Source organism: Mangrovimonas sp. ST2L15, from assembly GCF_001280515.1.
GTDB classification, from domain to species: Bacteria; Bacteroidota; Bacteroidia; order Flavobacteriales; family Flavobacteriaceae; genus Mangrovimonas; species Mangrovimonas futianensis.
The window spans coordinates 57672-115342 of sequence record NZ_LBIQ01000015.1 but is presented as its reverse complement, the minus strand read 5'-3'; the positions used below and the strand labels follow the sequence as shown (position 1 = coordinate 115342).

The 57671-nt window shown below is 35.5% G+C and carries 45 protein-coding genes, 2 tRNA genes and 1 pseudogene (2 of these 48 cut by a window edge); 26 read left to right on the top strand and 22 right to left on the bottom strand.

All coding sequences use genetic code 11. From position 1 onward, the window contains the following. On the top strand, positions 1-1033 hold the 3' portion of the coding sequence (gene clpX / locus ZA07_RS00885; RefSeq protein WP_053969849.1) for an ATP-dependent Clp protease ATP-binding subunit ClpX. 200 nt of this gene lie to the left of the window's left edge; only the last 1033 of its 1233 coding nucleotides appear in the window; its start codon lies off the left edge, out of view; the stop codon is at positions 1031-1033. A 222-nt stretch (positions 1034-1255) separates the two neighbouring features. Here clpX and ZA07_RS00880 read toward each other — a convergent pair whose 3' ends face one another. Further along, positions 1256-2770, bottom strand: coding sequence for a GH3 auxin-responsive promoter family protein (locus ZA07_RS00880; protein ID WP_053969848.1), 1515 nt, complete (start codon positions 2768-2770; stop codon positions 1256-1258). Between the two features lie 42 nt (positions 2771-2812). Here ZA07_RS00880 and ZA07_RS00875 point away from each other — a divergent pair, with 42 nt between their 5' ends. Continuing rightward, positions 2813-3610, top strand: a complete 798-nt coding sequence (locus tag ZA07_RS00875; RefSeq protein WP_053969847.1) for a DUF2797 domain-containing protein — start codon at positions 2813-2815, stop codon at positions 3608-3610. 51 nt (positions 3611-3661) lie between these two features. Further along, positions 3662-3883, top strand: a complete 222-nt coding sequence (locus ZA07_RS00870; protein WP_053969846.1) for a hypothetical protein — start codon at positions 3662-3664, stop codon at positions 3881-3883. Here ZA07_RS00870 and ZA07_RS00865 read toward each other — a convergent pair. The 8 genes from ZA07_RS00865 to ZA07_RS00830 all read right to left on the bottom strand — a co-directional run bounded on the left by ZA07_RS00865 (position 3880) and on the right by ZA07_RS00830 (position 12593). Next, entirely contained in the window at positions 3880-4953 is a 1074-nt protein-coding gene (locus tag ZA07_RS00865; RefSeq protein ID WP_053969845.1) for an alanine racemase, read from the bottom strand. The two genes, ZA07_RS00870 and ZA07_RS00865, sit on opposite strands and share 4 nt — an antisense overlap. Before the next feature lie 3 nt (positions 4954-4956). Next, entirely contained in the window at positions 4957-6102 is a 1146-nt protein-coding gene (gene alr, locus ZA07_RS00860) for an alanine racemase (protein WP_053969844.1), read from the bottom strand. Beyond that, complete coding sequence (locus tag ZA07_RS00855; protein ID WP_053969843.1) at positions 6095-7237, bottom strand: amidohydrolase; 1143 nt, start codon at positions 7235-7237, stop codon at positions 6095-6097. The genes alr and ZA07_RS00855 overlap by 8 nt, the downstream gene beginning before the upstream one ends. Positions 7238-7479: 242 nt before the next feature. Next, positions 7480-7923, bottom strand: coding sequence for a GNAT family N-acetyltransferase (locus ZA07_RS00850; RefSeq protein ID WP_053969842.1), 444 nt, complete (start codon positions 7921-7923; stop codon positions 7480-7482). Positions 7924-7925: 2 nt separating this feature from the next. Next, complete coding sequence (rpsU, locus tag ZA07_RS00845) at positions 7926-8120, bottom strand: 30S ribosomal protein S21 (RefSeq protein ID WP_053969841.1); 195 nt, start codon at positions 8118-8120, stop codon at positions 7926-7928. A gap of 32 nt (positions 8121-8152) precedes the next feature. Next, the gene (locus tag ZA07_RS00840; protein ID WP_053969840.1) at positions 8153-9016 is read right to left on the bottom strand and encodes an RNA polymerase sigma factor RpoD/SigA; all 864 of its coding nucleotides are present in this window, start codon (positions 9014-9016) and stop codon (positions 8153-8155) included. A 148-nt stretch (positions 9017-9164) separates the two neighbouring features. Further along, complete coding sequence (locus ZA07_RS00835; RefSeq protein ID WP_053969839.1) at positions 9165-11801, bottom strand: AsmA-like C-terminal region-containing protein; 2637 nt, start codon at positions 11799-11801, stop codon at positions 9165-9167. Positions 11802-11888: 87 nt separating this feature from the next. Then, on the bottom strand, positions 11889-12593 hold the full coding sequence (locus ZA07_RS00830) for a queuosine precursor transporter (RefSeq protein ID WP_053969838.1): 705 nt from the start codon (positions 12591-12593) through the stop codon (positions 11889-11891). A gap of 69 nt (positions 12594-12662) precedes the next feature. On the opposite strand from ZA07_RS00830, the gene folK reads away from it, so the two are divergent. Both folK and ZA07_RS00820 read left to right on the top strand, forming a co-directional pair. After that, positions 12663-13796: a 2-amino-4-hydroxy-6-hydroxymethyldihydropteridine diphosphokinase gene (folK, locus tag ZA07_RS00825; RefSeq protein WP_053969837.1), complete on the top strand. Its 1134-nt coding sequence runs from the start codon at positions 12663-12665 to the stop codon at positions 13794-13796. Continuing rightward, positions 13786-14274, top strand: a complete 489-nt coding sequence (locus ZA07_RS00820) for a GyrI-like domain-containing protein (RefSeq protein ID WP_053969836.1) — start codon at positions 13786-13788, stop codon at positions 14272-14274. Before folK ends, ZA07_RS00820 begins: the two co-directional genes overlap by 11 nt. A 58-nt stretch (positions 14275-14332) precedes the next feature. Here ZA07_RS00820 and ZA07_RS00815 read toward each other — a convergent pair whose 3' ends face one another. Both ZA07_RS00815 and ZA07_RS00810 read right to left on the bottom strand, forming a co-directional pair. After that, positions 14333-14989, bottom strand: coding sequence for a class I SAM-dependent methyltransferase (locus ZA07_RS00815; RefSeq protein ID WP_231628606.1), 657 nt, complete (start codon positions 14987-14989; stop codon positions 14333-14335). Then, entirely contained in the window at positions 14989-15519 is a 531-nt protein-coding gene (locus ZA07_RS00810; RefSeq protein ID WP_053969834.1) for an RNA methyltransferase, read from the bottom strand. The genes ZA07_RS00815 and ZA07_RS00810 overlap by 1 nt, the downstream gene beginning before the upstream one ends. A gap of 120 nt (positions 15520-15639) precedes the next feature. Between ZA07_RS00810 and mutS the strand changes: the two genes are divergently transcribed. The 3 genes from mutS to ZA07_RS00795 all read left to right on the top strand — a co-directional run bounded on the left by mutS (position 15640) and on the right by ZA07_RS00795 (position 18523). Then, positions 15640-18249, top strand: coding sequence for a DNA mismatch repair protein MutS (mutS, locus tag ZA07_RS00805; RefSeq protein WP_053969833.1), 2610 nt, complete (start codon positions 15640-15642; stop codon positions 18247-18249). A 95-nt stretch (positions 18250-18344) separates the two neighbouring features. Next, a tRNA-Gly gene (locus ZA07_RS00800) sits at positions 18345-18416 on the top strand. 23 nt (positions 18417-18439) lie between these two features. Beyond that, positions 18440-18523, top strand: a tRNA-Leu gene (locus ZA07_RS00795). A gap of 523 nt (positions 18524-19046) precedes the next feature. Here ZA07_RS00795 and ZA07_RS00790 read toward each other — a convergent pair. The 10 genes from ZA07_RS00790 to ZA07_RS00735 all read right to left on the bottom strand — a co-directional run bounded on the left by ZA07_RS00790 (position 19047) and on the right by ZA07_RS00735 (position 32078). Further along, positions 19047-21290 carry a T9SS type A sorting domain-containing protein gene (locus tag ZA07_RS00790; RefSeq protein WP_157492007.1) on the bottom strand — a complete coding sequence of 748 codons (2244 nt, stop codon included), beginning with the start codon at positions 21288-21290 and terminating at the stop codon, positions 19047-19049. 264 nt (positions 21291-21554) lie between these two features. Further along, a complete protein-coding gene (locus tag ZA07_RS00785; protein WP_053969831.1) occupies positions 21555-22082 on the bottom strand; it encodes a DUF6252 family protein in 528 nt (175 codons plus the stop codon). 18 nt (positions 22083-22100) lie between these two features. Beyond that, positions 22101-22910: a hypothetical protein gene (locus tag ZA07_RS00780; protein WP_053969830.1), complete on the bottom strand. Its 810-nt coding sequence runs from the start codon at positions 22908-22910 to the stop codon at positions 22101-22103. A 940-nt stretch (positions 22911-23850) separates the two neighbouring features. Further along, complete coding sequence (locus tag ZA07_RS00770; protein ID WP_157492006.1) at positions 23851-25830, bottom strand: T9SS type A sorting domain-containing protein; 1980 nt, start codon at positions 25828-25830, stop codon at positions 23851-23853. Positions 25831-25920: 90 nt separating this feature from the next. Beyond that, positions 25921-27030, bottom strand: a complete 1110-nt coding sequence (locus ZA07_RS00765) for a hypothetical protein (protein ID WP_053969827.1) — start codon at positions 27028-27030, stop codon at positions 25921-25923. A gap of 75 nt (positions 27031-27105) precedes the next feature. Beyond that, positions 27106-27642 (bottom strand): hypothetical protein, encoded by a 537-nt coding sequence (locus ZA07_RS00760; protein WP_053969826.1) that lies wholly within the window; start codon positions 27640-27642, stop codon positions 27106-27108. 1812 nt (positions 27643-29454) lie between these two features. Continuing rightward, on the bottom strand, positions 29455-30648 hold the full coding sequence (locus ZA07_RS00750; RefSeq protein WP_053969824.1) for a primase-helicase family protein: 1194 nt from the start codon (positions 30646-30648) through the stop codon (positions 29455-29457). Further along, positions 30638-30982, bottom strand: a complete 345-nt coding sequence (locus ZA07_RS00745; protein WP_053969823.1) for a hypothetical protein — start codon at positions 30980-30982, stop codon at positions 30638-30640. Before ZA07_RS00745 ends, ZA07_RS00750 begins: the two co-directional genes overlap by 11 nt. After that, entirely contained in the window at positions 30972-31271 is a 300-nt protein-coding gene (locus ZA07_RS00740) for a helix-turn-helix domain-containing protein (RefSeq protein WP_053969822.1), read from the bottom strand. The genes ZA07_RS00745 and ZA07_RS00740 overlap by 11 nt, the downstream gene beginning before the upstream one ends. A gap of 129 nt (positions 31272-31400) precedes the next feature. Continuing rightward, a complete protein-coding gene (locus ZA07_RS00735) occupies positions 31401-32078 on the bottom strand; it encodes a hypothetical protein (RefSeq protein ID WP_053969821.1) in 678 nt (225 codons plus the stop codon). A gap of 162 nt (positions 32079-32240) precedes the next feature. On the opposite strand from ZA07_RS00735, the gene ZA07_RS00730 reads away from it, so the two are divergent. Both ZA07_RS00730 and ZA07_RS00725 read left to right on the top strand, forming a co-directional pair. Continuing rightward, positions 32241-34328, top strand: a complete 2088-nt coding sequence (locus ZA07_RS00730) for a hypothetical protein (RefSeq protein ID WP_157492005.1) — start codon at positions 32241-32243, stop codon at positions 34326-34328. Continuing rightward, entirely contained in the window at positions 34325-35107 is a 783-nt protein-coding gene (locus ZA07_RS00725; protein WP_053969819.1) for a PoNe immunity protein domain-containing protein, read from the top strand. Before ZA07_RS00730 ends, ZA07_RS00725 begins: the two co-directional genes overlap by 4 nt. A gap of 74 nt (positions 35108-35181) precedes the next feature. Here the strand turns inward: ZA07_RS00725 and ZA07_RS00720 are convergent, their stop codons facing one another. Beyond that, positions 35182-36435 carry a phage integrase SAM-like domain-containing protein gene (locus ZA07_RS00720; protein WP_053969818.1) on the bottom strand — a complete coding sequence of 418 codons (1254 nt, stop codon included), beginning with the start codon at positions 36433-36435 and terminating at the stop codon, positions 35182-35184. A 394-nt stretch (positions 36436-36829) separates the two neighbouring features. Between ZA07_RS00720 and ZA07_RS00715 the strand changes: the two genes are divergently transcribed. The 16 genes and pseudogenes from ZA07_RS00715 to bglX all read left to right on the top strand — a co-directional run. Beyond that, complete coding sequence (locus ZA07_RS00715) at positions 36830-37885, top strand: sensor histidine kinase (RefSeq protein WP_053969817.1); 1056 nt, start codon at positions 36830-36832, stop codon at positions 37883-37885. Beyond that, positions 37882-38568: a LytTR family DNA-binding domain-containing protein gene (locus ZA07_RS00710; RefSeq protein WP_053969816.1), complete on the top strand. Its 687-nt coding sequence runs from the start codon at positions 37882-37884 to the stop codon at positions 38566-38568. The genes ZA07_RS00715 and ZA07_RS00710 overlap by 4 nt, the downstream gene beginning before the upstream one ends. Before the next feature lie 128 nt (positions 38569-38696). Next, positions 38697-39398 (top strand): intradiol ring-cleavage dioxygenase, encoded by a 702-nt coding sequence (locus tag ZA07_RS00705; protein ID WP_231628605.1) that lies wholly within the window; start codon positions 38697-38699, stop codon positions 39396-39398. Positions 39399-39836: 438 nt separating this feature from the next. Continuing rightward, positions 39837-40514 carry an NUDIX domain-containing protein gene (locus tag ZA07_RS00700; RefSeq protein ID WP_053969814.1) on the top strand — a complete coding sequence of 226 codons (678 nt, stop codon included), beginning with the start codon at positions 39837-39839 and terminating at the stop codon, positions 40512-40514. A 157-nt stretch (positions 40515-40671) separates the two neighbouring features. Next, entirely contained in the window at positions 40672-41649 is a 978-nt protein-coding gene (locus tag ZA07_RS00695) for an SPFH domain-containing protein (RefSeq protein WP_231628604.1), read from the top strand. Between the two features lie 6 nt (positions 41650-41655). Continuing rightward, positions 41656-42579, top strand: coding sequence for an NAD(+)/NADH kinase (locus ZA07_RS00690; protein WP_053969812.1), 924 nt, complete (start codon positions 41656-41658; stop codon positions 42577-42579). Positions 42580-42599: 20 nt separating this feature from the next. After that, positions 42600-43142, top strand: coding sequence for an RNA 2'-phosphotransferase (locus ZA07_RS00685; protein WP_053969811.1), 543 nt, complete (start codon positions 42600-42602; stop codon positions 43140-43142). 4 nt (positions 43143-43146) lie between these two features. Further along, a pseudogene (locus ZA07_RS00680) lies at positions 43147-43875 on the top strand (metallophosphoesterase). A gap of 131 nt (positions 43876-44006) precedes the next feature. Beyond that, on the top strand, positions 44007-45005 hold the full coding sequence (gene mgrA, locus ZA07_RS00675) for an L-glyceraldehyde 3-phosphate reductase (RefSeq protein ID WP_053969810.1): 999 nt from the start codon (positions 44007-44009) through the stop codon (positions 45003-45005). Positions 45006-45062: 57 nt separating this feature from the next. Next, positions 45063-47876: a LuxR C-terminal-related transcriptional regulator gene (locus tag ZA07_RS00670; RefSeq protein ID WP_231628603.1), complete on the top strand. Its 2814-nt coding sequence runs from the start codon at positions 45063-45065 to the stop codon at positions 47874-47876. 243 nt (positions 47877-48119) lie between these two features. Then, complete coding sequence (locus ZA07_RS00665; protein WP_082316477.1) at positions 48120-51197, top strand: TonB-dependent receptor; 3078 nt, start codon at positions 48120-48122, stop codon at positions 51195-51197. A 13-nt stretch (positions 51198-51210) separates the two neighbouring features. After that, positions 51211-52671: a RagB/SusD family nutrient uptake outer membrane protein gene (locus tag ZA07_RS00660; protein ID WP_053969868.1), complete on the top strand. Its 1461-nt coding sequence runs from the start codon at positions 51211-51213 to the stop codon at positions 52669-52671. Between the two features lie 11 nt (positions 52672-52682). Continuing rightward, positions 52683-54758, top strand: a complete 2076-nt coding sequence (locus ZA07_RS00655) for a PKD domain-containing protein (RefSeq protein ID WP_053969807.1) — start codon at positions 52683-52685, stop codon at positions 54756-54758. Between the two features lie 11 nt (positions 54759-54769). Further along, a complete protein-coding gene (locus ZA07_RS00650) occupies positions 54770-55654 on the top strand; it encodes a hypothetical protein (protein ID WP_082316476.1) in 885 nt (294 codons plus the stop codon). A gap of 56 nt (positions 55655-55710) precedes the next feature. Further along, complete coding sequence (locus tag ZA07_RS00645) at positions 55711-56829, top strand: family 16 glycosylhydrolase (protein WP_053969805.1); 1119 nt, start codon at positions 55711-55713, stop codon at positions 56827-56829. 6 nt (positions 56830-56835) lie between these two features. Next, a protein-coding gene (bglX, locus tag ZA07_RS00640; protein ID WP_053969804.1) for a beta-glucosidase BglX crosses the window boundary here: on the top strand, positions 56836-57671 show its start. The gene runs 1486 nt beyond the window's last position; only the first 836 of its 2322 coding nucleotides appear in the window; the start codon lies at positions 56836-56838; its stop codon lies off the right edge, out of view.

Below are 57671 nucleotides of genomic sequence, written 5' to 3'. Positions count from 1 at the left end.
ATTTCTTGATGAATATATTATTGGTCAAGAAGCTACTAAAAAAGTGATGTCTGTGGCTGTATATAACCACTACAAAAGGTTATTGCAATCACCTACAGATGATGATATTGAAATTCAAAAAAGTAATATCGTTATGGTGGGACAGACTGGTACTGGTAAAACCTTAATGGCGAAAACCATTGCCCGTATGCTTAATGTGCCGTTAGCTATTGTTGACGCCACTGTTTTAACAGAGGCAGGCTATGTGGGTGAAGATGTGGAAAGTATTTTGACCCGATTGCTGCAAGCGGCTGATTACAATTTGGAAAAGGCAGAAAAAGGCATCGTTTTTATCGATGAGATAGATAAGATTGCGCGTAAAAGTGATAATCCATCCATTACAAGAGACGTATCTGGAGAGGGAGTACAGCAGGCCTTGTTGAAATTATTGGAAGGTACAGTAGTTAATGTACCGCCCAAAGGAGGTAGAAAGCACCCCGATCAAAAATTCATAGAAGTCAATACCGAAAACATTTTGTTCATTGCAGGAGGAGCTTTTGATGGTATCGAAAAAATCATCTCCAAGCGTTTAAATATGAAAGCGGTTGGGTATAGTGCTTCCATGTCTGATGACCAAATTGACAATGACAATTTATTGCAATATATCATTCCGAAAGATTTAAAGGACTTTGGATTGATTCCTGAAATAATTGGGCGTTTACCGGTTCTTACGTATATGAATCCGTTGGATGATAAAACGTTGAGAGCTATTTTGACAGAGCCTAAGAATGCTATTATCAAGCAATATAAAAAGTTGTTTGAAATGGATGATATCGATTTTAGTATCACCGATGGCGCTTTAGACTTTATTGTTGAAAAAGCCGTAGAATACAAACTTGGAGCACGTGGACTACGTTCTTTATGCGAGGAAATTTTAACGGATGCTATGTTTGAAATGCCAGGTACAAATGACAAAGAGCTTAAGGTCACTAAGGCCTATGCTGAAGATAAATTGACAAAAACTACATTAAAGAAACTGAAAGCGGTTTCGTAAGTAGCTTTACTACATAAAAAAAGCCTCCTAAATCTAGGAGGCTTTTTTATTTCTATGGATTGAAGTAATTAATAATGCAATATTATAATTCGTTTTCTTCTAATATTGAGGTAAATCTAATAGAATTATCCTTTTTAAAAAAGGAGATAAAATGCCTTTTAGACCAACCTTAAAAAATACTCGATAAAAATTTTCTTACAGTCAATTTCTCCGATTAAGTACCTATTGGTTCATGCCTAACAAATCGTCAAGGTACATTCTTGTATTTGAGAGCCTAGGGACCTTGTGTTGACCTCCCAATTTACCATGTTGTTTTAACCAATCATAAAATAGTTTGGGTCTTGCCATGTGAATCTTAGGTTTATTCAGAGTCATATTGTTGTACCTTTTGGCTTCATAGTCTGAATTTAAGGCCTTCAGAGCATTGTCAAACAATTCGTTAAAATAATCAATGTCTTGAGGTGGAATTTTAAATTCAATGAGCCACTCGTGGGCCCCTTTTTCCTTGCCTTCCATGAAAATAGGAGCTGCCGTATAATCTACAATTTGTGCTCCTGTTTTTTGACATACCTTTCTTAGGGCATCTTCAGCATTTTCAATGATCAATTCTTCACCAAACACATTAATATGATGCTTGGTTCTACCAGAAACTTTGATCCGGTACGGTTTTACGGAGGTGAATTTTACCGTATCACCAATTTTATAACGCCACAGACCTGCATTTGTTGTGATGACAATAGCATAGTTTTTATCAAGCTCTACTTGGTTGAGAGGAATCACATGTTCAGATTCTGTTCCGTAGCAATCCATTGGAATGAATTCGTAGAAAATTCCATAGTCCAACATGAGCAATAATTCACTGGATTTGTTCCTGTCTTGAATAGCAAAAAAACCTTCCGAAGCATTATAGATTTCATAATACCTGAAATCTTTTTTGGGAAGGATTGATTTGTATTGGTTTTTATATGGAGTGAAACTAACACCGCCATGGAAGTAAACTTCCAAGTTGGGCCAAATATCCAATAAACTATCTTTATTGGTATAATCTAAAACATTGTTTAATAACACCAACATCCATGATGGTACGCCAGCTAAACTTGTCACATTCTCTTCAACGGTCTCTTCTACAATGGCCTGCATTTTTTCTTCCCAATTGCTCATTAATGAAACACGGTTACTCGGCGTGCTGCTGAACTCTGCCCAAAAGGGCATATTGTCAATTAGAATGGCTGATAAATCGCCAAAAATGGTTCCATTTTCTCTATACAGTTCTTTGCTTCCTCCCAGTCTTAAACTCTTTCCAGTAAAAAGTTGGGAATCTTCATTATTGTTTAAGTACATACACAGTAGATCCTTGCTCGCCGCATAATGGCAATCCTCCAAGGAATCTCCACTTACAGGAATGAATTTACTTTTACTGTTTGTGGTGCCGCTTGATTTGGCAAACCATTTAATAGGTTCTGGCCAGAATATATTGGTTTCGCCTTGACGGGAACGTTCAATGTCTGGGCTTAAATCTTCGTAGTTGGAAATAGGAATGCGTTTTGCAAAAGTTTCATAATCCCCAATGGATTGGAAATCATAGCGTCTACCAATTTCTGTGTCTTTGGCTTTCTCCAATAAATGGGAAAGCAGTTCCATCTGCACTTCATTGGGGTACTTTAAGAAAAGTTCTATCTGGTGAAATCGTTTCTTTAAAAACCAAGAAGCAATAGAATTTACTATTGGAAATGGCATATTTGCATTATCTTTAAAAAACTAAAAATAATACTTTTTTTTATGACCTACCAAGGTGTCTTGACAAAAATGGAGACTGAGTTTTTAAACCCGATTCAATACTATTTGGTGTTTGAAAATGACTTTATCAATCTGAATCAATTGTTGGGTAAAACAATCACCATGCAATTTGTTAAATACCAGTGTTTAAACTGTGGTTTAGATAAGCCCATCTATCGCCAGGGATTTTGTAAAAGTTGCTTTTTTGAAGTTCCACAAGCAGCAGATTGGGTGATGAAGCCTGAATTGAGTAAGGCACATTTGGATCAGGAAGAACGTGATTTAGCATATGAAAAGAAAGTACAATTACAGCCCCATATCGTTTATTTGGCGAATTCCAGTAGCGTGAAAGTTGGAGTCACTAGAAAAACTCAAGTGCCAACTAGGTGGATTGATCAAGGCGCACATGAAGCTATTGAAATTGTTGAGGTTCCCAATAGATATTTGGCAGGGATTACTGAAGTAGCTCTAAAGGAGCATGTGAGTGATAAGACCAATTGGAGAACCATGCTCAAGAATGATGTGGTTGATGAAAATCTGGTCGAGTGGCGTGAACGATTAAAGGAGTTTATTCCTGAGGAAGCAAAGGAATATTATATCGAAAACAACACTGAAACCGAACTTGATTTTCCTGTTTCTAAATATCCTACAAAGCCCAGTAGTTTGAATATTGAAAAGCAAAAAAGTTTTGAAGGTAAATTAGTTGGGGTAAAGGGACAATACCTGATTTTTGAAGATGATACCGTCTTTAATGTCCGGTCCAACGAAGGGCTTGTTGTAGCCATCGAAATTAAAGTTTAACAGCTCTTTAATAGAGGTGCGTTTTCTTTTTGAGTACTTTAAGAAGAAAACATGAAAATCCCAGTAATGTTCTATGTGGTATTTACTACCTTATGTCTAGTAGCTTTAACTGTTATGGTAGGTATGGGGTTGCCATTCCATTGGGTTTATTATGTGATGATTTTTGGGCAGCTAATGATGTTGATTATGGTGTATAAAGTTTTAAGGGATAACTACAGGACCAATAAAACCTTTAAAGACTTTTATGAAGACCATCCTATCACAAATGATTAAATCAGTCTTTTTTCAATATATTCTGAATTCATAATTCTCAAAGCTCCCATATAATCTGTTCTAAAGCTAATGATGTCACCTATTTTGTAATCAATTTCAGTTTGTGAAATATCAAGGACCAACATGTCTGAGCTCGCGCCTACAAAATTGACGGACTCATCCAAACATCTTAAAAAATCAATTTTAGAAACATCCAGTAAACCGACGTCTAGAATGGCTCGTTTCTGTATTTCTGTCCATTTTGACTCATCAACTTCAAACATGTCGCCCGAAGGGTTTTTTTCCAATTCGCCATATGGAACGCTTGGTTTTTCTGTAATTTCTATGATTTCACAATGCAGGGTGAAAACATCATCTTTCATGCCCTCTATGGTGGTGTTTTCAAAAAGATCGCTCCCGAAGAAAAGGGTTTCACCCACTCTAAAATGATTGATCCCTTTCGGAACAATGCCTTTTAATAGTAAGGGTACCATTACAGATGATCCACCAGAAACACCATCTATTTTTTGATCAAATTTGGCTTCAATAAGCTGTTCGTAAAGACAAAGCTGAATGAGTTTGTCCTTACTAGGCATGACACCACTTAAACAATTCAAGTTGGTACCTATACCAGCAACTTGTATGTTTGGAAGCTCAAAAATAGCCTTATAGAAATCCATCAAATGATCTCCCATGATCCCTTCCCTTAAGTCACCTAATTCAATCATGATGACAACTCGGTGTACTTTATTTTGTCTTTTGGCTTCCTCAGATAGCCATTTAATAGTGGTGAATTCGGTATTAAAACTTACATCAGCAAAGGTGACAATGTCCTTAATGATATGCTTGGAAGGTGGCTTGATATAAATAGTGCCTACTTCAGGTTTTATTTTCCTAATGGTTTTGAGATTTGTCAACCGCGCATCGCAAACTTGTTCATCACCTAAACTCAAAACAAATTCCAGAAAAAGTTCATTGCCGCAAAGCATTTTTAGAACTGGAGCCCATTCTACTTGGTGGCTATCAAACAGATCCTTTAAAAATTGGTAATTATGAACAAGCGAAGCTTTGTTTAAAGTAAAATAGGCCATGGTTTAGTTTATAATTCTTGGTATGTCTTTATCGATTCTTGAAAGGACTTCATAATTGAGTTGATCGGTCATATTTCCGAAAGAAGATACCGTAATTTCCAGATCTCCTTGTTTGCCTATCAAAATGACCTCATCATTTATTTTAATGGTTGGGTCACTTGTAATATCGATTAGAAGCATGTTCATGTTTACAATACCAGTGACACCATATCTTTGATTGTTAATGATAACACGGCCTTGGTTGCTTAGACTCCTGCTATAGCCATAACCGTATCCAATAGGGACAGATGCTATAGTCATATCCTGTTCTGCAAGGTACGAATTTCCGTAACCAATATATTGACCTTTAGGAACCTCTTTGATGTCCATGACATAGGATTTCCAACTTAAAATAGGTTTTAGAGGATCTTTATGCACATGTTTCTGGGTAATATGTGAGATGAAATTTTCTCTACTTGGCCAAAGGCCGTATTGAAGAATTCCGACACGCACCATGTCATAATTATCTTTAGGAAATGATAGAACTGCAGCGCTACAAGAGGCATGTATTCTTTCAGGTTTAATACCCTTTTTCTTAAAAAACTTGATGGCTTTTTTAAAGATTTGTCTCTGATTTTTTACTCTTAGATAGTTGCTGATGCTCTCTGCCCCCGCGTAATGGGTGCAAATTCCCTGTATGCCTAAATGTTCGTTATTCAGTAGGAGGGTATTCGCTAAGTTTTTCCATTCATCCTGATTAAACCCCGTTCGATTCATACCAGTTTCAATTTCTAAATGAACACGAGCTTTTCGGTTCATGGTTTTTGCTAATTGAACCATGTAATCCAATCGTTGGATATTAAACACATAAAACTCAATGTCATTCTCCAATACCCATGAAGCATGCTCCTCGCTGATATCTCCCATAATCATTATGGAAAAATCGCCTTTTGCTTTTTCAAAAACTTGTTTGGCTTCTAGGGAGCTAAACACTGCAAAATGATTGATACCCAATTCTTGTAGTAAGGGAACCATAATGGAGATTCCATGCCCATAAGCATTCCCTTTTAAAACCGAAGAAATAATGGTTCCTTCATCCAATAAGGTTTTTATGTATGTGATGTTTTTAGCTAATGCTTTTTTATTTATTTCAAGAATCGAATTAGGCATGTATTTGTTTTATTATTTGATGGAACATGTTTATTCCGTGAGTGATGATTTCATCTGGGAAATCATAATCGGGGTTATGTAAAGCTGGAGCATTTTGTCCTGCACCAAGCCCAAACATGGCCCCTTTGAATTTTTGGGTAAATAGACCAAAATCCTCTCCCCATTTAAAAGGGAACTGTTTGTTGACGTATGAAAATCCAAGAGTATTAGCAGCTTCTTTAATATGAGAAACTGCTTCAGGATGGTTGTTGTTTGAAAGGAATTCATCAAACCATTGAATGGTATAGTTGAGTTTGTAAATATGACAGGTCTTTTTGACTATCGTTATGAGATGATTTTTTAAGTGTTCCAATTGAGTGGTGGTCCAACATCTCAAAGTAAAATGAACTTCCCCATCTCCCGCAGAAATACCGTAGTCCTTTGATCCTATTCTGCTGTAAACTGTTGCAATCGTTGAAAAATTGGGATTCGTTTCTTCAGGATTTGATAGCCCTTTGATTCGCTGGATTAATTCTGAAATAGCTAAGTCAGGGTTGATGCCCTTGTCTGGTTCAGCGGCATGCGAAGTTTTACCAGTCAAAGTAATCGCAAGACTAATGACCGAAGGAGTAAAGGTGTTTTCTCTACATATAATCTGTCCTATATCAAACCCAGGAACATTGTGAAGAGCGAATGCAAAATCAGGCTTCTTTTCTAAAAGGAGCGGTTCTTTCAGTATGGCTTTAGCTCCGGTACCAATTTCTTCAGCCGGTTGGAAGAGTAGAATCACTTTTCCAGATGAAATGGGATGGTTGTATATTTCTCTTGCTAGTCCTATCAAAATAGTGCTATGTCCATCATGTCCACATTTATGGGAAATGTTGTCATATTCAGAAGCATGATCAAATGTATTTATTTCTCTAATTGGAAGAGCATCAAGTTCAGCTCGATATAAGCTAGTTGGGCCTTCTTTGTCGGCTTCAAAAATAGCGGCTACGCCAAATCCGCCTAGTTGGGTTATGATTTGTGACGGATTGAAATATTTTAGGGTTTCAGAAATTTTTTTGGCTGTTTTTACTTCATAGCCTGAAAGTTCTGGATGTTTGTGTAGTTCTTTTCTAAACTCAATCAAATCTTTCAATCCATGTATTTTCATAAGACTATTTTTGATAGCTGATAGATCATTAATGATTTGGTGATTTCTACTAAGATAGCATAAAAGCCAATAGGTGAGAGCTAAATTAAGATTAAAACCCTCTTTAAATAGGAGGGTTTTAAATCTTTTAATTCTTCAAATTATGAATCATTTAAGAAGGAAATAAAACTTCGCAAGTCCATTCAAGAAATAAGAATCATGTCCATGGTAAAAAGCAAATTTTTTGAAGCCATTGTGAACTTCTACTTTTGAAGTCGCATTTCAAGATATTTATTCTCGAAACCCAATTTTTCGTAAAGAAGTTTGGCAGGATTGTCTGGTTCGACATGCAACGCTATACTGCCTTGTGCCAATTCTATGGCTTTTTCCATGAGTTGCTTGCCAATTCCTTGGCCTCTGGCATCATGATGAACAGCAATATATACCAAAATGTTCTCAGGAATATAACCTTGCATCCCAGTTTCATTGAAGATGGTGATGCCCTTGATACCTTCTTTATCTTTGATTACCAAAACAAAACCACCCTGTGCCGAGATATTGTCTTTTACTGCATAATCTAGGCATTTGGCAATATCTTCCTTTTTATCCCCATATTGTTCAAGATGGGTATGTAAAAAGCCAATGATGGTTTCTTTTTCTTCGTCTGTTGGTTTGGTATTAGGGTTATATAATTTGAATACATTCATAATTATACCGCTTCCTCATCCCTAATCTGCTGAATGTAAGCAGCCTTTTGGATTTCTCTGCGTCGTCTTACCGATTTTTTGGTGTAGTATTGATTTTCTCTTAAGTTTTGCATAATTTTTACGTTACGGTGTTTCCTCTTGTAACGTTTTAATGCTCTTTCAATTTTTTCTCCTTCTTTTACTTCGATTTTAATCATGTATAGATTTTAATTGTTTATGAATCTTAGGTCTATCCCAAGTAAGTTTTTAATATTTTGTTTTTTGAGGTATGTCTTAATCTTCTGATACCTTTTTCTTTGATCTGTCTAACTCGTTCCCTTGTAAGCCCAAAGGTTTCTCCAATTTCTTCCAAACTCATAGGTTGTTCATTGCTGATGCCATAATAAAGTCTAATGACGTCTGCTTCTCTTTGAGATAAGGTGTCTAATGCTCGGTTGATTTCCACATTTAAGGAATCTCTCATTAAATCTTTATCTGGGTTGGGCGATTCTCCAGATTTTACAACATCATATAGGCTGGAATCTTCACCTTCTTTAAGAGGCGCGTCCATAGATAAATGGCGTCCCGAGTTTTTGATGGATTGCTTAACGTCTGTAACAGTCATATCCAGCTCCTTTGCAATCTCCTCAGCGCTTGGAGGTCTTTCATGCACTTGCTCTAAGGTAGAGAAGGCTTTATTGATTTTGTTGATGGAGCCGATTTTATTTAATGGCAATCTAACAATTCTCGCTTGTTCGGCAAGAGCTTGAAGAATCGATTGCCTAATCCACCACACAGCATAAGAAATGAATTTAAATCCGCGGGTTTCATCAAAACGCTTCGCTGCTTTTACAAGTCCTGCGTTTCCTTCGTTAATTAAATCGGGGAGTTTAAGGCCTTGATTTTGATACTGTTTGGCTACTGAAACTACAAATCGCAAGTTGGCTGTGGTTAATTTTTCCAAAGCAATCTGGTCTCCTTCTTTTATTCTTTGGGCCAGTTCTACTTCTTCTTCGGCGGTAATCATTGGGATTTTGCTAATATCCTGAAGATATTTATCCAATGATTTTGATTCCCTGTTTGTAACTTGCTTGGTAATTTTTAATTGCCTCATGTAAAAGATTTAGATATTTAAATGTTTCTCTAGCTTTACATGATAACCTTTTTATTGAAATATCCAAAGAAAAAGGCAATTCTTTAATAAAAATGACCAAAATTCATGCTAAATCAAGTGAGTTTTGGTCATTTTTATGAATTTTATCCTATTTTATAGAGTCAGATTCTTTTTTCTGTTTGTTTAAGAGACCGCCTAAGACATTTTTGATTCCTTGTTGAACGGTGTTCGAATTATTTGTTGTTGTCTCCGTAGTGTCGGTAGCACTTTCTTGATGTGCAGATTCTTGTGCCTGACCAATTCCTGATAATAAATCTTTAATGGCACCCGCACCTTCATTCAATAGTTTTTCTTTTTGAATCTCAATAAGCTGTTGTGTCAATTTAGAAACTGAAGCATTGAGATCTGTCGAAATAGCTGGATTGGAAATGGCTCCTGTTATGTTAGCTGTAACTGGGATACTGATGTTGTTTACCTCATTATCATTGATTTTACCAATAAGTCTGTTGACTTCACTTCCTAAATATTTGGCTGGAACGTCTAATACTGCCTTATAATTCATGTTTTGATCAAAACCATGGGAACCTGAAATTTCAATATCAATATCCTTATAAGCTAGTTTAAATGGTTTCACATTTACTTGTCCGTTGTCAAATACCAAATCAGTCTTTAAGTCTTTGTCTGATAGTGCATCAAAATCTATAAAGTTGAAAGTGTTGTCCAATTGATTTAATAAAGGACTATTACTGGTATTGATTTCCCTTGTCAATAATTCGGCAAAGGCAGATCCAGAGATTGAATTTAAACTCGGTGTCATTTGTTCGTCTAGATTCCCGTTTAAGCTAATCGTTGTGTTCAATTGCCCTTCTAGAAATTTGGCAATAGGAGCAAGAGCTTGCAGTAATTCTAAATCCTTAAATGATTTAGAGATATCAAAATCTTCAGCACCTAAGTTCATTTTAAAGGTAGGGGTGTCATTTTTGGTGGAAACCGTTCCCATTAAAGCCAGAGTACCATCAAAGATATTAGCTGTCATATTTTGTAGATTGGCTTCTTGATCTTTAATGCTAAGCGTCCCGTTCAGATTTTTTAATTCAAGATTGTCGTAGACCACGGTATTAGCTTTGGCTTGAATGGTGCAATCCAGAAAATCAGGAATTTTTGTCGGGGAGCTTTCTTCATTGTTGGTTGAGGTCTCTTCTTCATTTTCAACTTCCGAAGTCATAAAATCACTAACTACCAAATTTTTTGAATTTAAGTTGAAGTTTCCTTGAAGTTTATTTTTACCGAAAATAAAGCCCATGAAGTTTTTCAATGATCCGTTCATTTGTAGATCAGATTGTCCTGTTCTTGCTTTAAAGTTGGTAACGTTGACAATACTTGGATTGAAGTCGAGGCTTGCTGTTTCTATTTGAATTGGATTTTGAAATCCTTCAGAAGAATAAACGAGATTGGTCAAAGTTAAATTACCACTAGTTTTAATTCTTTCATATCGGTTGTTTTCAACGGCATCCATATCAAAAGAAGTATTGACATTTCCTTTTAGTATACCGCTCAATTCATTTTCTAAAGATATTGGGTAGGCCTTTGTTAAATTACTTAGGTTTAAAACACCATCCACAAATGCTTGCACCTGCATATTTGAAGTGAGATTTCTGATAGTGGCTGATGACTTAAATTTATCTTGATCAATTGCAAAATTTAAAGTTTTAATATCAACATAGGTGTCATCTTTTTCCCCAGTTTCATTTTTGATAATTGTATTAATGGTAATGTCATTGATGCCTTTGGGAAGGTCTGGATATTTAAATGCAGCATTATTTGAGGTGATAGCTATATCAAAGGTTGGGATGGTTTCTTCTGAAAGCAAACCTTTGACAGCACCCGATATTTTAAAATCACCATTAGTTTCTACTTTATCAAGATCCTTGGAATAGGTCTCTGGGATGAGTGCTAAAAAGTCTTTGAACGAAGATCCAGGATTTTGGAACGTTAAATCAATGTCCTGCCCTTCATCCAATAATTGCACATAACCATCAAACTCCAGTGGCAATTGATTAATAAGAGCTTTATTTTCTTTAAAGGTGTACTTGCCGTTTTCCAAATCCAATGCTAAAAGGGCATCCAATTTGAAATGGTTATTGGTTAAATAGTTGGTGCTATCCATGCTAAAACTTACATTGGTTTCGGTTTCAGTATCCAGTTCCGAAGTTTCTGCAGAGAAAACACCTTTACCCGAATGGTTCAATTCCGTTATATAAACCTCCATTTTTGAGGTCTCATCCAAATAGGTAATCGCACTGTTGTTGATGCTGTAATCTTCAATTTCAAACGCAAAACCATTTTCAGTAGAATCCTCTAGAGTTGGAGTTTCTGGACTTTCTTTGGTAATGTCATAATTGTTGTTGCCTAACTTATCTGTTTTTAAAGTGACCATCGCTTCATTTACATGAATGCTATTGATAACCATAGGTCCTTCACTAGTGTTTTTAAAAAGTTCAGGAAGTGGCATAGAAAAGGAAATAGACTTAACTGTGGCAAAGGTTTCATCTTTAAAAGGCGCATTATTAGTGATGACTAAATTGTCTACACTCACATGAGCTTTAGGAAAGTTTTGTATGAGACTTAAATCAACATCTGTAAATTCTACCTTGGCATTCAGGTTATCATTGATATAGTTTTTTACTAAATCTTTGATTTGCGATTGAAATGCAAATGGGGCAATAAGTAAAATAAGCAAAAGGGTAATAATAATTCCACCTAGTATTTTTAGTGCTTTTTTCATGAAATGGTTTTTGGTTGTGTAGGTATGTACGTATTAAAATAACTGGCTAGTTGGCGGTTTGCAAAAGTTTAATAAAACTTTAATATTCTACAACAGGCTGATTTCTTCGTTTTCTTTGAGTTTAAATTTCCTTTTAAAAAGATAGACGCCTAAATATAGAAACGGGGTATCGAGGACTGCAATAATTATTTTGAAAATAAAACCGCTTACTAAAAGGCCGAAGAATAAATCCCATGAAATTTTGCCAAACGAACACAATAAAATGAGTACTGTGCTGGTGTCTACAAATTGAGAGGTGAAGGTTGAGAAGTTATTGCGCAACCACAGGTGTTTTCCTTTGGTCAAACGTTTCCAGAAGTGATAAATTTGGATGTCAATAAATTGGGCGAACAAATAGGCCAACATACTTGCAAAGACAGCAATGGCAGTACTTCCGAAGACCTTTGAAAATAAGTCGTTTTGAACGGGTGACCAATCGGTTGCCGGTACAGCGTTTGAAACATATACAATCAATAAGGAAAAGAAAGAAGCAAATATTCCAGCAATAACCACATGGTTTGCTCTTTTCTTTCCGTAGATCTCACTGATTAAATCGGTGATAAGGAAGGTGACGGGATAGGGCAAAATGCCAACCGAAATTTCAAATAATTTGGTGCCAAAAATTTCAACTTCCAATGGGTACCAATAGAAAAACTTTTGAAATATGAGGTTGGAAACCACTAGTGAAGTGATAAATAAAGCTGCTAAAAATAAATAGGTGTTTTGGGCTGCTAGCTTGTCTTTTGACGTCATATAATTTGTGGATAAATAGGTTTTGTAAATATAAAGTATTAAAATTTCTTTTAGTTATTTTGCCTGACTATGATCCATGCAATAAACGTCTACATAGCATTAGGAAGTAACAAAGGCCATAAGTTTGATAATTTACAGCAAGCCATAGATTTGATCTTTGAGAAGGTAGGGGCTGTAAAAGCTATTTCCAAAGTTTATCAAACCGAAGCGGTTGGTTTTGATGGTGATGATTTTTATAATGCATGCGTGATGGTAGAGACTAATTTATCAGCGCAAAAGGTTTTAACCGAATTGATGGGCATCGAGAATCGGTTGGGTCGAGAGCGGTCTGAAGGAGCGGGCTATGAATCTCGAACCATTGACTTGGATTTGTTGCTTTATGGTGAGGCGGAAATTAATGACAGCAACTTGATTGTTCCGCATCCCGAGATTCAAAACCGGCAATTTGTTTTAAAGCCACTTATGGATTTATCTGCAGAAATGGTGCATCCTAAACTTAAAAAAACAGTCAAGGAATTGCAGCAGGAAAGTGTGGACCAGTCTCCTTTGGAACCTGTCAATATTTGGCTTAAGAATCCTAAAAGTAGATTTGAGTTCAACCAATACAATTATATTGCTATAGAGGGCAATATTGGGGCAGGAAAAACCAGTTTGGCAACCCAGATTTCAAAAGATTTTAATGCAAAATTGGTTTTAGAGCGTTTTGCTGATAATCCCTTTTTGCCCAAATTTTATGAGGATGCCAAACGGTATGCTTTTACCCTGGAAATGTCATTCTTGGCAGATCGCTATCAGCAAATATCCGACGATCTCTCTCAGTTTGATTTGTTTAAAGATTTTATCGTTAGTGATTATGATATATTCAAATCGTTGATTTTTTCCAAGATTACACTTCCCGAAGATGAATTTAATCTATACAGAAAGCTGTTTTACCTGATGTATAAAGACATTGCTAAACCCGATCTTTATGTGTATTTGTATCAAAACACCCAGCGTTTACAGCAAAACATCAAACATCGCGGACGTGATTATGAGCAGAACATTCAAGATGAGTATTTAGAAAAAATCAATGCGGGTTATTTGGAGTTTTTGAAAAATCAAAACGAGCTAAAGGTGAAAATCATAGATATTTCTGAAAGAGATTTTGTTCGCAATAGAGAAGACTATTTGTGGCTGTTAAAGGAGATTTGTCATGTCGTATAAACATCAAGTTGTTCAAGTGGAGGATATCAAAGTTGTGGGTGTTCATGCTCCAGCGACCTTTCAAACCATAGCTCATGTAACAGGGAGTTTGGCAAGAGCATTTATGCCGAGGCGTAAAGAGATTGAGAACCGCATAGGGACACATTCCTTTTCTGTTCAGGACTATGATGCTGTGTTTCAGGATGTCACACCTCAAACCTCTTTTGGAAAATGGGTAGGTGTGGAAGTTTCAGATTTTGAAAATGTACCCGAGGGGATGAATTCTTTGGTTTTGCCAGGAGGAGCCTATTTGGTTATAGAATTTGAAGGCTCTCCGTCTGATTTTCCTAAGCTTTGGCAATTTATTTTGCAAGGATGGTTGCCATTCTCCAACTATAAGCTGGATAAAAGACCCCATTTTGAAAAACTCCCGAAAACTTACAATCCGCTAAATCCCATTAATAAAGAGGAAGTTTGGGTACCTTTGGTTTTAAAGTGAAAATTAGGCCTGTTATTTAGGTTTTGATAGATTTATCTTGTCTTGATAGTTACCATATCTAGGTTGTAAAGAATGTCGTCACAATCCGCCCTTTCTGATTGTCCAGCGTTATTTCATTTAAGATTTGCTGGGTTTTAGGTGTGAAATTAAATGGTGGTTGTAAAAGATCCACCCCGCTTTTTTGTTTCAATCTAATGCCTTGACCCGAGATTATATCCTTATTTGGAGTAAAATCTCCCATAGGAAGGTGCTCCGTGAGTATGATGTATTTATATGAAGCTATTTTCTTTAGAATGCGCCTTATTTCTATGTTGGAGAGGTGCTGAAGAACTTGACGCAGAATAACGCAATCAGCGGGAGGGAGGTTGTCTTTGGAAATATCCAATGTGTAAAATTCCAGGTCTTTTTCCGTGAATAGCGTTTTGTTTCTTTCAATCAAGGATGCTACAATATCAATGCCGATATATTTTTGAGTGAATGGAGCTAATTGCCTACCTATATTAAAATCGCCACAGCCCAAATCACAAACAATCAATGAGGAGTCAAAGTTTTTTAGAAAAGCCGAAACAGAATCGACATAAGGCTCGACTATTTTTGGGTCGTGAGACCCTTCGCCCGAATAGAAATCATGTGGGTATCCACCCCAAAGGTGTTGGTCATAAATTTGTTCCATGGACGCCTTAGTAGGCCAAGGTTGTTTGGGTCTTTTGGACACTAATTGTTTATTTTACTGAATAGATCCCATATCACCACGCCGCAACTTACAGAGATATTTAAGGAGTGTTTGGTTCCAAATTGTGGAATTTCCAACACCAAATCACTGTGACTAACTACTTCTTGTGATACCCCTTTTACTTCATTTCCAAATACCAGAGCATAGGTGGTTCCTGGGTCTGGTTGAAAATCATTTAGCATAGTAGCGTTTTCAGCTTGTTCTATGGAAGCTATTTTAACGCCCTCCGCTTGTAGTTTTTTGACCAATTCCAGGGTGTTTTCTACATATTCCCAAGCCACAGTCTCTGTACTGCCCAAAGCTGTTTTGTGAATGTCTTTGTTTGGTGGTTTGGCAGTGATACCGCACAAGTATATTTTTTCTATTAAAAAAGCGTCACTTGTCCTAAAAACCGAACCGATATTGTTCAGACTTCTGATGTTGTCCAGAATGACAATAATGGGTGTCTTTTCAGAAGATTTGAATTCTTCAATGCTTAATCGTTCTAACTCACTGTTTTTTAATTTACGCATGCGACCTTTGTGGATAAATGTAGATAACTTATAGGTTATCAGTTTCAAAAACCTTGAAAATATAGTTACTTTAGCAGCTATACTTATTGGCAAAAATAATAGAATAAAATCATTTAACCATTGGCTAAAAAAGCAAAAAAAGTAACCCCGTTAATGCAACAATACAATACCATTAAGGCAAAGTATCCTGATGCGTTATTGCTTTTCCGGGTTGGGGATTTTTATGAGACGTTTGGAGAAGACGCCGTTAAGGCAGCTAAGATTTTGGATATTGTTTTGACCAATAGAAATAATGGTGGAGAAAGAACCGAATTGGCTGGTTTTCCACATCATTCTTTAAACACCTATTTACCAAAATTGGTAAAGGCTGGTGAACGGGTAGCTATTTGTGATCAATTGGAAGACCCCAAACAAACTAAGACCATTGTCAAAAGAGGGGTGACAGAACTGGTAACTCCAGGTGTGGCTTTGAATGATGAGGTGCTAAGGTCCAAATCCAATAACTTTCTCTGTGCTGTACATTTTGATAAAAAGTATATCGGAATTAGCTTTTTGGATATTTCTACTGGTGAGTTTTTAACCTCTCAGGGAGACGAAGAATATATCGATAAGTTGCTTCAGAATTTTGGGCCAAGTGAAGTTTTGGTTTCCAAACAAAAAAGAAGAGAATTTGCTGAGGCTTTTGGTGATGATCACCATACATTTTATATGGAAGATTGGGTATATCAGCCTGATTATGCCAATGAAACACTTACAAGGCATTTTGATACCAAGTCTCTCAAAGGCTTTGGAATTGATAATTTGTATGAAGGGATTATTGCTTCAGGAGCAATCCTGCATTATTTAGGGGAGACGCAGCATCATAAACTAGAGCATATTACTTCGATAAGTAGGATTGCAGAGGATGAATACGTTTGGATGGATCGCTTTACTATTAGAAATTTAGAGTTGTACCATTCCAATAACCATGCGGCGGTGACCTTACTGAATATTATCGATAGAACGATAACACCCATGGGAGGACGTATGCTTAAAAGATGGTTGGCACTTCCCTTAAAAAACATAGAAAAAATCAACCAGCGACACCAAGTTGTTCAGTATTTAAAGGACAATCAAACGGTCTTGCAGAAGTTACAGGGCCATATAAAGCATATAGGCGATATTGAACGCTTGATTTCAAAAGTGGCTACGGCTAAGGTAAGTCCGCGAGAGGTGATTCAACTCAAAAATTCCTTGGAAGCCATCGTGCCTATAAAGGCTATGGCTACTAATAGTGAAAATGAATCGCTTCGTGCCATTGGCGATATGTTGCAGAGTTGTGATGCCCTAAGGCAGAAAATCAAGGAGATGCTCAATGAGGATGCTCCGGTCAATGTGTTAAAAGGGCATACCATTGCAGAAGGCTATTCGGCAGAGTTGGATGATTTAAGAAAGCTTTCCAGTTCTGGGAAGCAGTATTTGGATGAGATGCTGGATCGTGAAAGTGAACGTACGGGGATTCCGTCGCTTAAAATTGCTTCCAACAATGTATTTGGATATTACATTGAAGTAAGAAATACACATAAGGATAAGGTACCTCAAGAATGGATCAGAAAGCAAACATTGGTTAATGCCGAACGCTATATAACCGAAGAGCTTAAAGAATATGAATCTAAGATACTAGGTGCCGAAGAACGTATTTTGACGATCGAGCAACAATTATTTGGAGAACTGGTTTCCTGGATGAGTCAATATATCAAACCAGTGCAACAAAATGCCTTTTTAATAGGTCAGTTAGATTGTCTTTCAGGTTTTACCCAATTAGCTCAAGAAAATAATTATACCTATCCCATTATTGATGAATCGCATGATTTGGATATCAAAAATGGTAGACATCCGGTTATTGAAAAACAATTGCCGCCAAGTGAGGCTTATATTGCCAATGATGTACTCTTAACAAGAGATGACCAGCAAATCATAATGATTACAGGTCCTAATATGTCTGGTAAATCGGCCATCTTACGTCAAACGGCTTTAATTGTTTTGATGGCGCAAATAGGAAGTTTTGTTCCAGCCGAATCGGCTAAATTGGGATTGGTTGACAAGATTTTTACAAGGGTAGGAGCCAGTGATAATATTTCTATGGGCGAATCTACTTTCATGGTTGAGATGAATGAAACGGCGTCTATTTTGAATAACATCTCAGATAGGAGTTTGGTGTTATTGGATGAAATTGGTCGTGGAACAAGCACCTATGATGGAATTTCCATCGCGTGGGCCATCACCGAGTATTTACATGAGCATCCGGCCAAACCAAAAACGTTGTTTGCGACCCATTATCACGAGTTGAATGAGATGAGTGAAACGTTTGGTCGTATCAAGAATTTCAATGTTTCCGTAAAAGAGTTGAAAGATAATGTGCTGTTTTTAAGGAAGCTGGTAGAAGGAGGTAGTGAGCATAGTTTTGGAATCCATGTGGCGAAAATGGCTGGGATGCCACAACAGGTCATTCGTAGAGCAAATAAAATCTTGGAAAAACTTGAAAAGTCCCATTCCAGTGAAGAGTTGACAGATAAGGTAAAAACCTTAACAGATGATTTACAATTGAGTTTCTTTAATTTGGATGATCCTTTATTAGAACAAATTAAGGAGGAGATTTTGCATACAGATATTGATACGTTGACACCAGTTGAGGCTTTAATGAAGCTCAATGAAATCAAAAGAATGCTTGTGAAAAAGAAGCAGGCTTAAATAATTTGTATTATTTTTTAAAAAAGGCTTTGCTTTTCATTTAAAAATTTTAAATTTGCATCCGCATTTAGACAAATGCACGTTCTTAAAATACTGCGAAAGTAGCTCAGGGGTAGAGCATCACCTTGCCAAGGTGAGGGTCGCGGGTTCAAATCCCGTCTTTCGCTCTGGGTTTACCACAAAATACGATGCAGAAGTGGTGGAATTGGTAGACACGTTGGACTTAAAATCCAATGAACATTAGTTCGTGCGGGTTCAAGTCCCGCCTTCTGTACTAAAAAAATCCGTAACAAGCTTGATTTACAAGTAGTTGCGGATTTTTTGTTTTTATTTTTGTACGATTTTTGTATGGTTTGTTTAATTGTGATTCAAGTATTGACACTTTTCTTCATTGCACAAGGGTGTAACAAAATTATTCGGTAGAAAAGGGATTATGTTCACGAGATTTTTGTCATTACTTGGCTTGCTTGAAGGAGGAAGGAGCTTTTGATGCGGTAGAGTTAATGACTTGGTGGGATGTTTAGGATTTTGGGATGTGTGAGAGCCGCCAATCGAAAAGGTTACCTCGGTAGCAAGGAAAAGACATTAAGAAAAGATAGTTGAGCCTCTTAATTCCCTGTATTATTGATTGTATCACAACAACAACAATAAAAATAATTATTGTTTTCTATTGTTGGCTGTTTTTTTGAATTAGTGATTTGGTGTTGACCATTAACCTTTTATTTCCTTTATTACTAAAAAAAGCATAGCCCCAATTAAGGGGCTGTTGCAATTTATTCCAATGTTAAATAACCTATTTACTTTATGATTATATGATGGCTTTCAGATTCATCACCATCCTGTATGACCAAAATGTAATGCCCTTCCTTTAAATCCTCAATATCCATTTTTCCTTGTGCAGGAATTTGAGTTTTTACTTCATTTCCATTAAAATCATATAAAGTAGCTCTTGAAGGTGTACCCGAGAATTTCCCATTCTTCTCAGATGGTTTAGTTGAAGCTGTTCGACATGGTGCAGGAATATTTGGAGTAGGGTTACTCGTCCCTATTTCTAAACTCGAACTTGTTGGATTGGGATATACGCTATAAGTTAATAATGGTGGGTCACAAGGATCTGGGTCCCCACCTCCACCACTACAATCTTTTGAAACAAAGGTGTAATCTCTAGTTATGGTCCCACAATTGTTACTGGTAGTAAACCTAAAGGTTGCTGTATGATTTACAGCCCAAAGATAAAAAGTAATATTGTTGCCTTGTTGACTCCATGAAGTGGTATGGGAAGAACTTAACAATGTCCAAGTAACGGATGTTTGACCATTAATGCTCATATCAGTATACATTTGTTGATTTTTGCATACTTGATTGGTGTATCCATGTGATATATATTCACCGTTGCTCAATTTGGCAATTACTGTAGGAGCTCCAACTCTAATATTTAATATTTTTGTTACATCTCCACAAACTGTACCTCCATCCCCATAGGTTACCTCTAGGGTTATGTTTCCACTAAGATTGTTATTAGGCGTAACAGTGACCGCATGTGAATTGCTGCCAGACAAAGTAACCAAGTTACCTCCACTTGTAACTGTCCAATTATAGGTGCTAGCAATATTTGGTACAGAATAAACACTACTAAAACAGAGGTACTCGTTTCCAGATATTTGTGTGTCGTCACATATATATGAATAGTCTGTGGTAGTTGCATTATTATCACCCAGTTCAGTGGCGAGCCAGTTACCGTTTCTAGTCTGAAACGAAATATGCTCATTGTTTTCGCCTGGAGCGAACCCTACTATGAAATTTTCAAAATTAGAGGTTAAAGCTGGTTCAGGTGTGGTTCCTCCAGAATAGCTTTTAAGGTAATCTGACTGGTTTACTTGATTACTATTCCGTTTAATATCCAGAGCACTAACAACTGGAATGAATCCATATTTTTGATTGTGAACTATGACAGGAGGGAATTGATCAGGCAAATTACCTAAGGCGTTGTCCACATCATATGAGCCACCTGGATAGTATCCATGAGGTAATATTCCACTTGGAGAATTTATATTCCTCTGCGTTACATTCTGGGTAATTGTTAATAGCCAAAGTAATTTTTTTTCATAATTGATACTTCCATAATACACTTGTTGGCCTCCTCCATTAGGTGTTGACCTTAAATCAAAATCATAATACCATTTACTGGCTCCAGGTAAAGAACCTACGAACGATAATCCTATGTCATTAGACCCTGCAACAGCAATCATATTAACAATGTCTCCAAAAATATCAGGATTATCTAAGTCATCTACTTGAAGAAGAAGGTCTCCAGGAGAAAATCCATGATCGTCAGCACATTCACTACCATTGCTTATCGCAATATTTCTTGGGCCTTGAGGGTAGCCCATAGCCTCAAACTCTTGTTGCCATGAATCATGGAGGTCTGTTGTGGCATTTTCTTCATAATCAACCCACCAATAATTCATTTGCACTGCCGCAGGTGAGTCTTGTATAGTTAAGTAGGCTTCTGGACTTACATAGGGATCTACCGTTGTGTTCCACCCAAATAAATCGTTAATTAGACTACTGCCCAATTCTGCTATGCCATAAATTACTGGCAATGCATTTTCTCCTATGGCGTATGCTACGGGTGTGCCCATATAGAAATTTAGCATGTGCCTTGAAAAATGCTGAATGCTTATGGGTGTATTGCTTCCTTGCATAGGACTATCATGGGCAATGAAAAGTTCTACATCATGAGGTGATGTACTAGGGTCATTAGGGTTAAAATTAGCGTCTTCTTGCTCCATACGGGCTAAGGTGTAACGCCCAATGACACCACCCATACTTTGCCCTAACAGCACGTTATGTTCATTGCCCTGCTTGTTAGTATTCACCCAATCCAGTACCATTTCCAGCAAGTCACTATTTTCCCTAATGTCTCCTACTCCATTGTTCCAGTTGATATAGATGATATCGTAGTCTTGACTCATGAAGTCAATATCTATTAAACTCCTCAAATTTGCTCCAGAAAGATCTATTCCGTCATCAAAATCCATAATATTGGTATCTCCGTATGCTTCATCGGGTGCAGTGATACTGCCAGGATCAAACCCTTCTACCAGAATAAAAGGCTTCGTGATTTCCAGATTTCCTGGAATAAGGTCTATCTGTAAGGTGACAGATTTATGAAGGTTCTGGATATTTGAAGACCCATATAAAAAAATACTATGTTCTAAAAATTGAGGTTCTTGAGCTATTCCCGTTAGGCTTATAAAATAAAGTATTAAAATGAGTTTTTCATGATTAATAGTTTGGTTAGTTTATTGAGTGAAAATGGTGTCAAATCTACCATTTCTAATTTCAATGATATTTCCTGTTGTCGGATGTTCTATGTCAAATTCGAATGTCCCCGATACGATGTGGTTTGTAAAATCCAATAGGGTTATTTCTAAAAATCCATATTCTGATTCACAAGTAAAATAATCCCCCATTAAGTTTGTAAACGAAACTTCACCATAATGAGAATGAGGTATTTCATAACAGCCTAGTTCATAAGAGTTGTTGCTTTCAATTTCCGCTGAGTTAGATCCCAATATGATTTGTCTTAGGATATTGTGAGAATCATTCTCAGCTCCTAAGGCAAAATAATACTCGTTATCTACAAATTGATAATAACAGTTAAAATAAGTTCCTGTCTCAACAAATGCCTCTCCATTAACCAAGCAACCAAAAGTGCCTGCTCCTGTCTGAGTAGCGGGTGGTAATTTATCTATTTCGGGGGTGTTGTCATCGTCATCGTTTTTGCAGGCAAATAGCAAAACAAGGGCAATTAAAATTAGTTTTTTCATAAAGATTTAGTTTATTATTTAGGGATTACCATATCTGTCTTCCCATTTAACACTTGTAAATTTTTGGTTTATTTCTATTTGAGTATGGGAATATAGTATTTGATTGTTCGTTAAGGTTACTTTAAATACCACATCATAAGTGCCATTTGAAGCGTAGCTAATGGCATAATTTTGATTGTAATTGATTTGTCTGTAGCCCAATCCGTCGTTAGGGTTGAGTTCGATTTTCTGTATATCTAGTGCCATATTTGATAACATAAGATTCAATGGGAGTACAAGGTTGATATCCCGTTTATTGTATTTAGTTACAGGTAATGAGAATGCGATTGCTAATTGCGACAAATAAGGATTTTGCCAAGTACCATGTATGTATTTGTCATAATACTTATTGTTGTTTACAATAATTTTATTTTGAGCCAAAGCATTTGGGCTTATTATCGAGTATTCATAAAGAAGTCCCGTAATTACCAGGGTGTTTTTTGACGTTGTATTTTGGTCAATCCTTTCTGTGATCCAATTGTAGGCAACATGATGTATGTTTGGAAAATAGATTGTGTCATTAGTAACTTTACCCATGTAAAGGGTTTTGTAAATGTTGCTTAAAGAAGCCATATCTACATAAGTGCTGTCTGTTAATGTGCCATTGTAAGCCTGTACGTTAGCAAATTCCATAGCATAATCCAATAATATGGCATGGGGCACTTTGGCTTTATCAAGACCTTGAAAAATGGGATTAATATAGTTTTTCCAAGAAGCGTTTACTTCTTTTTGACCAAATGTGATTGATGTAATCATCAAAAGCATGAGAGCAGGAACTATTTTATTCATGATTAATTTATTTAATGTTAAATGTTAGATACTGTTAAAAGTATAAAGAATGATTATATTTTAATTACGGTAAAAACCGTAATTGATATTATTAAATTGTAAAATTGTTTAAAATTACGTAGTTCTACGTAGTTAATTTTGAAGGGAATAGTTAGGTGAGTGTTTTGAAAGATTCTAAAAGAGGTTAGTTTTTTCTTAGTAGTTTTTCAAGGTGGTAATATTCAAATTTTAAAAATACAATAAGGCTTTAACTTACTATTTACAAGAGAAAAGTATTGATTTTGATTCTGGATTTAATAAAAGATAATCTTAAAAACCTATCTATATTTCCTGTAGTTAAAACAATTAGTACTTTTAATTAGGTAATAGCCCTGTTTGTTTTAAAATAATAAATTCTCCAGCTATAATTACGAAACAAAGGAATAGAAAGAACTTTAATTTTGTTTCAGATGCTTTATCGCGCCAAAACTCTCCGTCAAAAAATGAGAGTAGGTCAGGTTTTAATGAATACCAAACAGATTCATTTAAGGAGCCCTTTTTTTTAAAGAACAACCTAAATAGTTTGGTAAAAAGGAATATATCCAAAATTATAAATCCAACTATAGAAAGGATGAGTAGTATAATCATTTGACTATTTGTAACGAAATCTTAATAAAATTGACTAGTTAATCTATTGGTCTTGTAACAACAATAAAAGTTACAGATTCCAATAAGATAATATGGCTTTGATTATTGACTGACTAAATATTAGGTTACTTCTTTAAATCTTAATCCACTACTTGTAAGATTAGGGGGTAATACCACTCCTTTTTTCTCTGTTTTTAGTTTAAGGCTATTTTCAATTTCAAGAATGAATTTACTTTTTTGAATTGTCTAGATGATAAAAAACATAGCCCCGATTAAAGGGCTATGTAATTCATTCTATTGTTAAATAATCTATTTACTCTATGATGATATGGTGGCTTTCAGAATTATCACCATTTTTTATGACCAAAATGTAATGACCTTCTTTTAGATCTTCAACGTCCATTCTTCCTTGGGCTGGAATTTGAGTTTTTACTTTATTTCCATTAAAATCGTATAAAGTGGCAATTGAAGGTGTCCCCGAGAATTTTCCATTATCCTCTGATGATTTAGTTGAACCTGTACGACATGGCGCAGGAATATTTGGGATTGGATTGGTTGGGGCAATTTCTAACCCAGAACTTGTTGGGTTGGGATATACACTATAAGTTAATAATGGTGGATCACAAGGGTCTGGATCTCCGCCCCCTCCACTACAATCCTTAGAAACAAAGGTGAAATCTCTGGTTATGGTACCACAACTGTTGCTGGTTGTAAACCTAAAGGTTGCAGTATGGTTCACTGCCCAAAGGTAAAAAGATATATTATTGCCCTGTTGGCTCCATGTAGTGGTATGGGAAGAACTCAGCAGTTGCCATGTGACAGTGTTTTGTCCATTAATACTCATATCAGTATACATTTGTTGATATTTGCATACTTGATTGGTGTGTCCGTGTGATATTAATTCACCATTGCTTAGTTTGGCAACAACAGTAGGTGTTCCAACCCAAAACGTTTTTGGTTTTGATATAGTACCACAATCCGAAGTTATTTCCGCGGTGAGTGTTACATTACCACTGTAACCTGGATTTTTGGTTACATTAACACTATTATTATTGTTAGGTGTCAATGTTAAGGAACTGGTTGGTGATACGCTCCAAGTTACTGTAGTTCCTGTTAATGGGATATCGGGTATGGTGAAAATGCCGGTAGAGCAAATAATATCTTCACCAGATATTTCAGTTCCATCACACATAAAAGAACAGTTGAATACTTCCTCGTCATTGTTGACGGAGTTTATTTCTTTAGCCAACCAATTCCCATTTTTGGAATTGAAAGAGATATGGTTTTCATTCAAACTATAAATGTCTTCGTAAGCCGTAATAAAGTTTTGAAATGGAATTGAGAGGTTGCCAATTGGAGGATTTTCTGCATTGTAAATTCTATTATAATCATTGTGGTTTAAGACAGTTGAGCCACCACCCACATCAAGAGCGCTTGGAGTAGGGATAAAAGCAAAGTTATCAGAACTATTAAATGTGATGTCATAATATCCAAAATAACTAGATGAATCAAAACCACCACTATTAAAAGGATTGCTGTACAATCCTGCGGGGTAGTTGTCGTATGGCAATATGCCACTTGGGTTGTTAAATGATTCATTTGTAATGGAAACAGTAATGTTTGCTATCCAAAAGAGTTTTTTGGTGTAGGTGAGGTTCCCTTTGTATATTTGAGCTGAGTTTCCATAACTGGGGAATGCCCGAGCAGTAAAATCCATGTCAAAGCTGCTGTTTCCTGGTAATCTTCCTAACAGGAATGCCGGAGAGTTAAATTGGTCTGCTACAATATCTGTGGCTACTCCACTTAACATTTTTAGAATATATGCAATGATATCTGTTAGGGTGCTAGTCTTTCCTTCTCCTTTTACTTGTAAAAAAATAGAATTTGGGCTGTATTCTTGAGGATTGGCACAATGACTACCATTGCTTATGGCTATATTACGGGTTTGCTGTGGGTATCCTTTTAGCTCTAGTTCATTTTGCCAGTTACTGTTATTATCTACTCCAAAACCATTATTTATGGTGTGGGACAGTAATTGTTTGGTGCCAGGAGCCTCAAGTAAGGTTTGTAAGTCTTCTATGGTTACCGAGCCACCATCATTGGGATTTAGGTTTTGGTCTCCTGCTGGGGTGCTTACAAATTGGTCTATCATATGACGTGCAAAATACTGTATGCCCAATGGTATATTGGCTCCTTGGTGTGGGGCATCATGACTTATATAAAGACTGGTCTTATGGTCTATCTGATTGTCTTCCATATCTTTAAGGGAATAACGAGCTATTACTCCCCCCATACTTTGACCCAGTACAACATTAGGTTCATTGCCCACTTTGACACTATTAACCCAGTCTATAATATCCTCTAGCAAATAAGCATTACGCTGTTAATAGTCTCTTCCATTGTCCCAGTTGACATAGATAATATCATAGTTTCCAATTTCTAGCGGCAAACTTCCTGAAGCATCTAGAACTTCTTGTTTAAAATAAGCATATCTGCTATCCCCTAACGGATTTTCTACTCCAGAAAGTCCCGTGTCAAATCCCTCTGCCACAATCAATGGTTTAGTTATTGATGAACATCCATCTGTATACCTGTAATCTATTTCTAATACTGCGTTATTTGCATGCCCTAAATAGGTTTTGGTTCCATGAAATTCTACTTTATCTACACCCAGAGAATCTGTAGCACAAGGGTCATTAATACTTCTATTCATCATTGGTAATATTGTAGATACTCCCTCAATTTTTATCTGGCTATGGCTATAAAGGATTTGGTTATTGGTCAAAGTAAGTTTGTATTTCCACTCATAAAATCCCGCTTGTTGGTAGGTGATGGTACGTACTTGGTTGAGTGCTATATTTTGGTAGCCATTTCCATCACCAAAATCTATATATATACTTTGAACATTAACACCTTGATTTGTATACCATAGGCTAGCAGGAAGTTGTACTTCAAGGCTTAAACCGTTGTAACTTAAAACTGGAGGGGCTATTGCAAAGACCTGTTCAGTTTGGTAGGGGTTTTGCCAAATACCACCAACATATTTATCATAATACTTATTATTGGAAACCGTAAGGTAACTTGGGTAAGCATTGTCCTTAAACCTGCTATATTTAAAATATAGCCCGCTTAACACCAAACGTCCAGGCTGCCTTAAATTATCCCAATTATTCCTGAAGTTTGTGGCATTTATCAAACCAGAAACATTTGTTTGGGTTTTAGCCATAAGCAGCGTATGGTAAATTTGGGTGTAATGCCCTCGATGCAAAAAATTATCGCTATTTATCGAGCTGCCATCATATGCAGTTAATTCTGTAAATTCCATGGCGTAATCTTGTAGTAACTGGTAAGGTACTTTAGTTTTATCTATACCTGCAAATACACTGTTCATTTGGTTTGCAAAACTTGTGTTTACGGTCTGAGCTAAAATTGGAGCATACCATAATAGCGTTAAAATTAAAGTAAACTTGATACGATAGTATTGAAAATTCATATTGTCAAATAATTTAAAGGTTAAATGCAGTGTTAAATTAGAGACTCATTCTACAGGTAGAAGACAGGTTCTGGTTTATTGACTAAATAGCATATCAAAGCGACCTTCTCTAATTTCATGGACTACGCCATTTTGGTCTTCGACATCATACCAAAAGGTACCTGAAACAATATGGTTGTCAAAATCCAATTTAGTGATAGTCAATTCTCCTGTGTGTGTATTAGAAGTGTAATTAAGATATGTTTCGTAAAAATATTTTCCGGAAGCATTACCATTGATATTTTCTTTTAGTACATAAACTCCATCTTGATTGATTTCAAGATTTTCGGTGTTACAACCCAACCTGATTAAATTTAAATCAATCTCTCTATTAGCTTGAAGTGCAAAATAGTATCCTCCATTTACAAATTGATAAACGCAATCCAATGGGTTTCCTCCGTTGCCAGGTAAAAAAGGCTCTCCGTCTAGTAAACATCCAAAGGTATTTTCACCAGTTTGCGTAGGTGGTGGCAGTTGGTCTACAGGGTTTGCGATTTGGTCGTCGTCTTTATTGCAGTTTGTTATGGAAAAAAGCAGTAGGCAGTAGGCTAATAGGGTGAAATGTTTTTTCATGGTGATTTTTTAGTAGGTTAAACTTAGAATTTTAATGTTCGGGAAAGTTTTGCCATACTTTTTGAAGGGAAAACCCTTTATTATGAATTATAGAGTTCATAAATGGTTTAATAATGAATGGTAATATTAATGACTCTAATATAGGTAGTTAACTTTTAAAATGAAATACGTATAACTACGTAATTTTGGCTATACTTCAAAACAATTTATAATTGTTGTCAAATATATTCAACTGAATTGTGGGTTGAGTGGGTGTTTAATTTTAACCAGTTGGCTTCTCTCTAACCTTGTAGATATAAAGCTTGAAACAACAATTTAATTATTGTTGTTGGAATAAGTTTTCAGTTTTTAACTTGCTGTTAATTAGGCGGTAATGATGAGGGTTGTATTGCAACAAGGAAAAAGATTGATTGTTGTAAAAAAAAAAGCCCTCTTCTAGATCCAATGGCACTGAATGTCCATCAGTTTGTCATAGCAAGAGAGCTTAACACTCAAAAATGAGTGAATAGGATTTGCAAAATATTATTTATCCAGATTAAAGAACAGGGATGTGTTTTTGGTAGTTCTTAATTAGATTTGTCATAGTTTCTTTATTAAAATTAATTGTTCAAATATGGCTTTTTATAAGTATAGTGATAGACTTTAAGGTTGAGTGTATAAGACATAACAAAAAGGATGGATTAAAAGTTAGTTGGTGGGAATACAGAATTATTTCAAAATTATCAGAGGAAAAAGTTAAAGAGCTTTGTGTGAAAAATTAGTTCCAATTGATTTAGAAAAGAACAAAAAAAATCTTTTTACACATGAACTGGTTCAATTTAACAACATAACTAAAATAAAAAACTCCAGTTGTGGAAATATGTATAGTTACATAGTTAAAAAAGAAGCCACTATTTAAGTTGTAACCAATTATAAATTTATTGCTTTTTATTTCCTTTAAAAAAACATTTGATTTTTTAGTGTTGAATGTTGAAATTTAGGGTAATTTTCACTTATTTAATATGTTGGCGTTTGATTCTTATTCAACATTGGGTCAACAAATGCACATTCATTCATCTAGCGTTGTGCAAATTGGTCGTTAAAGCAAAATGATTTGAAATTTTCGGTGAGCTCAAGATATAAGTTAAATTTGTGGTGAGATATCAATTAGTTGAATTGTTGATGGTTTTCATAATTGTAATATTGCTAAGTAATCGAGGTGGTTTTTTGCAAAATTTTAACATAGTGGAGCAAGCAACGAATAATAATTTCTGTTGCTTTGGTTGGTTTTTCGGTCTGTAACCACAACTAAATGGTTCTTTTACCCAGTAAATTATGGGTAACCATTGCAGCAACGTAAAAAATCCGTTGTTTTGGTTGGTTTTCCATTAGGAACCACGGCTATATGGTTGTAATGCCATGGGGCTTATAGGTAACCATTGTAGCAACGTAAAAAATCAGTTGCTTTTTTGGTTGGTTTTCGGTTTGAAACCGTGGCTGGGTGGTTTTTATGCCATTGGGCAAATAGGTAAGGATTGCAGCAACGTAAAAAAATCCGTTGCTTTTTTGGTTGGTTTTCGGTTTGGAACCGTGGCTGGGTGGTTGTTATGCCACAGGGCTTATAGATAACCATTGCAGCAAAGAAAAGTAACGTCGGTTGTTTGTGGCTCTATAATCTCACAAGGGCTAGCCTAATGTCAAAGTTATGATTTAAGATTGGCTGTTAATTGGTGTTGAAATTGGCTCATGTTGATGTATTGTTGAAAAAGTGTAGCACACAAGCGCTTTTGGTGAGTGGTAATTGATGTGGTTTTGTCAACAAATCAACAGGAGTTAGATGAAAAAGTCTTTTCTGTTAAACGTATAGTATCTTCCCTTGATATTTGTACACTCTACGAAATAGGAATTATTTATTGGGTTAATCGTTAAGTGGTATTTTGGGTAAGAGCCGTTTTTGCTTTCAACTTTGAAAATTTTCTTTACGACCTCTGAAACTTTTGAAGTTGAAACTCTAATATTGTTTTTGGTCAGTTTTTCAACTAAATCAGACAATGAGTATTTCATTTCATCTTGCTCGAATTTGACAAAATCATCCAAAATCAGTTCCTTGATTTCTTTATCCAATTGTGATCTATTGCCATGAACTAAAGTTGATAGCGCTTCTGTATAAATTTCCTCCTTTGTGAACCACATTCGAGTTCTTCTTTTGGACGTTATTTTACGATTGTTTAAATGGTTTACAAAGTAGGGGAGTTCCTTTTTTAAGTCTTCTAATAAATCAGGATTCTCGTTATCGTCAGTTAGGGACGGTATCTTTCTTACCCAGTATCTTATTTCGGATTCATCAATTCGTATAAAATTTTCTTCATTATTTGAGCATAGGATAAATTTTCCGAAAAAAGGGTTTTCAGCCTTGTCAATCCCCTTGGATTCCATTTTAAAGGTAGTTGATGTTGAGAGGTTTTTAAGTCTTTCACTGTCTTCCTTTTTGTCTAGAAGGACTTCATCCACTGCTATAACTAACTTATTGGCCCAATCAGAGTTAAATTTGCTGCGAAAATCTTCATTTTTGTTGATTGTCATGTTATTTTGAAATATGAGCTTTACATAGTTTAGAAAAGTTGTTTTACCTGTTTTTCTGTCTGAGCTAACTAGGCAAAGTATGGGTAAAATGTGTGTGGGCTTTTGCCATAATATTGTTAGATAATCCATGCCTAAGGATAATTGTTCTCCAAAAATATGTTTTAAAAATCCCAGTGTTTTATTGAATTTTCCTTCACAGAATTGATGCTCTATCTTTTCATATCGGTTATAAAAGTTCCCAATGATTTGCTGATAATTATTATTTGATGGAATTAAGCAAAATCCATCAAATTTGGGGATTTCTTGTAAGAAGTCTTTACCTTCATCAGTTATTATTTCGCTTTTTTTCCATCTGGTTAAAGCATTGTAGCTGTCTCCACTATGTAGAGGGACGACAATTTTTTTATAATATTCTGTGCCTATTCTGGTATAATTATTTATCATCGTGATTTTGGTTTTTTGTTAGTTTTAAGTATCCAATTCTTTTGTCTCCTTCTGGCTTTTTAAAGTTGTATTCAATTTGAATTGTGTCAATTGAATTATCCTCTTTATATAGGCTTTCCATTCCATTATGAATTTCTTGAAGGTAGGCCTTTGGGCTTCTTTCTGCCATGCGTTTAGCTTTGTCTATGTCCAGAATACATTTGTCAATGATTTGAGAATAATTTCCTGTACCAACTAGATTAAAAGATAAATCAGATAGCGAATAACATACCTTTGATAGCAAATTGGGGATGTTTTTGATGATGTCTGGTTGTGTTTTGGCATTATTTTTCATTAGAGCTATAAATTGGGGTTAAACATTCTATTAACTCTGCTTTTTTGTAATACCTCCTTGCACCGATGGCATAGGCTTTTACCTTGCCCTTATTTGTCCAGTGATAAAGTGTGCTTTGGTCTATCTTTAGGAAGTTGCTAGCTTCCTCTCGTGTGAGTAGTTCATCATGAGAGTTTGGAATTAGAATTGACTTTCCGAAGTCATTTAATTGGCTCCTGACTGCTCCTTCAATTAATTTTTTGAGTTGGTCAAAGGAAAACTGACTCAACATAATTTGATCTAGTTTCATAAAATGATTTTAAAATTAAACTTGAGACCAAAATTAGATAGATGAAGTCAGCTCGAAGGAGGAGAAATTGCACCTTTTTTGGTGCGAAATTGCACCTTTTTTAATGCATTATTGGGTTCTTTGCAATTTCTATAATAGTGGTTCGGATTTCATTACTAGGCGATACAAATATTTAAAAGGTATATATTTTTCGTGGTTTTTGGGCAGGCTTTGTCTTCCGTTAATTTGGTCTAAATGGATATTGTATTTGGATAATTCTTCCATAAACTTATTTTGGGTGCAGTGAATGAGTTTTGTTCTTTTCATTGCAAAAAACAAAAAGCTGAAATTTGCAGATTCCTTAGTTTTATTGTTTCCATAATCTTGAATATATCTGATAAATAGCTCTTGGGCTTCAGAACTAGAAAAAACATCTGGAGGGAAGTTTTTACCGCGATTTTCATCTTGGGATGTTGTTTCAGCTGGTAGAAAGGCTGAAGAGTTTTGAATAGAAGTTGTAATATCTTCTAAATTCTTTAAAAGAGCTTTTAGTTCATTTCTAGAAATTGCTATTGATTTTAAATAACTTCCTTGAAATACATCGATCGAAAGTGTTTTAATTGGAGAATTGTTCTTTTTGAGTTCCTCAAGCTCAATCAAAACGATCTCAATTCCATTCTTCAAATACTGAAGATTGCTAACGCCATATTTTACTTTATTTTCTTTTAGTAGGAACTCAAGATGATCGTGAAAATAATCCTTGTTGTTTAGGTATCCATGCGCTAATTCTAGGAATATGTCTTCTTTAGTTTTAAATGGATTGGGCATTTTATATGATTTGAGTAAAATTAGATTTTAAAAGACCTGAGTTTTTGAGTACGGCATAAAGTGCACTAGAATTGGTAAAATTACGTATTTCTACGTATTGTAAGAATTATATTGCTTATATAGTTTTGAGGAATAACCTTTAATTTAAAAATTTTGAAGCATTTGAAAAAATCAATTTATTTAATTTTTGTTACGTTTTTTGTTACTTTTTATAGTTGCCAAACTATAGAGGAACCAGATCTTGGTACCGAAAAATTTGAAGCATTGGATGGTTATAGTCATTCCATAGTGAGTTTAGAGGATTTGATGGATAAACCTGACATAGTCGCAAAGCTGGATGCTTTATCTTCGGAAGATTTAAATTCCAATATTAATCAGCAATATTCTAGGGAAATTTATAACCAAGAATACGGGTTTTCAATAAACACAGATTGGGTAAAGTTGATTACAGATCCTAATAGTGATTACCATTCTTTTAGTTTTTTGGTTTTTCGTGATAATCCAGCAAATAACCATGTAGAAAATTTGGTTTTTTCATATGTCGGTGATGGTAAGTATGATGTTTTTATGGTTGAATTCTCTTTTTCTAGGGAAGAATATTCAACTTTAGATTTGCAAAGTTTGGATAATTTAAACACAACCTTTACATCAATAATATTTGATGAATTAGATTTAGAACAATCTTCAAAGGTAAGTGCTCAGTTTGTATGTGTTGAAACTTGGCAATGGCATGAACAAACTACGCCTCATGATGGTCAAGTTCATGGAGCAAACTGTACAGATCCTAGATGCTTAAATGGAGGGAGTTGGGAGTTGGAATCTAATTCTTGTACTTGGGTTACCCAAGGAGGAGGGGATTCCTCACCAACAACTTCAACACCGGACCCTGGATGCTCTTGTGGAGCCTCTTCTTCATCTGGGGGTAATATCCTTCCGTTTGTTGTTAGTCCCAATTTAATAGATCAGGGTATCTACTTAAATCTTAATTTAAGTGCGCTATTGGATTTGTCTAATGATGATGTTGAAATTGTTGATTGGTTGAATAATGAAATTAATTGGATAGATGCTCAAGCTATTTTGGATTATATATTAGACAATGAAGGATGTAATGTGTTAAGTGTTAATCAGGGCAATATTTCTGAGGAATGTGCCATTGCCTTAGAAAAAGCCTTGATGACTTTGGAGTTAAGATCTACAACAGATGATAATTGGGATTATAGTCAAACAGGTAATTATTCAGGCAATCCAGCATTGTCATATGTTGCTACATATCAATTGCCAAATAATGAAGGAATGTATTATTTGATGAGCAATGAAGATTTAGTTCTTTTTGCAACTCAGCAACCAAGAATAATAAATCCTTCCAGCGAGTTGACTATAGCTCCATCTGATATTCCCTTGGATGAAGCATATCATTACATGTATAGCTATTCTGAGAATGAATGGTATGAATATGGTTTGCCTAGTTTTGATCCAGATTGTCTGTCTTGCGATATAAACTCATTTTTTGAATCAGTAATAGAGAACTCTTTAGTTATTGCAGGGAGATATTTTCTGCCAGCTGAAGATGTGATTATTTTAATTACAGGAGAAGACTTTTATGGTGTTGATTCTAGTAGAGCGGTAGCTGGTGGATTTATTTTAGTTGATATTATTCCAGGAGCGGCCTTAGTAAAAGGTCTCAAGTTGATAAAGTATGGAGATGAACTTATTCAAGCAGGAGAATTAATAGTTAAATATGTTGACAATACATTTAAGACACAAAAACAAATAATAGATAATGTTCTTGATGGCGTGGATTGGTTTGAACTTGATTTAAATAATTCAACTGTAAGGAAAGGTAATTTTGGTGAAATGACCACTGATGTAAGGCTGTTTGAAAGAGGTTATGAGGCAAAGCATACTAGAGCTATAGATTTGGATGATACTTCGGTTACCAACGGGGGTATTGATGGAATTTTTGAGAATACTACAAATGGACAATTTTTAATTGTTGAAAGTAAATATACATCTAATTACAACGTGAATCCTCAATCACTTTTAGGTGATACTTCAGATGGAATTCAAATGAGCCAACCCTGGATTCTATCTAGTAATCGAATAACTAATGCTGTAAATGGCGATTTGTTATTGAGTTCTCAAATATCACAAAATTATATTAGTATTTTAAATGTTGTATTTCCTGACGGGACAAATATTTTTTATATTTTAGACGAATTAGGCAATGTAGTTGATGTTTATAACCCATGAATTTAAAGCAAAGAGATCCTTTTAAGAGCTATAGTTATTTCAAAGAATTGGTGGACAGAGAAGTTAAGGATTTGGAAAAAATTGAACGTAGGTTTGAAAAAGATAAAAATTCCTTGGATGTGAAGATTTTGCAAAGGCAAGAGAAATTATATTTTGATTTTTTTAGAAATCTTTTAATAGCCAAATATTCTAAAGGGGATGATTTTTCAAAAGATGAGGTAAAAAAAATCCTTAAAAAATCTGCAATGTATTTCCTATCTCACAGGAAGCATGGTGGCCTAAGTTTGGCATATGTGCTAAAGGATAGAAAACCATTGTATTATGGGCAATATGTTTATAATGTTTATGTTGCGCTGATTCAGCTTTTGTCAATTGCTAGATTAATTCTTCCTCCAAATGACGAATATTTTATCTTATTTCATGAACAATTTGAGAGGGATAATGTAAAGGATTTGTTGTTAGAATATTTAGTGTATCCAAACGTAAATCTCAACTTTGAAGAAAGTGAAAAAGCCTATGTTGATATTGATAAGAACTTTGGCCATTTAAAAAAAGTAATTCAAGAAGGTGATAAGATAAATTTATTAAGTGAACTTAAATTTTTCTTGGAAAATAAATGGTATCAATGTCTTAAAGGGTCGGGCTATTATGGAACCCATAAGAGCAACGAAATTCATCGAGGTTATTGGTGTTTTTTAGCGGCTGCTATCGTGAAAATTGAAAATTTGAATGATGAAACGCTTCGTGGAAATATTTATTATCCTGATGATTTAAATTGATTTTTATATTTAGGAAAGCTTGCGTTTGGTAATGCAGGCTTTCTTAATTTATCTTAAAGCGTATTCTTCTATCGTCAAAAGAATTTAGATATCTCTAAAGCTAAATCTTTATTGCTCTTCCCAATGTATTTAAGAAACATTGCTTCCGTGCTGTGTCCAGTAATATACATTAGGAATGTGGTAGGAATAATTCCATAGTGATTAGTGGCGAAAGATCTCCTGCCAATATGAGACGAAACTAATTCGTGTTTTGGAAATTCCCCAGAAATTTTACGATAAATTTTACTGTCCTTTTTAGTCTCCTGTTTTTTACTTCCTTTAATGATTTGATTGATTTTTGCTAAGTCACATACATCTTTTATGTATTTATTGTATTTCTGGTCAGATATTGGTCTTGGGAAGTTTCCGTCTCTTCTGCTTAAAATCTTCATGATTTTTTGGTGCACTGGAATGGTCATTATTTTTCCAGTTTTCTTTTGCGTAAATTCAATTAGTGGCTTGTTTTTTTCGAACCTAATCATGGATTTATCAAATCTCATGAAATCGGAAACTCTTTGACCGCAGTAGCAGCTGATTAATAGCCAGTCTCTTGCATTTGTAAGGCTTTCGGTAAGTTTATTTTCATCAATAGATTCTATGGAGGTTATTTCCTTTTCATTTAGGTAAATATGATCGGGTTTGAGGTATTTAGGTTTGATGGAATCTATTTGGTGGCTAATTGAATGCCCGTTTAATTTAGCATGATTGCATACCGTTTTGATTGTTCTAAGTGCCTTTGCAATGGTATTGGACGAATAGTGATTGTTTAAACAGAAATCTTCGAATTCATCTTTGAAGGCAAGATTTACTTCATTTATCTTGGTTTTTCTTTGTGTATAATTATCAAATTTAATGACTAGGTTTTTCACCGTAGTATATTTTTTTATGGAGCTATCGGAAATTTCTTTTCCTTTAATTCTTAGAAAATCTTCGAAATATTCTACTAGTCCGTCAGTAGGTTCTTCTATAAAATCATTTTCCTCTTGGTAGTAGGCTTCTAATTGGTTGTTGAGCCACTTTTTGTCAATAAGATTTGGGTTGGAGTTGTGGAATTTTTTTAGAAGAAAACTTTCAATTTTATCAAGTTCGTCGTTAACTTTTTTTCTTTCATTTAAAATATCTATATCCTTTAATCTTTTTAAATTATGTTTCTTCCAGTAATTTTTTGAAACGACAAGTTTAGTTTTTGTGCCGATCACTTTATCTTGGTTATTAATTCTAAAAAGAAGTCTTAAATTTAATGGAGCATAATCTTTTGTAGATCTGTAGAGGAAATTAATGGAGGCCATAATTGTACGATTTTTGTACGGTAAAAATACGTTTAATACAAAAACATGCAAATACATTCAAAAGTTAAATTGTTTATAAATCTTCTAAAGCTTTGTGAATAAAGAGAAGTCTGGTTGTTTTAGGGTGTTTTAAGATGTTCAATATTTGAAAAGTTCAAGTCCCGCCTTCTGTACTAGAAAGATCCGTAACAGGCTTGATTTACAAGTGGTTGCGGATTTTTTGTTTTTAGTTTAGTGCGATGCATGTGGTTTTGGCTTCCAAGTTTTTTAACTACTTCTAATTTTTACTTACTGTTCAGGGATCTAACTTTGTTTACCTCAGAAATGTCCATATAAACCGCTTTTTTTTTAATATATTTTTATGGATCTGTAATTTTATATAATAAATTGGGTAATGACATCACTTTTACAGAACAGACAATTATTGATTAGTATTTTTTTTGGTCTTGCCATCATAAGTATTCCGTTTTTGTCATCACCAGATTTGTCATGGGATTTTAGCATATTTAAAGTTGAGCCCTTTAAAAAGAGCTTGTTAAGTTATCTATTATTGTTGGTTTTCTTTTATCTCAATTATTACTTTATTGTGCCAAAGTTTTACATTTCTAAGCGTTGGGGATTGCTATTGATAAGTCTGTTAATCAGTTATGCTATTATTTATTTTGTTCCAGATTTATTGATGGATTTGAAACCAGATTTGCCTATCCCGAATAACCCCGGTAATATGCCTCCCAGACAGGGCGGTCCTGAAGTGAAAAATCCGCTATTCAATATTTTTCCACGGGAAAGTCGTCTGTTTCCTTTTGTCTTGATTTTCCTATTATCACTTTATTTACGTTTGGATAACCATTTAAAAGATTTAAAAAATGAGCAATTGCAAACAGAACTCTCATATTTAAAGGCTCAAATTAACCCCCATTTTTTATTCAACACTTTAAATACGATTTATGCATTGGCTTTAAAAAAGGCGAATACCACTCCTATGGCAGTTTTAAAACTATCCAATATAATGAGGTATGTGGTGACAGAAAACGATCAAGCTCGTGTGTCTATTCAAAATGAGATTGACTACATTAACGATTATATTGACCTGCAAAAATTGAGGTTAAGCGACGATGTTGTAATCAACTTTAAACAAGAAGGTATTACCGACCATCATTCCATTGCGCCTATGTTGCTTATCAACTTTGTTGAGAATGCCTTTAAATATGGGATATGTCAAGATGAAAAATCAGAAATAGATATTTTGATGTCCATTGAAGATAATACACTTTTTTTTATAGTTAAAAACACCAATTACAATACGCAAATAGTTGACATAAACTCTACAAAGGAAGGCATAAAAAACACTCAGAGACGTTTAGCTTATATTTATCCAAATAAACACGATTTAAAAATTATTGAAACCTCGCAATATTTTAAAGTAAAGCTGGAAATAGAATTGCAATGATTACAGCCATAGCCATAGACGACGAGCCACTTGCCCTTGAAATTATTCAAGTGTATTCTGAGGAACTAACGAGTGTAATGACATTGGCACACACATTTACTAATTTAGATAATGCTAAACGTTACATAAATAAGTTTGATGTGGATGTCATTTTCCTGGATATAGAAATGCCAAAGGCAAACGGGATCGATTTTTACAATGCTTTAAAGAAAACAGTTAAGGTTATTTTTACTACGGCACACTCAAAATATGCAGTTGAAGGTTTTAAGATTAATGCTTCAGATTACTTATTAAAACCAATTTCACAAGAGCGATTCAATCAAGCTGTTCAAAGAGTTGTTAAGCAAGTAGAGCTTGAAAACAGTAGCTCAAAAGAAAATACGCACTTGGCTATTAGGGCCAATTATAAACTATACAATATAGCTTTAAACACCATAATTTATATTGAAGCTATGGACGATTATATTAAAATCCATTTGGAAGATGATAGACCTGTGGTAGCACGTTCAACCATGAAAGCGGTTTTAAGGAAATTGCCAAGTTCTAAATTTATTAGAATACATAAATCGTATATAGTTGCCCTGGATAGAATAAAAAGGATTGAAAACCAATCGGTAATAATTAAAAATAATACCTTTCCGATAGGAACTACCTACAAAAAAAACATAGAGAATTTCTTATAAATTTTCACCTCAATTTTCCTGCTACATCCTTAAATGATCAAATTTACCTCACTATAGACCGAGTTCCTCGCAATTTTTTTCGCAATCCATTCATTGATAATAATTTAGGATTGTAACTAATTTTTTTGATGATGAAAAGAAATGAATTTTTAAAAAAGGGGCTGATAGGTATGGGAACCATTGTTGCTATCCCGACAGTTTTTAATTCCTGTTCAAGTGATGATGATGCTACTGTTGATGGAGAAAATGTAGTGGGTGATTGTACGCTTTCACCAAGTGAGACGGCGGGTCCTTTCCCCATAATGACTCCGGCCGATTTGGTGCAGGCCAATATTGTTTCAGATAGAAATGGTGTAGCATTGTTGATTAATATAACAGTTCAAGATCAAAGTGATGATTGCAATCCGTTGTCTGGAGTGTATGTAGATTTATGGCATTGTGATGCAGAAGGCAACTATTCAGAATACGGTGGCACCCAAATGCAAAGCACCGATTATACGGATGTACATTTTTTAAGAGGTAGGCAGTTGACAGATGAAAATGGTCAAGTTTCTTTTATAAGTATTTTTCCGGGATGGTATAATGGAAGAGCTCCACATATACATTTAGAGATTTTAGATTCCAATGAAAATTCTATTCGGGTAACACAGATTGCCTTTCCAAAAGATGTTTGTGATACTGTTTATGCAACATTGGGTTACAACGGTGAAGCAAATACATTGAATGCAAACGACAATGTTTTTTCAGATAGTTTGAGTGGGAATATGTTGGATTCCATCACTGGAAACACATCGGATGGTTATACGTTGTTGAAAACGGTGGTAGTTTAGTGAACAAGATAGTTATCATTGCCTTTGTTTGTTAAATAAATTACGGATAAAGAATTAATAGCAAAATAATATTTATGATAATCCAAGTCTATGGACCCTACAGGATGGGTTAATAGCGATTCCGGGCTTTCTTTAGGAAGGCTCGGTTTTTTTTTGTTCACCCTGTTGTATAGATGGTTGACCTCAATTGTTTTTAAAGTTTAAAGTAATCGGATAAATTTGAAAACATATATGAAGCCATTAAAAGGTTATATAGCAGATTCATATTTATTTTTTGATTGTTTTAGTTAGTCAATTAAAAGCCTTAATCATGTTTGATTAAGGCTTTTTAATGTTATAAGTCAAACTATTTTAATTTGTTTATTATCTTTCTTAATAGGATTTTAAAGTAACATTATGTCGAATAAAAACAATTACTTTTGCGTATAAACTACACATATGAGTGACCAATTTATAAAATTAACGGTTGATGCTGTCGTATTTGGATATGAAGAAGGTAATATTTCGGTACTATTAATTAAGAGAAAATATGACCCCTTTAAAGGAGCGTGGGCTATTCCTGGGGGATTTGTCCTCAATGGAGAATCTTTAGAAGAAGCAGTCGAGAGAGAACTACATGAAGAAACAGGTGTTAAGATAAACTATCTTGAGCAGTTATATACATTTGGTAAACCCGAAAGAGATCCAAGGGGGCGAGTGGTATCTGTAGCATATTTTGCTTTGGTTAGACCTAATGCATTCAAATTATTTGCATCAACTGATGCAGCAGAAGTAGAATGGTTTAATATTAAGAATCTACCAAAACTTTCCTTTGACCATAAAAATATTCTCGACATTGCTATCAAAAGATTGCAAGGTAAAATAACCTATGAACCTTTAGGTTTTGAGCTACTTGATAAAAAATTCCCTTTTTCAGATTTAGAAAAACTCTACACTACTCTTTTAGGTAGGGATATTGATAGACGAAATTTTAGAAAGAAAATATTGAGTTTAAATATCCTTGATGAACTAGAAGAAAAGACTTCGAAAGGATCGGGTAGACCTGCCAATTTATTCCAATTTAATCAGAAGCGTTACTTCCAGCTGAAAAAAGAAGGAATAATATTCGAAATTTAAAAAGCTTAAAATCAATTAATTAATATATTTGCGTAAAAAAAACGCAAAATATGTTTGGTTGAAATATTTTCTCTGACTACATTTGTGTAATAAATACGCAAACTAATATTTAAAACTCAAAGTTATGTTAGGAATAAATTATATAAAATTCGACTCAATGAATTATGTAATTCATTACAAGGCAGGGAAAATTAAAAAAGAAGGGAGAGGATTGTCATTCTTCTATTTTTCACCTAATTCATCTATAGTTTCAATTCCTGTACAAAGTGATGATTTTCAATTTGTATTTAATGAAACAACTAAAGATTATCAGGAAGTTTCATTGCAAGGTCAGGTCACCTATAAGATTTTGAATCCAAAACAATTGGCCGAGACTTTGGACTTTACTGTAAACAACAGAAAGCAGTACTTAAAAAACGATTATGAAAAGATTCAACAGCGTATTATAAATGAAGCTCAAACAGCTAGTGCGTCTATTATTCAACGTTTGAGTTTAAAAGAAGCTTTGAGAAAGCTTGATGAGATAGAAACTGAAATATTCACGAGTATTCAGAAATCCAAAACGGTTCAAATGCTAGGTCTGGAAATTTTAAGTGTAAATGTATTAGCTGTTACTCCTAATCCCGAAATGGCTAGGGCATTGGAGGCGCAAATGAGAGAATCTTTGCAAAAAGAAGCCGACCAGGCTATTTACGAACGTAGAAATTTTGCTGTTGAGCAAGAGCGAATGATAAGGGAAAGTGAATTGAATACTGAAATTGCTGTAGAAGAAAAGCAAAAACAGATTGTCGAAAAGAAAATGGAAACAGATGTAGTGAAACAGCAAAATGAACAAAAGCTAAAAGAAATGGAAATGAGCTCCAATATTTCCTTAGAAGAAAAGAAAAAAGGCCTTATTGATATTCAAGTTGCCAATGAGAAGAAGGAAGCTGATATGAAAGAGTATGTTTTAAATGCGAATTTAAAACCATATAAAGAGGTGGACTGGAAAACTTTAATGGCTATAAGTAACTCTGGAAATAACCCAAGTAATAATATAGCATTGGCTTTTAGAGAACTTGCTGAAAATGCCGATAAAATTGGGAACTTGAATATTTCCCCAGAATTGTTGGATTCAATACTAGCCAGTAAATAATTAAGTATGAATTTTGAACGAGCAATAATAATTAGAGAAAAAACAAGGCTTGAGCAGCTAATCGAAAGATTTAACTCAAAGGCTCAAGCCAAGTTTTATATCGAAAGGTCTGGAGGTGATTTCAATTTTTATGAAATAGAAAATGAAAAATTCTATGAATCATTGAATGAAGTTCAAAAAAGTATTTCCAAACATTTAAAGCTCAAGATTATTTATCGTTCGTTTTTGCCAACTTATATTTTTACTGAAAATGATTTGATTGTAGTTATAGGACAGGATGGATTGGTAGCCAATACAGCAAAGTATGTAAATGGATTTCCAATTTTAGGAGTAAATCCAGACCCAGAGCGTTATGACGGTATTCTGTTAAAACATACTCCAAGTGATTTGAATAATCTAATTAAGGAAGTGGTTAAAGGAGTTTTTGAGACAAAGAAAGTCACTATGGCTCAAGCAAAATTGAATGATGGACAAACCTTATTGGCATTTAATGACTTTTACATAGGAGCAGATTCACATATATCTTCTAGATATGAAATAGGGTTTAAAGGGAGAAAAGAAAAGCAATCATCAAGTGGAATTATTGTTTCCACTGGGGCTGGTTCGACAGGTTGGTTGAGTTCCATTTTCAATATGTCACATAATATTTATGGATTTAACACAATTGGGGAAAATGAGCATCAATCTCAAATTAATTGGGAAGATGAAAAACTAATTTTTGTAGTTAGAGAACCTTTTTTGAGTAAAGTTACTCAAACAGATATAGGCTTTGGGGTTATAACTAAAAGACAAACGTTGAAAATTGAATCTAATATGCCAACCAAAGGTGTTATTTTTAGTGATGGTATTGAATCTGATTTTTTGAATTTTAATTCAGGGAGTAGAGTAGAAATAGGTATTGCTGGAGAAAAAGCTAATTTGATAATATAAATGATTTTAAACAGAGAAAGATGAACGAAAAAGATAAAAAACAAATTAGTAAGTTTTTAAGTTTAGTATTAAGACATAAACCTGATAGTATTGGCCTCTCATTAGATGAACAGGGGTGGGCTTCTGTAGGTGAAATTTTAGAGAAATCTGAATTGCGATTTACATTTAAAGAAATGGCAGAGGTTGTAACAACAAACGACAAACAGCGATTTTCATTTAATTCAGACCAGACTAAAATTAGAGCAAATCAAGGGCATTCATTAAAGGAGATAGATTTAAACTTAAAGCCATTAACGCCTCCATTAGTTTTATATCATGGTACAGTAGAAAAGTTTATGTCGCAAATAAAGTTATATGGCCTAAAAAAAATGAGTCGCCAATATGTACATTTAAGCAAGGATAAAGACACGGCAACAAATGTTGGATTGAGAAGGGGAAAACCTGTAATTCTCAGTATTAGAGCATTAGAAATGTGCAATAATGGGCATCAATTTTTTAAATCAGAAAATGGAGTTTGGTTAACTGATGAGGTGCCAACAGCATTTATAGACTTTAATTCATGAAACAATGAAAAGAACATTAGTGATTGGGGATATACATGGGGGCTTGAGGGCATTAATTCAAGTTGTTGAACGAGCTAAAGTAACTAAAGATGATGTTTTAATTTTCTTAGGTGATTATGTTGATGGGTGGAGCGAATCTGCACAAACTATTCAATACCTTATTGATTTATCAGAAAAGCAAGAATGCATTTTCATTAAAGGTAATCATGACGTTTGGAGTGAAAAATATTTGAAGACAGAGGAGGCTAGCACAACTTGGCTGTTTCATGGCGGGAGCTTGACGGTTGAGAGCTACGAGAAATTAACAGAAGAAGAGAAAAAAGAGCATTTATTCTTTTTTGAAAGAATGAAATTATATCACATTTACGATAAAAATAGGCTCTTCATTCATGCAGGTTTCACCTCTATGAAAGGACCAGAGCAAGAATTTTATGAATCTAATTATAATTGGGACAGAACACTTTGGGAAATGGCTCTTGTAATGGATAAAAGAGTTAAAAAGCAATCAAGCCTTTATCCTAAGCGATTAAAACTTTATAATGAAATTTATATAGGTCATACTCCAACATTGTATTATGATGTTTAACTTCCAATGCAAGCTATCAATGTTTGGAATGTAGATACAGGAGCAGCTTTTACAGGAAGACTTACCATTTTAGACATAGATACTAAAGAGTTTTGGCAGAGTGATCCATTACCCGAATTATATCCTGATGAAAAAGGAAGGAATTGATCAATGAAATTGGACAAAACCTAGTTGTTGTAAAAATATGATCTTGGATTAAGTCCATTGCTTTTAATATAACTCATCATGTTTGATTAAGGCTTTTTTTATGCCTAAATTTGAGATATAATATGTCTATTATGTCTTACACACCTTCAGAAACAAGATACCAAAATATGACCTACAGACGTTGTGGGAAAAGCGGTTTGCTATTACCTGAGATTTCTTTGGGTCTTTGGCACAACTTTGGTCATGTCGATGATTTGTCCAACTCCAAGAGAATATTACATACAGCTTTTGATCATGGCATTACCCACTTTGATTTGGCTAATAATTATGGGCCGCCACCGGGTTCGGCAGAAGCGAATTTCGGTAAGATACTAAAGCAAAGCTTTCTGGGATATAGGGATGAAATGGTGATTTCGACAAAGGCAGGTTATTATATGTGGCCAGGACCTTATGGCGAGTGGGGTTCCAAAAAATATCTGGTTGCTAGTTTGGATCAAAGTTTAAAACGGATGGGATTGGATTATGTGGATATTTTTTACAGCCATAGGCCAGATGATCAAACACCACTTGAAGAAACCATGGCCGCGTTAGATTTAATTGTAAGACAAGGTAAGGCTTTGTATGTAGGGATTTCTTCTTACAGTGCCGAAGATGCCAAAAAGGCAGTTGCTATATTGAAAGATTTAGGTACTCCTTGTTTGATACATCAACCTAGATATAATATGATGGATCGCTGGGTAGAGAGTGGTTTGATGGACGTTTTGGAGGAAGAAGGTATAGGATGTATTCCTTTTTCACCTTTAGAACAGGGGATTTTGACTTCCAAATATCTTAAAGGTATCCCAGAGGATTCCCGTGCTGCAAAATCAACAGGTTTTTTACAAAAGGATCAAGTGACTCATGAAAAAATAGCCAAGGCCATGGAATTAAACCAAGTGGCCGAGGAACGAAATCAATCCCTTGCCCAAATGGCCGTAGCCTGGTTACTGAAGGATAAACGAGTTACTTCCGTATTAGTTGGGGTGAGTAGTGAAAAGCAACTCTTGGATAATTTGGGAGCTCTAGATAATAAGGATTTTTCAAAACAAGAACTGGAGATTATTGAGAGCATCTTGACAACAGATTTATAACTACAATCTTCATTTAATCGGTTCAATTCGAAGATAGTTTGTATTATTGTTATACAGATGAAATCACTTTTTCTTAATCGAATATACTTCACAACTCTAGTCGTCATTTTAACTATGATGGTTCAGGGTGTAGGCCAAGAATTGCCGCCTATTGAAGTATATACCCCAAAGGATTATGGGGCAGAAAATCAAAATTGGTCCATTTCCCAATCCGATAATCAGTATATATATGTAGGAAATAACAAAGGGTTGCTGGAATTCAATGGAGCTCAATGGAATCTTTATCCCTCACCCAATGAAACCATTATAAGATCGGTTTATTCCTTGGATGATATGATTTTTACAGGCTGTTACATGGAATTCGGGGTGTGGCGTAGAAATGACGTGGGAAGGTTGAAATATGATTCATTATCGGCCCAACTTAACAAGGCGTTAATTGATGATGAGCAATTCTGGAAGATTTTTTCCATAGATGAGTATGTCCTATTTCAATCCCTAAACCGTATCTATATTTATAGTTTAAAGGATGAAACTTTTAATATCATTGATTCTAAAATTGGTATCACCAAAATGTACGAGGTAGACGGTAAGGTCTATTTTCAAAGCATAGGCGAGGGGCTTTTTCAGATTGATAATGGTATAGCGGTTTTGGTTTCCAATCATTTGATCTTAAGGGATGCTAATATTATTAATGTTTACAACAAAGGAGGTAATTTACTTGTGCAAACCATGGAAAGTGGTTTTTATGTCTTAGAAGGTTCAGTAATTGAAAAGTGGCAAATTCCTGCAAATGAATTGTTGTCAAAAGTAGGGGTGTATTGTAGTATTAAGCTTCATGATGGAAGTTTTGCTCTGGGGACTATTTCAAAGGGTCTAATTCATCTAACTACAGATGGTGAGGCTAATTATGAAATAAATCAAGCAAAGGGGTTGAGTAATAATACGGTTTTGGCCTTATTTGAAGATCAAGAGAATAATATTTGGTTGGGTCTGGATAACGGAATCAATTCTGTAAATATTACCTCTCCTTATAGGATTTACACAGATGATAAAGGTACACTAGGTACAGTATATGCTTCAATTATCTATCAAGGAAACCTCTATATAGGAACAAATCAAGGTTTGTTTTATAAACCCTTTCTTTCCAAAGAATCCTTTAAATTTATTGAGGGAACCAAAGGACAGGTTTGGTGTTTAAAGGAAATAAACAGCCAACTGTTTTGCGGACACAATCTTGGTACTTTTATAGTCAATGGTAATCGGGTTACAGAAATTTCTTCGGTTGATGGAACTTGGGATATTAAGCCCGTTCCAAAAACAAATTTATTACTGCAAGGGAATTATAATGGATTGAATGTTTTGGAAAACCGTGCAGGTGAATGGAGTTTCAGAAATAGGATAGAGGGATTTCAAAATTCTTCGAAGTATTTTGAACTTTTGGATGAACATACTGTATTTGTAAGTCATGAATACAAAGGGGTGTATAGAATTGAAGTGGATAACGATTATAGAAAAGCACTTCAAGTTGAAAAGGATTCAATCAATAAGGGATTAAATTCTAGTATTGTTAAATACCAAGATAAAATACTATATGCATACAGGCAGGGTGTTTTTTCATATGAAAAACAATCAAATGTTTTTAAAAGAGATAGCGTTTTGAGTCAACTATTTCCTAATAATAAATATACTTCGGGTAAGTTGGTGGTTACTGATGATCAAATGTTATGGGGGTTCTCAAAGAAGAATTTAAGCTTTGTCGCTAAGGGTAAACTAACTAATGATTTGGAGGTTTACCATATTTCATTTCCCAGTGAGCTACGAAAGGGAATGACCGGATATGAAAGTATTTCAAGTCTTGGAGATTCAAAGTATTTGTTTGGTTCATCTACAGGTTATACGATTATTGATCTTAACAACATTGTAGAAAAGGAATATGAAATTACTATCAATACTATCAAAAATTACAAGTTAAATGAAACACCAAAATTGATTGGTTCTCATGATAATGCAGAATTTGAAACTAAGTCCAATAATTTTGAATTTACCTTCAGTATCCCTGAGTTTGATAAATTTCAAGAGCCTGAGTATCAATATCGTTTAGAGGGCTTTAATAATGAATGGAGCGCTTGGTCAAATTCACCATCAGAATTGTTTGAAAATTTACCATTTGGAACCTATACATTTAAGGTGCGGGGAAGAGTGGGAGATAGTTTGACTACAAATACTTCAGAATATTCCTTTGTAATTAATCGTCCTTGGTACTTGTCCACAATTGCCATTATATTATATGTTATAGGCTTTATTATGTTGGCGTTACTTACTCATTTTATCTATAATAGATACTACAAGAATCAACAAGCAAAACTTCTTTTGGAAACTGAACGTGAGATGGAAATGAAGGAGATGGCTAGTAAGCAACAGTTCATGAAGCTTAAAAATGAAAAACTGGAGCAGGATGTTGATAACAAGAATCGTGAGTTGGCTATTTCAACAATGAGTTTGATTAAGAAAAATGAATTCTTACACACTATTAAAAATGAACTCAAAAAATCTAAGGAGGATAAGAATGTGAAATCAGTCATTCGGATAATTGATCGCAATTTGAATAATACAGATGACTGGACCTTCTTTGAGGAAGCCTTTAACAATGCAGATAAAGACTTCTTGAAGAAAATGAAAGCAAAGCATCCAGCTTTGACACCCAATGATTTGAAATTATGTGCCTATTTAAGGCTGAATTTGTCTTCAAAAGAGATTGCTCCATTATTGAATATATCTCCTAAAAGCGTGGAAGTTAAACGATATCGTTTGCGAAAAAAGATGGATTTACCGCATGATGCTAGCTTAACAAATTACATTCTTGAAATTTAAGACCTTAACAGTTTTAAAAAATACCCATACATTACCACTACATTAACATATTTTAAGCCAACTAAAACGTTTTAGGTTAATTTTTTTAACTTTTCTCAAACCGCAGTTTTAAAGGGTTTGTATTATTATATTCTTAAAAAAAACACTTAAATATACATTGTATGTTTTTTGTTGTGTATGTTTTTGAATAATTCGCAATGTATTGTTCTAATTTTAAACAACTAATAAAAGTTCAGACTAATTATGAATTCAAAAATTTTAACATTTACATTATTCTTATTAATGTCGATGTTGTCTGTCGCACAGGAAGTCAACATCACAGGTACAGTATTGGATGCAGATTCCGATATGCCTTTACCTGGTGTTAATGTCATTATTAAAAACACCACAAAAGGGGTGGCTACAGATTTTGATGGAAATTTTTCATTGGAAGGTGTACCGCTAAGTTCTACTCTGGTATTTTCTTATGTAGGTTTTGTCACTAAAGAAGTCCAGGTCATTAATTCAAATCCAATAACGGTTCAGCTTATGCCTGATAGCCAATCATTGGATGAGGTTGTTATTGTTGGATATGGGCAACAAAAGGTAACTAATGTTTCTGGTTCCATTTCAACAGTTAAGAGTGAAGCTTTGGAGCAACTCAAACCTGTAAGGGTTGAAGAGGCTCTGCAAAGTCAAGCTACAGGGGTTAATATTGTTTCAACAGGTTCGCCTGGTGCAGCTCCTGCTATTGCGATTCGTGGAATTGTTTCCAATGCTGGAAGTAGTCCATTAGTAGTGATCGATGGTATTCAACAATCTATAGCTGATTTGAATGCCTTAAATCCATCAGATGTTGAATCCATGAACGTTTTGAAAGACGCAGCCACAGCTGCAATTTATGGAGTTAAAGGTGGTAACGGGGTTATTTTAGTAACCACCAAATCAGGAAACAAGAGTGGGAAAACTACTTTTAATTTTGATTCAAGTTATGGAATTCAAGAGGTTACTCGCACTATTGATGTTCTTAATGCCAGTGAATATGCCGCTATTTTAAATGAAGCTAGTTCCAATGCAGGACAAGGTCTTGTTTTTGATAACATAGGCAATTTAGGAGTTGGAACTAATTGGCAGGATGAGGTGCTTAAGGATGCACCAATTCAAAGTCATAATGTGAGTGCAGCAGGAGGTTCAGATAATATGACCTATTTTATCTCTGGAGGGTATCTAGGACAAGATGGTGTAGTTGGTGGTGGTGATAAGTCTTATTTCGATAGGATTACCTTGGCTGAAAGATTAAACATTGACCTATCTGATAAGTTTAAAGTGTTGGTCAACAATAATTATGCTAATATTAAAGGTAAAGCCTTGGCAGAAAATAGTATTACAAGTGTGCTTTCCAATGCTTTGAACTTTGATCCTACGCTACCAGTTTATGATGATAATGGTAATTATAGTATTAGTGATAACATTACTCAGGAAATCGTTAATCCTTTAGCATTAATTGATAACACCTATAATAATAACAATACCAACAAATGGTTTGGTAAGCTGGAACTTCAATATGAGCCTATTGAGGATTTGAGGATTTCTTCAAGATTCAGTTATACTTATGTAGATGTGTACAATAAAAGTTTCTCTCCATTAGTATTTTATGGTGTAGGTCATACCGCTACAAACGCCAATCCAGATCTTTCACCAATAGTGACAGTCGATCCTGAAACAGGAGAAGAGACTTCTACTCATAACAGAGTAAATGAGTCTAAAACAACTTATTTTACTTACACCTATGAACTATTTGGTAACTACGATTTCAGTATAAATGAAGCTCATAACTTCCAGACTGTAGCTGGGATGTCCCTTCAAAGATATAAGGGAGAAGGCTTAAGTGGATCAGCACAAGATATTCCATTTAACTCTTGGGAATATGCAGATATAGCATCGGCTACTGGAGATTTAGCATCTCAACAAACAGGATCTTGGTCTGATGTTAAAAGGAACATTTCCTATTTTGGAAGAGTTAATTACGACTATAAAGACCGATATTTACTGTCATTTACGGGAAGAGTAGATGGTTCAACTGTTTTTGGAACAGATAATAAATATGGTTTCTTCCCTTCAGGTTCTTTAGGTTGGGTGCTTTCTAATGAAGAATTCTTTGATGTTAATGGCATTGATTTTCTAAAACTAAGAGGAAGTTATGGTAATGTTGGTAATGACAATATCTCTAACCAATTTTCAAGTATTTCAACCTTTCCTAAATATACTTTCGATGGCAATATAATTGCGGGTTCTACACTAGGAACCATACCAGATGAAACGGTGTCATGGGAAAGTCAAATTCAAATGAATGCTGGTCTAGACATCAGATTGCTTGATAATTCCTTATCTTTTACAGGAGACTATTATCAAAAAACAACTGAGGATTTATTGTTCGCTCCAGTATTACCTCCTTCAGCAGGAACAGTAACTTCGCCTCCTACAAATATTGGTACTTCAAAAACAAACGGTTTTGATTTGTCATTAACTTATAATAAAACAGTTTCTGAGGACTTTTCTATCAATACAAGTTTAAATGTAACTACGGTTAATACCGAGGTAACTGAGGTAAATAATGATAGTAAAAGACAAGATGGTGCTGGATACGGAATTCCTTTTACCGTTATCAATCGCTTTGAAGAAGGTTACTCTCCATGGTATTTCTATGGGTACAAAACCGATGGTATTTTCCAAAGTCAATCAGAGATTGATGGTCACGCTACCCAAAACGGAGCGCAACCAGGAGATATCAGATTTGTAGATGTTAATGGAGACGGTGTTATAGATGATTTGGACAGAACCGAAATTGGGAATCCATTTCCAGATTTCACCTTGGGATGGAACTTAAGTATCAACTACAAGAGTTTTGATTTCAATGTTTCCACATTTGCTTCAGTTGGTAATGATATTTACAGAGCTTATGAGAGAAATTCGGCGTTCACCAACCGTTCAGCTAGAACTTTAGATAGATGGACAGGTCCAGGAACTAGTAACTCAGAACCTAGAGTCACTTTTGTGGACAACAATAACAATACACGAGCTTCTGATAGATATATCGAGGACGGAAGTTATTTCAGGTTCAAGAACATACAATTGGGCTATACCCTGCCAAAATCACTTTATGATGCAACAGGTTTAAACAATGTTAGAATTTATGCTCAAGTTAAAAATGCCTTCACTTTTACCAAGTATTCTGGTTATGACCCAGAAGTTACAGCCGGAAGTTTTGTAGATACTGGTATTGATAGAGGTGCATATCCTATTCCAAGAATTTGGATGATGGGTATCAATGTTAAATTTTAAAAAAATGAGATCTATGAAATATTTTAAACACACTTTAATGATTTGCGGTATGCTGCTGACTTTTCAGGCATGTTCAGATTATGTAGACCTTGAAGCTTCAGAAGTGTATCAGATTGATGCAGATTCTTACTTCCAATCCGAAGCCAATTATCAGGCAGCACTTATAGGAAGTTATGATCCATTACAATGGTTGTACTTAAATACCTTGATAGGAGATATAGCGTCTGACAATTCTTTTTGTGGGGGCGAAAGCGCCACAGACGTTATAGGGTTGCAACAAATTGACGATATGACCCACTACCCTCAAAATGATAATTTAACCTCTATCTGGAGGTGGTGTTTTGAAGGCGTGAATAGGGTTAATTATATGGAAGAAAACAAAAACAAAATTGATTTTGATGGCAAAGCAGCACTTTATGGTGAAGCCTATTTTTTAAGATCATATTATTATTTTGAATTAGTCAAATTCTTTGGTGGCGTTCCATTGATCACAGACAGACGTTTAGATGCCTCTGATACTGGAACGCTTCAAAGAGCTTCAAAAGAGGAAGTTTATGCTCAGATTGAAGCCGATTTGCTAAATGCTATTGACGTGTTGCCTGCATCTCAAAACCAAGCAGGACGCGTAACCAAATCTGCGGCTCAAGCTTTGCTAGGAAAAGTTTACTTATATCAAGATAAATTTTCTGAAGCTGCGTCCATGTTACAAAATGTAATTGGTCTTTACAGTTTGGTGCCTGATTATGGCAGTCAATTCTTGAAGTCTGGTGAGAATGGTCCAGAATCTGTATTTGAAATTCAATATTCTAATGAATCTGAATGGTGGGATTGGGGTTGCCCAACCTGTGGTGAGGGTAATTTTGGAATTATCCATAATGGGCCAAGAGCTTATTCAGGTCCTGAATTTGCAACAGGGTGGAGCTTTAATTTGCCAACCCCTAATCTATATAATTCTTTTGATGAAGCCGATTCCCGTAGAGATGCTTCCATCTTGGATATTGAGGCATGGGCAGCTGAAACTGGTGCAAGTTATGCTGAAGGTTATGAACATACAGGATATTATAACAGAAAATATATCCCAAGAGCCGGAGAAAGTGGAGCTCAGACTGAATTAAATTATTTGAATAATTACAGAGCTATTAGATATGCCGATGTATTACTAATGGCTGCTGAAGCTAATGCTCGTGGTGGAATCAATGAGGATTTGGCAAGAAATTACTTGAACCAAGTGCGCCAACGTGCTTTTGGAAACAGTGACCATAATATCAGCACTTCAGGGCAAGCCTTAGTTCAAGCTATTTGGAATGAGAGAAATTTAGAACTTTCCATGGAAGGTCATAGGTTCTTTGATTTGGTAAGAACTGGTCAAGCGGCTTCAGTTATTGATGGATTTGTGACAGGCAAACATGAATTATTCCCAGTTCCTCAGTTAGAAGTGGATATATCTGGATTAAACCAAAACCCTCAATACTAAAACAAATGATAATGAAACAATTAAAATATATATTCCAACTGTTTTTGATAGCTACTTTGGCACTCACTTGTGCTGAAGACGATGACAATGCCGATTTTGTCCAAACTGCAAAAGCACCTTCAAATGTGGAGATTACATTTGATGTTACCCAAGATAATAGTGGAATGGTAACTATTATTCCGACGGCCGAAGGAGCGGTTTCTTTTGATGTGGTTTTTGGAGATGCTTCAGAAAATGAGGAGCTTCCCAATGGCGAGTTTGCAGAACATATTTACGAAGAAGGAACTTATAATGTGAGTGTCATTGCTAAAGGAATTACCGGATTAACTACAGAAGCTAGTCAGCAATTGGTGGTTTCCTTTTCAGCACCACAAAATTTAGAAGTAACCATAGAAAATGACCAAGCAGTTTCAAAACAAGTTAATGTAACTGCTACAGCAGAGTATGCTATTACTTATGATGTGTACTTTGGAGAGGCAGGAAATGATGATCCTGTATCTGGAGACATTGGAGAGACGGTTTCTTATACCTACCAAGAGCCAGGTATTTATACCATAACTGTGGTAGCCATGGGTGCAGCTATTGAGACTACAACTTATACCGAAGAGTTTGAAGTGACTGAAATCCTTCAGCCAATAAATCCTGCTCCTACCCAACCTGCAAGGTACGAGTCAGATTATATTTCAATTTTTGCCGGCGCTTATAACGATGTGCCTGGAACAGATTATAATCCAGACTGGGGGCAATCTGGTCAGGGAAGTAGTTATGCTATGTTCAATTTGAATGGCGATGAGATGCTTCAGTATATCAACTTAAGTTATCAGGGTGTTCAATTTGGGGAAACTGTTGATGCTTCAGCCATGGAATATCTGCACCTAGATGTATGGACGGCAGATGTGGATCAAATACAAGTGTTCCCTATCAGTTTGGCGACGGGTGAGCAACAGGTAACTCAAGATTTAACCGCTGGAGAATGGAATGGTTTTGATATTCCCCTTTCAGCGTTTACCGATCAAGGTTTATCCATGGCGGATTTGCACCAATTTAAGTTTGTTGGTGAGCCATGGGCAGCTGGAACGGTCTTTATTGATAATTTATATTTCTGGAAAGCACCAGCTGCTGCTTCAGGATTAGAGGGTGTATGGCAATTAGCGCCAGAGGCCGGTGCACTTATGGTAGGACCAAGCCCAGGTAGTGGTGAGTGGTGGACCAGTGATGCCCAGGTTGTAGCTGATAGAGCTTGTTATTTTGATGATTATTATGTGTTTAATATGGATGGTAGTTTCCAAAATGAACTTCAAGGCGAAACTTGGCTTGAAACATGGCAAGGTGTAGCAGCAGAACAATGCGGCGTGCCTGTTGCTCCTCATGACGGATCAGCAAATGCCACATTTATTTATGATGAGGGCGCTGGTACTTTAACCGTGAATGGCACCGGAGCTTATATTGGATTACCTAAGGCAAACAATGAAGGGGAGTTGCCCAATGTCGCTGTTCCGAGTTCTATCACATACAACGTTACCTTAATGGATAATAACAATACCATGATTGTAAGTGTTGAAGCCGGTGCCGGAGTTTTCTGGACCTATAAATTGGTAAGATACATATCGCCAATTGTTGGAACATGGCAGTTGGCACCAGAGGCTGGATCCTTGATGGTAGGTCCTTCTCCTGGTAGTGGAGAGTGGTGGTCTATCGATGAGCAATCTGTCTCTGATAGAGCATGTTACTATGACGATTCTTATGTGTTTATGTCAGATGGATCTTTCAGTAACGTTTTAGGAGATGAAACATGGTTGGAGGCTTGGCAAGGTGTTGAGTCTGATCAATGTGGTGCTCCTGTTGCGCCGCATGACGGATCTGGTTCAGCAAGTTTCAGTTTTGATGAAGCATCAGGAAGCTTGACTTTAAGTGGTTCAGGAGCTTATCTAGGATTGCCTAAGGTGAATAATGAAGGAGAATTACCTGGTGTTGCCGTACCTAATAGTATTACTTATGAGACCACATGGATTGACAATAATACAATTACAGTATCCATTGAATCAGGATCTGGAGTGTTCTGGACTTATAAGCTTATTAAAATTTAAAAAATGAAAAGATGAAGTATTTAAAATATATCTATAAAGTATGTCTCTTATCTGTGCTCATTGTTATTAGTGGTTGTGAAAAAGATGAGTATGAATTTGGAGAGATAGTAAACCCTTCTAATTTAACAATCTCAGCTGAGATTGTAGGGCAAGATGCCGATAATCCTTATGGAGATGGAAGTGGTGAAGTGCATTTCAATGCCTCGGCAGATAATGCGATCACCTACAAGTATATTTACAACGGATCGGAAACTATGACTCCAAATGGGACAAAGTCCTACAGTTTTGGAGTAACAGGAGTTCATACCTATACGGTTACCGTTTTAGCCATAGGTACAGCAGGTGTAACATCAAGCGCAACGATAGATGTTGAGGTATTGGCATTGTATAACCCACCGGCAGATCTTATCACAATGTTGACTGCTGATGGTACTAGAACTTGGCGAATCAAAGCTGAGACTGCTGGTCATTTTGGAGTTGGTCCCGCAGATGAAACTAGCCCAATATGGTGGGCTGCCGGTCCATATGATAAGGATGGTAAAGGGGCCTATGATGATACTTGGGAATTTAATGTGGATGGTACTTTTACGCATATCACAAACGGTACTGGTTATGGACAGGCCGGAGCTTTGGATGCTGATTTTGGTGTTGGAGGACAAACACCTAATGGTGATAATGAGTATGAAAATTATCCGTTGGAAAACTATTCTGGAAACTGGACGCTTAGCGCTCCAGGAGGACAGGAAACTTTAAGTTTTTCAAATTTAGGATATCATGGATTCTATGTAGGCGGTGATCACAGTTACCAAATATTATCTCGATCTGATAATGAAATGACTATGAAAACAGTCGGTTCAGATGGTAATGGATGGTTTGTGATTTTTATCGCAGATTAAATAGGTTAGGGGGTAAGTGATTTCATTTGCCCCTTTAAAAAGTATGTAATTGAATAATGAAAAATAGTAACAAATTGATAGCACATATTCTGATTAGTTTAATGACGGTTTGGAGTATATCTTGCTCCAGTGGAGATGATCCTTCTGATAATTCTAATAATGGAAATCCAACAGAGGAGCCCATTTACCCCTCTGGATTAACGCTTCAAATAAGTAAGGTGGGATCTGATTCAGAAAATCCTAATGGGGATGGTTCAGGATTGATACAATGTGTTGCCTCTGCAGATGATGCTGTAAAATATGGCTTCCGATTCGGAAATGGAACTGAGATGGAAAGTTTGGATGGTACCATGGAATTTACCTATACCTCTCCTGGGACCAATCAATATACAGTATATGTGTATGCTTACTCTGCCACCGATCATAGTGTGAATACATCGCAAACCATTACACTATATGTTGATGATACGTATGAGTTGGTTTGGTCAGATGAGTTTGATGTGGATGGTGCTCCAGATTCCAGTAAATGGGGGTACAATATTGGAACCGGTCAAAATGGATGGGGTAACAATGAATCTCAATATTATACCAACCGTCCGGAGAATGCGATAGTAGAAAATGGGATGTTAAAAATCACTGCAAAACGTGAGAACTATTTGGGCTCAGAATTTACTTCAGCAAGAATGTTAACAAAAGATAAGTATGAGTTCACTTATGGCAAACTTGAAATCAGAGCCAAATTACCTTCTGGAGGAGGTACTTGGCCTGCATTATGGTTGCTAGGGGCCAATATAGATGAAGTAAGTTGGCCTGCCTGCGGTGAAACCGATATTATGGAGCATGTAGGAAATAATGAAGGTTTTGTTCAAAGTGCGATACATACACCATCAAGTTTTGGTAACACCACTAATCTTGGTGGCCAAACGATAGGGGATGTGACCAGCCAGTTTCATGTTTATGAGTTGGAATGGACTCCCGAAAAAATGGTGTTTTCAGTAGATGGAAACGTGCATTATACCTATCAACCAGCAAATAAAAATGACCAGACCTGGCCGTTTGACTTAGACCAATTTATCATTATGAATGTGGCAATTGGAGGCAATCTGGGAGGTACAATAGATCCCGAATTTATGGAGGGAACTATGGAAGTAGACTATGTAAGGGTATATCAATAATTTATCATGAAAAGATTATCAATTTATTTAGGGACAATTTGTCTCCTGGGAACGCTATGTTCTTGTACTAACTTTTCTCAGGGTCAAGAAATAGGATCTGTTTCCATGAAATCAGGAACTGTGGAACTTGATTCGGAAATTGAAGGAAAAGTAGATTCGTTACTTTCTTTGATGACTTTGGAGGAGAAAATCGGTCAAATGAATCAGTATAGCGGTTTTTGGGATGTCACTGGACCTAAACCTGAAGGTGGGTCGGAGGCCAAAAAATATGAGGATTTAAGAAAGGGATTAGTTGGCTCTATGCTTAACGTTACTGGTGCCAAAGAAGTTCTTGAGGTTCAGAAAATAGCAGTGGAGGAGACCCGATTGGGGATTCCATTGCTTATTGGATTTGATGTGGTTCATGGGTTTAAAACTGTTAGTCCTATTCCATTGGCAGAGTCCGCCAGTTGGGATATGGAAGCTATAAAAAGATCTGCGGAGGTGGCTGCTAAAGAAGCTGCTGTAAGTGGAATAAATTGGACTTTTGCTCCAATGGTTGATATTACAAGAGATGCCAGATGGGGAAGAGTTATGGAAGGGGCTGGTGAAGATCCTTTTTTGGGAAGTGCCATTGCGAAAGCAAGAGTGACAGGTTTTCAAGGGGATGATTTGACTTCTCCTTATACGATTGCTGCATGCGCCAAACATTTTGCTGCTTATGGTTTTGCTGAATCGGGAAGAGATTACAATACAGTCGATGTAGGTACCTCTACCTTGTACAATATTGTTTTTCCACCATTCTTGGCAGCAAAAGAAGCAGGAGTCAGAACCTTTATGAATTCATTCAATGAAATAAATGG

Excerpts from the sequence above, each read along its gene's own strand:
- ZA07_RS00880 (WP_053969848.1), bottom strand. The coding sequence starts at position 2,770 with ATGCCATTTCCAATAGTAAATTCTATTGCTTCTTGGTTTTTAAAGAAA.
- ZA07_RS00875 (WP_053969847.1), top strand. The coding sequence starts at position 2,813 with ATGACCTACCAAGGTGTCTTGACAAAAATGGAGACTGAGTTTTTAAAC.
- ZA07_RS00870 (WP_053969846.1), top strand. The coding sequence starts at position 3,662 with ATGAAAATCCCAGTAATGTTCTATGTGGTATTTACTACCTTATGTCTA.
- ZA07_RS00865 (WP_053969845.1), bottom strand. The coding sequence starts at position 4,953 with ATGGCCTATTTTACTTTAAACAAAGCTTCGCTTGTTCATAATTACCAA.
- alr (WP_053969844.1), bottom strand. The coding sequence starts at position 6,102 with ATGCCTAATTCGATTCTTGAAATAAATAAAAAAGCATTAGCTAAAAAC.
- ZA07_RS00855 (WP_053969843.1), bottom strand. The coding sequence starts at position 7,237 with ATGAAAATACATGGATTGAAAGATTTGATTGAGTTTAGAAAAGAACTA.
- ZA07_RS00850 (WP_053969842.1), bottom strand. The coding sequence starts at position 7,923 with ATGAATGTATTCAAATTATATAACCCTAATACCAAACCAACAGACGAA.
- rpsU (WP_053969841.1), bottom strand. The coding sequence starts at position 8,120 with ATGATTAAAATCGAAGTAAAAGAAGGAGAAAAAATTGAAAGAGCATTA.
- ZA07_RS00840 (WP_053969840.1), bottom strand. The coding sequence starts at position 9,016 with ATGAGGCAATTAAAAATTACCAAGCAAGTTACAAACAGGGAATCAAAA.
- ZA07_RS00835 (WP_053969839.1), bottom strand. The coding sequence starts at position 11,801 with ATGAAAAAAGCACTAAAAATACTAGGTGGAATTATTATTACCCTTTTG.
- ZA07_RS00830 (WP_053969838.1), bottom strand. The coding sequence starts at position 12,593 with ATGACGTCAAAAGACAAGCTAGCAGCCCAAAACACCTATTTATTTTTA.
- folK (WP_053969837.1), top strand. The coding sequence starts at position 12,663 with ATGATCCATGCAATAAACGTCTACATAGCATTAGGAAGTAACAAAGGC.
- ZA07_RS00820 (WP_053969836.1), top strand. The coding sequence starts at position 13,786 with ATGTCGTATAAACATCAAGTTGTTCAAGTGGAGGATATCAAAGTTGTG.
- ZA07_RS00810 (WP_053969834.1), bottom strand. The coding sequence starts at position 15,519 with ATGCGTAAATTAAAAAACAGTGAGTTAGAACGATTAAGCATTGAAGAA.
- ZA07_RS00790 (WP_157492007.1), bottom strand. The coding sequence starts at position 21,290 with ATGGATTTTGATGACGGAATAGATCTTTCTGGAGCAAATTTGAGGAGT.
- ZA07_RS00785 (WP_053969831.1), bottom strand. The coding sequence starts at position 22,082 with ATGAAAAAACTAATTTTAATTGCCCTTGTTTTGCTATTTGCCTGCAAA.
- ZA07_RS00780 (WP_053969830.1), bottom strand. The coding sequence starts at position 22,910 with ATGAATAAAATAGTTCCTGCTCTCATGCTTTTGATGATTACATCAATC.
- ZA07_RS00770 (WP_157492006.1), bottom strand. The coding sequence starts at position 25,830 with ATGGGGGGAGTAATAGCTCGTTATTCCCTTAAAGATATGGAAGACAAT.
- ZA07_RS00765 (WP_053969827.1), bottom strand. The coding sequence starts at position 27,030 with ATGAATTTTCAATACTATCGTATCAAGTTTACTTTAATTTTAACGCTA.
- ZA07_RS00760 (WP_053969826.1), bottom strand. The coding sequence starts at position 27,642 with ATGAAAAAACATTTCACCCTATTAGCCTACTGCCTACTGCTTTTTTCC.
- ZA07_RS00750 (WP_053969824.1), bottom strand. The coding sequence starts at position 30,648 with ATGATAAATAATTATACCAGAATAGGCACAGAATATTATAAAAAAATT.
- ZA07_RS00745 (WP_053969823.1), bottom strand. The coding sequence starts at position 30,982 with ATGAAAAATAATGCCAAAACACAACCAGACATCATCAAAAACATCCCC.
- ZA07_RS00740 (WP_053969822.1), bottom strand. The coding sequence starts at position 31,271 with ATGAAACTAGATCAAATTATGTTGAGTCAGTTTTCCTTTGACCAACTC.
- ZA07_RS00735 (WP_053969821.1), bottom strand. The coding sequence starts at position 32,078 with ATGCCCAATCCATTTAAAACTAAAGAAGACATATTCCTAGAATTAGCG.
- ZA07_RS00725 (WP_053969819.1), top strand. The coding sequence starts at position 34,325 with ATGAATTTAAAGCAAAGAGATCCTTTTAAGAGCTATAGTTATTTCAAA.
- ZA07_RS00720 (WP_053969818.1), bottom strand. The coding sequence starts at position 36,435 with ATGGCCTCCATTAATTTCCTCTACAGATCTACAAAAGATTATGCTCCA.
- ZA07_RS00715 (WP_053969817.1), top strand. The coding sequence starts at position 36,830 with ATGACATCACTTTTACAGAACAGACAATTATTGATTAGTATTTTTTTT.
- ZA07_RS00710 (WP_053969816.1), top strand. The coding sequence starts at position 37,882 with ATGATTACAGCCATAGCCATAGACGACGAGCCACTTGCCCTTGAAATT.
- ZA07_RS00705 (WP_231628605.1), top strand. The coding sequence starts at position 38,697 with ATGATGAAAAGAAATGAATTTTTAAAAAAGGGGCTGATAGGTATGGGA.
- ZA07_RS00700 (WP_053969814.1), top strand. The coding sequence starts at position 39,837 with ATGAGTGACCAATTTATAAAATTAACGGTTGATGCTGTCGTATTTGGA.
- ZA07_RS00695 (WP_231628604.1), top strand. The coding sequence starts at position 40,672 with ATGAATTATGTAATTCATTACAAGGCAGGGAAAATTAAAAAAGAAGGG.
- ZA07_RS00690 (WP_053969812.1), top strand. The coding sequence starts at position 41,656 with ATGAATTTTGAACGAGCAATAATAATTAGAGAAAAAACAAGGCTTGAG.
- ZA07_RS00685 (WP_053969811.1), top strand. The coding sequence starts at position 42,600 with ATGAACGAAAAAGATAAAAAACAAATTAGTAAGTTTTTAAGTTTAGTA.
- mgrA (WP_053969810.1), top strand. The coding sequence starts at position 44,007 with ATGTCTTACACACCTTCAGAAACAAGATACCAAAATATGACCTACAGA.
- ZA07_RS00670 (WP_231628603.1), top strand. The coding sequence starts at position 45,063 with ATGAAATCACTTTTTCTTAATCGAATATACTTCACAACTCTAGTCGTC.
- ZA07_RS00665 (WP_082316477.1), top strand. The coding sequence starts at position 48,120 with ATGAATTCAAAAATTTTAACATTTACATTATTCTTATTAATGTCGATG.
- ZA07_RS00660 (WP_053969868.1), top strand. The coding sequence starts at position 51,211 with ATGAAATATTTTAAACACACTTTAATGATTTGCGGTATGCTGCTGACT.
- ZA07_RS00655 (WP_053969807.1), top strand. The coding sequence starts at position 52,683 with ATGAAACAATTAAAATATATATTCCAACTGTTTTTGATAGCTACTTTG.
- ZA07_RS00650 (WP_082316476.1), top strand. The coding sequence starts at position 54,770 with ATGAAGTATTTAAAATATATCTATAAAGTATGTCTCTTATCTGTGCTC.
- ZA07_RS00645 (WP_053969805.1), top strand. The coding sequence starts at position 55,711 with ATGAAAAATAGTAACAAATTGATAGCACATATTCTGATTAGTTTAATG.